The 57671-nt window shown below is 55.2% G+C and carries 48 protein-coding genes and 6 pseudogenes (2 of these 54 only partly in view); 16 read left to right on the top strand and 38 right to left on the bottom strand.

Going from position 1 to position 57671, the window contains the following annotated elements:
• From T3A99_RS27820 to T3A99_RS05560, 3 genes and pseudogenes are all read left to right on the top strand, one after another.
• A pseudogene (locus tag T3A99_RS27820) lies at positions 1-112 on the top strand (MCP four helix bundle domain-containing protein) (its annotated part extends 650 nt beyond the left edge of the window); the annotation flags it as partial.
• Positions 110-973, top strand: coding sequence for a methyl-accepting chemotaxis protein (locus T3A99_RS27825; RefSeq protein WP_416221545.1), 864 nt, complete (start codon positions 110-112; stop codon positions 971-973). The pseudogene T3A99_RS27820 and the gene T3A99_RS27825, both read left to right, overlap by 3 nt.
• Positions 974-1124: 151 nt before the next feature.
• Positions 1125-2036 (top strand): GntR family transcriptional regulator, encoded by a 912-nt coding sequence (locus tag T3A99_RS05560; RefSeq protein WP_322834032.1) that lies wholly within the window; start codon positions 1125-1127, stop codon positions 2034-2036.
• A 26-nt stretch (positions 2037-2062) separates the two neighbouring features.
• On the opposite strand, the gene T3A99_RS05565 is transcribed toward T3A99_RS05560, so the two are convergent.
• Positions 2063-3106: an AbrB family transcriptional regulator gene (locus T3A99_RS05565; protein WP_322834033.1), complete on the bottom strand. Its 1044-nt coding sequence runs from the start codon at positions 3104-3106 to the stop codon at positions 2063-2065.
• 65 nt (positions 3107-3171) lie between these two features.
• On the opposite strand from T3A99_RS05565, the gene T3A99_RS05570 reads away from it, so the two are divergent.
• Together T3A99_RS05570 and T3A99_RS05575 are read left to right on the top strand one after the other, a co-directional pair.
• Entirely contained in the window at positions 3172-3420 is a 249-nt protein-coding gene (locus tag T3A99_RS05570) for a hypothetical protein (RefSeq protein ID WP_322834034.1), read from the top strand.
• Positions 3417-3539: a hypothetical protein gene (locus T3A99_RS05575; RefSeq protein WP_322834035.1), complete on the top strand. Its 123-nt coding sequence runs from the start codon at positions 3417-3419 to the stop codon at positions 3537-3539. Before T3A99_RS05570 ends, T3A99_RS05575 begins: the two co-directional genes overlap by 4 nt.
• 60 nt (positions 3540-3599) lie before the next feature.
• On the opposite strand, the pseudogene T3A99_RS05580 reads toward T3A99_RS05575, so the two are convergent.
• Positions 3600-4115, bottom strand: a pseudogene (locus T3A99_RS05580) (FCD domain-containing protein); the annotation flags it as partial.
• Between T3A99_RS05580 and T3A99_RS05585 the strand changes: the two are divergent.
• Positions 4101-4272, top strand: a pseudogene (locus tag T3A99_RS05585) (SDR family NAD(P)-dependent oxidoreductase); the annotation flags it as partial. The pseudogenes T3A99_RS05580 and T3A99_RS05585 sit on opposite strands and share 15 nt — an antisense overlap.
• Before the next feature lie 42 nt (positions 4273-4314).
• Here T3A99_RS05585 and T3A99_RS05590 read toward each other — a convergent pair.
• From T3A99_RS05590 to acnA (T3A99_RS05640), 11 genes are all read right to left on the bottom strand, one after another.
• The gene (locus T3A99_RS05590; protein ID WP_322834036.1) at positions 4315-5823 is read right to left on the bottom strand and encodes a tripartite tricarboxylate transporter permease; all 1509 of its coding nucleotides are present in this window, start codon (positions 5821-5823) and stop codon (positions 4315-4317) included.
• Between the two features lie 23 nt (positions 5824-5846).
• Positions 5847-6338, bottom strand: coding sequence for a tripartite tricarboxylate transporter TctB family protein (locus T3A99_RS05595; protein WP_322834037.1), 492 nt, complete (start codon positions 6336-6338; stop codon positions 5847-5849).
• Between the two features lies 1 nt (position 6339).
• On the bottom strand, positions 6340-7311 hold the full coding sequence (locus T3A99_RS05600; protein WP_322834038.1) for a tripartite tricarboxylate transporter substrate binding protein: 972 nt from the start codon (positions 7309-7311) through the stop codon (positions 6340-6342).
• Positions 7312-7393: 82 nt separating this feature from the next.
• The gene (gene acnA / locus T3A99_RS05605) at positions 7394-10165 is read right to left on the bottom strand and encodes an aconitate hydratase AcnA (protein ID WP_322834039.1); all 2772 of its coding nucleotides are present in this window, start codon (positions 10163-10165) and stop codon (positions 7394-7396) included.
• Positions 10166-10316: 151 nt separating this feature from the next.
• Positions 10317-11246, bottom strand: a complete 930-nt coding sequence (locus T3A99_RS05610; protein WP_322834040.1) for a GntR family transcriptional regulator — start codon at positions 11244-11246, stop codon at positions 10317-10319.
• A 304-nt stretch (positions 11247-11550) separates the two neighbouring features.
• Positions 11551-13194, bottom strand: a complete 1644-nt coding sequence (locus tag T3A99_RS05615; protein ID WP_322834132.1) for an acetolactate synthase large subunit — start codon at positions 13192-13194, stop codon at positions 11551-11553.
• Between the two features lie 76 nt (positions 13195-13270).
• Positions 13271-14011 (bottom strand): transporter substrate-binding domain-containing protein, encoded by a 741-nt coding sequence (locus T3A99_RS05620; protein ID WP_322834041.1) that lies wholly within the window; start codon positions 14009-14011, stop codon positions 13271-13273.
• Positions 14012-14026: 15 nt separating this feature from the next.
• A complete protein-coding gene (locus tag T3A99_RS05625; protein ID WP_322834042.1) occupies positions 14027-14722 on the bottom strand; it encodes a TerC family protein in 696 nt (231 codons plus the stop codon).
• Positions 14723-14754: 32 nt separating this feature from the next.
• Positions 14755-15981 (bottom strand): lactonase family protein, encoded by a 1227-nt coding sequence (locus tag T3A99_RS05630; protein ID WP_322834043.1) that lies wholly within the window; start codon positions 15979-15981, stop codon positions 14755-14757.
• A 76-nt stretch (positions 15982-16057) separates the two neighbouring features.
• On the bottom strand, positions 16058-17206 hold the full coding sequence (gene prpF / locus T3A99_RS05635; RefSeq protein ID WP_322834044.1) for a 2-methylaconitate cis-trans isomerase PrpF: 1149 nt from the start codon (positions 17204-17206) through the stop codon (positions 16058-16060).
• A 31-nt stretch (positions 17207-17237) separates the two neighbouring features.
• Positions 17238-19844: an aconitate hydratase AcnA gene (gene acnA, locus T3A99_RS05640; RefSeq protein WP_322834045.1), complete on the bottom strand. Its 2607-nt coding sequence runs from the start codon at positions 19842-19844 to the stop codon at positions 17238-17240.
• A 351-nt stretch (positions 19845-20195) separates the two neighbouring features.
• On the opposite strand from acnA (T3A99_RS05640), the gene T3A99_RS05645 reads away from it, so the two are divergent.
• The 3 genes and pseudogenes from T3A99_RS05645 to T3A99_RS05655 form a co-directional block, all read left to right on the top strand.
• Positions 20196-21512 carry a CitMHS family transporter gene (locus T3A99_RS05645; protein ID WP_322834046.1) on the top strand — a complete coding sequence of 439 codons (1317 nt, stop codon included), beginning with the start codon at positions 20196-20198 and terminating at the stop codon, positions 21510-21512.
• A 116-nt stretch (positions 21513-21628) separates the two neighbouring features.
• A complete protein-coding gene (locus T3A99_RS05650; RefSeq protein ID WP_322834047.1) occupies positions 21629-22516 on the top strand; it encodes a GntR family transcriptional regulator in 888 nt (295 codons plus the stop codon).
• Positions 22517-22835: 319 nt separating this feature from the next.
• Positions 22836-23003, top strand: a pseudogene (locus tag T3A99_RS05655) (MFS transporter); the annotation flags it as partial.
• Positions 23004-23065: 62 nt separating this feature from the next.
• On the opposite strand, the pseudogene T3A99_RS05660 reads toward T3A99_RS05655, so the two are convergent.
• The 3 genes and pseudogenes from T3A99_RS05660 to T3A99_RS05665 form a co-directional block, all read right to left on the bottom strand.
• Positions 23066-23716: pseudogene (locus tag T3A99_RS05660) on the bottom strand (efflux RND transporter permease subunit); the annotation flags it as partial.
• Positions 23714-24016, bottom strand: a pseudogene (locus tag T3A99_RS27830) (response regulator); the annotation flags it as partial. The pseudogenes T3A99_RS05660 and T3A99_RS27830, both read right to left, overlap by 3 nt.
• 285 nt (positions 24017-24301) lie before the next feature.
• Complete coding sequence (locus tag T3A99_RS05665) at positions 24302-25201, bottom strand: LysR family transcriptional regulator (RefSeq protein WP_322834048.1); 900 nt, start codon at positions 25199-25201, stop codon at positions 24302-24304.
• Positions 25202-25327: 126 nt separating this feature from the next.
• Between T3A99_RS05665 and T3A99_RS05670 the strand changes: the two genes are divergently transcribed.
• Positions 25328-26089: an isochorismatase family protein gene (locus tag T3A99_RS05670; protein WP_322834049.1), complete on the top strand. Its 762-nt coding sequence runs from the start codon at positions 25328-25330 to the stop codon at positions 26087-26089.
• A gap of 346 nt (positions 26090-26435) precedes the next feature.
• Here T3A99_RS05670 and T3A99_RS05675 read toward each other — a convergent pair whose 3' ends face one another.
• From T3A99_RS05675 to T3A99_RS05740, 14 genes are all read right to left on the bottom strand, one after another.
• On the bottom strand, positions 26436-27095 hold the full coding sequence (locus T3A99_RS05675; RefSeq protein ID WP_322834050.1) for a TetR/AcrR family transcriptional regulator: 660 nt from the start codon (positions 27093-27095) through the stop codon (positions 26436-26438).
• A 196-nt stretch (positions 27096-27291) separates the two neighbouring features.
• On the bottom strand, positions 27292-28872 hold the full coding sequence (locus tag T3A99_RS05680; RefSeq protein ID WP_322834051.1) for a methyl-accepting chemotaxis protein: 1581 nt from the start codon (positions 28870-28872) through the stop codon (positions 27292-27294).
• Positions 28873-29047: 175 nt separating this feature from the next.
• Positions 29048-30052, bottom strand: coding sequence for a CDP-6-deoxy-delta-3,4-glucoseen reductase (locus T3A99_RS05685; protein ID WP_322834052.1), 1005 nt, complete (start codon positions 30050-30052; stop codon positions 29048-29050).
• Positions 30053-30131: 79 nt separating this feature from the next.
• Positions 30132-31166, bottom strand: coding sequence for a 4-hydroxy-2-oxovalerate aldolase (gene dmpG / locus T3A99_RS05690; RefSeq protein ID WP_322834053.1), 1035 nt, complete (start codon positions 31164-31166; stop codon positions 30132-30134).
• Positions 31167-31177: 11 nt separating this feature from the next.
• Positions 31178-32119 (bottom strand): acetaldehyde dehydrogenase (acetylating), encoded by a 942-nt coding sequence (locus T3A99_RS05695; RefSeq protein WP_322834054.1) that lies wholly within the window; start codon positions 32117-32119, stop codon positions 31178-31180.
• Between the two features lie 141 nt (positions 32120-32260).
• Positions 32261-33043, bottom strand: coding sequence for a 2-keto-4-pentenoate hydratase (locus T3A99_RS05700; RefSeq protein ID WP_322834055.1), 783 nt, complete (start codon positions 33041-33043; stop codon positions 32261-32263).
• 32 nt (positions 33044-33075) lie between these two features.
• Positions 33076-34053: a nitronate monooxygenase gene (locus tag T3A99_RS05705; RefSeq protein ID WP_322834056.1), complete on the bottom strand. Its 978-nt coding sequence runs from the start codon at positions 34051-34053 to the stop codon at positions 33076-33078.
• Between the two features lie 46 nt (positions 34054-34099).
• Positions 34100-34912, bottom strand: coding sequence for a 3-(cis-5,6-dihydroxycyclohexa-1,3-dien-1-yl)propanoate dehydrogenase (gene hcaB, locus T3A99_RS05710; protein ID WP_322834057.1), 813 nt, complete (start codon positions 34910-34912; stop codon positions 34100-34102).
• A 10-nt stretch (positions 34913-34922) separates the two neighbouring features.
• Positions 34923-35453 (bottom strand): 3-phenylpropionate/cinnamic acid dioxygenase subunit beta, encoded by a 531-nt coding sequence (locus T3A99_RS05715; RefSeq protein ID WP_322834058.1) that lies wholly within the window; start codon positions 35451-35453, stop codon positions 34923-34925.
• Positions 35454-35464: 11 nt separating this feature from the next.
• Positions 35465-36811 (bottom strand): SRPBCC family protein, encoded by a 1347-nt coding sequence (locus tag T3A99_RS05720; protein WP_322834059.1) that lies wholly within the window; start codon positions 36809-36811, stop codon positions 35465-35467.
• Between the two features lie 40 nt (positions 36812-36851).
• On the bottom strand, positions 36852-37205 hold the full coding sequence (locus tag T3A99_RS05725) for a non-heme iron oxygenase ferredoxin subunit (protein ID WP_322834060.1): 354 nt from the start codon (positions 37203-37205) through the stop codon (positions 36852-36854).
• Positions 37206-37210: 5 nt separating this feature from the next.
• Positions 37211-38056: a protocatechuate 3,4-dioxygenase gene (locus T3A99_RS05730; protein WP_322834061.1), complete on the bottom strand. Its 846-nt coding sequence runs from the start codon at positions 38054-38056 to the stop codon at positions 37211-37213.
• 4 nt (positions 38057-38060) lie between these two features.
• Positions 38061-38357 carry an extradiol ring-cleavage dioxygenase gene (locus tag T3A99_RS05735; protein ID WP_322834062.1) on the bottom strand — a complete coding sequence of 99 codons (297 nt, stop codon included), beginning with the start codon at positions 38355-38357 and terminating at the stop codon, positions 38061-38063.
• Positions 38358-38362: 5 nt separating this feature from the next.
• Positions 38363-39205 (bottom strand): alpha/beta hydrolase, encoded by an 843-nt coding sequence (locus tag T3A99_RS05740; RefSeq protein WP_322834063.1) that lies wholly within the window; start codon positions 39203-39205, stop codon positions 38363-38365.
• A 319-nt stretch (positions 39206-39524) separates the two neighbouring features.
• Here T3A99_RS05740 and T3A99_RS05745 point away from each other — a divergent pair, with 319 nt between their 5' ends.
• On the top strand, positions 39525-40106 hold the full coding sequence (locus tag T3A99_RS05745; protein WP_322834064.1) for a TetR/AcrR family transcriptional regulator: 582 nt from the start codon (positions 39525-39527) through the stop codon (positions 40104-40106).
• Positions 40107-40231: 125 nt separating this feature from the next.
• Here the strand turns inward: T3A99_RS05745 and T3A99_RS05750 are convergent, their stop codons facing one another.
• The 7 genes from T3A99_RS05750 to T3A99_RS05780 all read right to left on the bottom strand — a co-directional run bounded on the left by T3A99_RS05750 (position 40232) and on the right by T3A99_RS05780 (position 49180).
• Positions 40232-41119 (bottom strand): SDR family oxidoreductase, encoded by an 888-nt coding sequence (locus T3A99_RS05750; RefSeq protein WP_322834065.1) that lies wholly within the window; start codon positions 41117-41119, stop codon positions 40232-40234.
• A gap of 77 nt (positions 41120-41196) precedes the next feature.
• Positions 41197-42228, bottom strand: coding sequence for an NADP-dependent oxidoreductase (locus tag T3A99_RS05755; protein WP_322834066.1), 1032 nt, complete (start codon positions 42226-42228; stop codon positions 41197-41199).
• Between the two features lie 23 nt (positions 42229-42251).
• On the bottom strand, positions 42252-43808 hold the full coding sequence (locus T3A99_RS05760) for an AMP-binding protein (protein ID WP_322834067.1): 1557 nt from the start codon (positions 43806-43808) through the stop codon (positions 42252-42254).
• A gap of 28 nt (positions 43809-43836) precedes the next feature.
• A complete protein-coding gene (locus tag T3A99_RS05765; RefSeq protein WP_322834068.1) occupies positions 43837-44679 on the bottom strand; it encodes an enoyl-CoA hydratase/isomerase family protein in 843 nt (280 codons plus the stop codon).
• 30 nt (positions 44680-44709) lie between these two features.
• Entirely contained in the window at positions 44710-45915 is a 1206-nt protein-coding gene (locus tag T3A99_RS05770; RefSeq protein ID WP_322834069.1) for a saccharopine dehydrogenase family protein, read from the bottom strand.
• Entirely contained in the window at positions 45863-47143 is a 1281-nt protein-coding gene (locus tag T3A99_RS05775) for an acyl-CoA dehydrogenase family protein (RefSeq protein WP_322834070.1), read from the bottom strand. Before T3A99_RS05775 ends, T3A99_RS05770 begins: the two co-directional genes overlap by 53 nt.
• 237 nt (positions 47144-47380) lie before the next feature.
• Complete coding sequence (locus tag T3A99_RS05780) at positions 47381-49180, bottom strand: acyl-CoA dehydrogenase (RefSeq protein ID WP_322834071.1); 1800 nt, start codon at positions 49178-49180, stop codon at positions 47381-47383.
• Between the two features lie 272 nt (positions 49181-49452).
• On the opposite strand from T3A99_RS05780, the gene T3A99_RS05785 reads away from it, so the two are divergent.
• The 5 genes from T3A99_RS05785 to T3A99_RS05805 all read left to right on the top strand — a co-directional run bounded on the left by T3A99_RS05785 (position 49453) and on the right by T3A99_RS05805 (position 55965).
• On the top strand, positions 49453-50202 hold the full coding sequence (locus T3A99_RS05785; protein WP_322834072.1) for an electron transfer flavoprotein subunit beta/FixA family protein: 750 nt from the start codon (positions 49453-49455) through the stop codon (positions 50200-50202).
• Positions 50202-51134 carry an electron transfer flavoprotein subunit alpha/FixB family protein gene (locus T3A99_RS05790; RefSeq protein ID WP_322834073.1) on the top strand — a complete coding sequence of 311 codons (933 nt, stop codon included), beginning with the start codon at positions 50202-50204 and terminating at the stop codon, positions 51132-51134. Before T3A99_RS05785 ends, T3A99_RS05790 begins: the two co-directional genes overlap by 1 nt.
• 37 nt (positions 51135-51171) lie before the next feature.
• Entirely contained in the window at positions 51172-53292 is a 2121-nt protein-coding gene (locus T3A99_RS05795; RefSeq protein ID WP_322834074.1) for a 3-hydroxyacyl-CoA dehydrogenase NAD-binding domain-containing protein, read from the top strand.
• Positions 53289-54467 (top strand): acetyl-CoA C-acyltransferase, encoded by a 1179-nt coding sequence (locus T3A99_RS05800; RefSeq protein ID WP_322834075.1) that lies wholly within the window; start codon positions 53289-53291, stop codon positions 54465-54467. The genes T3A99_RS05795 and T3A99_RS05800 overlap by 4 nt, the downstream gene beginning before the upstream one ends.
• A 244-nt stretch (positions 54468-54711) precedes the next feature.
• On the top strand, positions 54712-55965 hold the full coding sequence (locus T3A99_RS05805; RefSeq protein ID WP_322834076.1) for an OmpP1/FadL family transporter: 1254 nt from the start codon (positions 54712-54714) through the stop codon (positions 55963-55965).
• A 127-nt stretch (positions 55966-56092) separates the two neighbouring features.
• Here the strand turns inward: T3A99_RS05805 and T3A99_RS05810 are convergent, their stop codons facing one another.
• Positions 56093-57671: the 3' portion of a LuxR C-terminal-related transcriptional regulator gene (locus T3A99_RS05810; protein ID WP_322834077.1), read on the bottom strand. 1073 nt of this gene lie beyond the right edge of the window; 1579 of the gene's 2652 nt are visible here — the last part of the coding sequence; its start codon lies off the right edge, out of view; its stop codon occupies positions 56093-56095.

A 57671-nucleotide genomic window follows, 5' to 3' on the forward strand; every position in this document is an offset into this window, starting at 1 on the left:
GAACAATGCCGTAAGCGTCGCCAGAACCATCGCCGACGGCGATCTGAGTAAACCCATCGAACCAACTGGCAATGATGAAGCCACCCGACTGCTGGAATCACTGGTGATCATGCAGGCCAACCTGATCAAGACACTGGGGCAGATTTCCGGCTCATCCACCCAGTTGACCAGCGCCACCGCGCAGTTAAATACGGTCGCCGAAGCATCGAGCCAGGATATCCAGCAACAGCACACGGAGATTGAACAGGCGGCCACTGCCGTCAACGAAATGACCGCAGCAATTGAAGAGGTTGCCCGCAATGCCCTGTCCACCTCAGAACTCTCGATTGCCTCCAGGGACATCGCGTTGCGCGGTCAGCAACGCATGGTCGAAACCCTTGGCGCCATCGAGACGCTCACCCATGACGTGCAACTGAGCTCCAGGCAAGTCGAAGGTCTGGCGGAGCAGGCCCAAAATATCGGCAAGGTACTGGACGTGATTCGGACCATCGCCGAACAGACCAACCTGCTGGCGCTGAACGCCGCCATCGAGGCTGCGCGCGCAGGCGATGCGGGGCGTGGTTTTGCCGTGGTGGCCGATGAGGTCCGTGCTCTAGCCCACCGGACGGCGCAGTCGACCCGGGAAATCGAAGAGATGATCAGCGGCATTCAGAGCGACACTGATACCGCGGTTGCAACGATGCTCAGCAGCAGGGAAAACACCCGGCTCACCCTTTCGTTGGCTCAGTCCACACAAAGCGCCCTGGCAGAAATCGTCGCTGCCAATGACAACATCAACCAACGCAACCTGATGATCACCACCGCGACCGAGGAGCAAGCCCATGTGGCGCGATCGGTAGACCGTAACCTGCTCAACATCCGGGACTTGTCGGTGCAGTCGGCAACCGGCTCCCAGCAGACCACCCGTGCGTCTCACTCGCTCGGCCTGCTGGCGCTTGAACTGAACTCAATGGTCCGGCACTTCAAGATGTAACGCTGCTCCGTGCATTTTTTTGCACAATTCCACGCTAATAAATAGTCATCTGCCTCGAAGCCTGATCGAATCAGTGCAAAGGCTTTATTGGGTCTCACGGTCCGGGCTCAACCGGATCGTGATTGTTCCACTCCATTAAGTGAACACAGCCATGGCTCCAAGCGCACTTGTGCAACGAATCGCAGCGCAGATCCGTCAGAAAATTCAGACCGGTACATTATCTGAGGGCGACCACCTCAGCGCGCAAAAGGTCGCCGATGAGTTCAACGTCTCCCGCTCTCCAGCGCGAGAGGCGCTGGTATTGCTTTCACAGCAAGCGGTTCTCGAACAGTTGCCCAATCGAGGGTTTTTCGTTCTGCAAATGCTGCAGGATCCCTCCCAGGAAAAAGACGAAGTCGTGCCTTTGGAGGAGCCAGACGCATACTACCGGCTCTCCGAAGACTGGCTGAACAACGCCATTCCCGGTGAAGTCACCGAGCAGTTTCTGCGTACCCGCTATGACCTGACCAAAGCCCAGGTCATCGACATTCTCAATCGAGCCGCCAAGGTCGGTTGGGCCGCACCCAAGCCGGGTTATGGCTGGCGCTTTCTGGATGTCGCAAAAACGCCGGAAAGCCTCGAGCAAATTTACAAGGTCCGCTCGCTGATTGAACCGGCGGCACTGCTGGAGCCGACTTACCTGCACGACCTGCCCAAGCTCAAACAACTGAAAAAAGAGCAACAGGACATGCTCGACGGCGGCATTGAAAGCTTGCCGGCCGATGTTCTGCTGAAAAGCGGTATTCGTTTCCACGAAGAGTTGATCAAGCTCTCCGGCAACCCGCTGTACCACATGATTCTCATACAGTTGAACAACATGCGGCGGCTGATCGAATACCGCTCAATGATTGACCGCAAACGTCTCTACAAACAGTGTGCCGAACACATTCAGATGATCGAACTGGTGGAACAGGGCAACAACCTCGAGGCGGCGCATTTGATGAAACAGCACCTGAGCGGCTCGTTCGCGCAAAAATCGCCGATCCTGCAACTTCGACCGGAATCCGCCGCGATTGTTGAGTAACGACGCGCAACTGTGTATGTCCTCTCTCAGGACTGCTGCAGGCGTTTCAACCAGAAGCGATGGACCGGTTCAGCGCATAGCATCACCACCACAAGCCGCATGATCTGCATCGCCGTGACGATCCCGACGGCCAGATTCAAGGCCTCGGCCGTCAGATACATTTCCGTGCTGCTACCCGGCATCATGCCCAATGCCAGCGTCATCACCGGCACCTCCAGCCACTGCCCCATCACCAGCCCTAACGCCAAGGTGCAAATAATCATGCTCAGGGTGAACAACGAAACCTTAAGCAGGAAGGTTGGCGAATTTCTGAAGAAATGGCGGTCGAAGTAACCCCCGAGGGCACAACCGATCATCAACTGCCCGTAGTTGCTCAGTTCCATGGGCAATGCGGTATGCAGATTGAACATCGCGGTGGTGACGGCACATAGGGCCATCGGACCGAACATCCAGGGATTGGGCAGCTTGCACCGCTTCCAGATGATGGCCGTCAGCGCCCCTCCCATCAGCAGCGGCAACAGCCAGTGCCAATCGCTGGGCAAGCGGGCATGCACCACCGACGGCGAGACTAGCGCGGAAAAAAACATCACCGGTGGCACGCACAGCACGATCAGCACCAGGCGCACGCTGTGGGCGGCGGCGATCTGGCTGACATTGGCCTTGTGCCTGATCCCCGATTGAATCATTTCCGAGAAGTTGGCCGGCATAAAAGCGAAAAACGCCGTCGTCAGGTCCATTCCCCTACGTCTCATGAATTCGATGCCCAGCAATGCCAGCAGCAGCGTCAGGAAGGCTGCGAACAACATCATCATGAAATGCCCGAGGATATGCTCCAGCACAATCGGCGTGAAATGCAGACCGATGGAGGTCGCAATCATCCACTGCCCTGTCAGGCGCCCATTGGGAATTTCCCCTACCCTCCAACCTATGCAGCGCACAAGGATTACCGCCAACATCGATCCGATGATCCACGGCAGTGGCCAGTTGAGGTAACTGGCGAGCAACGCCCCGGCGATCCCTACGAGCGGTGTTGCCCACCACGATCTCATCGAAGAGAAGAACGCTTTCATGCTGTCAGTCCATCGAAATCCAGCCACACAGGAAGGCGACATGGCAAGCATGCCGCCAGCGCAGATTGCATTTTATTGCATTAATATTCAATTTCCACAAGCTTTTTGCCCAAATCAACACGCTGCCCGGCCATGGCAGGGTGCTGGTAGTCGATGATGGCAGCAGCGATCGCGACGCGCTGTTCGGAGACGTGATCGCCGAGGACTTACTGAAGAATGGCTGGACCGGCGCGCTGGTCTACGGCTACATCCACGACAAAGCCGCGTTGCGCGATATGCCGATCGCCATCAAGGCGCTGGGCAGCTCGCCGTGAAGACGGTGAAGCGCAATGAGGGGCAGATCAGACTCCCTGTTGAATTCGCCGGACACACCATGGCCGACGGTGACCTGTTGTGCAGCGACGATGACGGTGTAGAGCCGATCGTCAGCTGACGATCGATAGCTCAAGGCGGCGCTGGTACTCCAACTCATCCTTGGCCTCTTTATCGGTTTTTACCGCCCGACGACATCGAGGTGGTTGCGCAGAAAATCCGCAGCGGCTTCGCGCTGTCCACTCTCGATGAGATCCAGAAGATGGATGTGTTCCTTGCACTGGTTGATCAACCGAGGCCAATTCACGCTGGCTTTATAGGCCATGAACCGCCGCAACTGGTTTTGTCTGCGGATAGCCTCAAGAAAAAATGCGTTGCCCGAGCATTGCACCACCAGTTCATGGAGCTGCGCACCGATCTGGAACAGCTGCGATCGCGACAGTTTGAAGATGTCGCCATCGAGCAGTTGTTGCTGCGCCTTTCGAGCTTTGGCAAATGCAACCTTGTCCACCACGTAGCCGGGCTCGAGCACTGCGGCAGGTTCAATCGCCATCCGAAACCGGTAACTCTGGATGTGGGTCTTGGAGTCATGCAGGAAACTGTTGATCTCCCAGCCCTGCCCCGGCTTGCGCTCGATCATCACTTCATTGGTCAGGCGGCTCAAAACTTTCATGAGCTGCCCGTTATCGACGGCATGGCCGGAAGAAGTTGGGGGCGGGTGATTAACATATCCTCGGTCAACGCCCAGCTAGGCCAAGTGGGTCAGGTCAACTACTCATCACGGATTTACCCGTGCCCTTGCACGGGAAGTCGGCCCCCGCGGTGTCACAGTCAATACCGTCTCGCCCGGCTACTGCCAATAGGTGGGCTGCATTAAACAGCCCGCCCAATCCAGCTTAATCGTCTTCTTGCAGCCTGATGCCCCGAACATGAAGCAGGTGGGGAACCAACAGTACCAGAATCGTTAACGTCAGAAATGCCGCAGATATGGGTTGCGTCACAAACACCATCCAATCGCCCTGACTGATGGACAATGCGTTGCGTAGTTGTTTTTCAGCCATCGGCCCGAGCAGCATTCCCACGATGACTGGAGCAACGGGAAAATCAAATCGGCGCATGAGCACGCCACCCCAACCGATCCCCAGCATCAACAACAAATCGAACGAAGAGTGGCGCATGCCATACACGCCGATGGTGGCAAATACCAGGATCCCCGCATTGAGGTATGGACGAGGGATCTGTAGCAACTTCACCCATAGCCCCACCAAAGGAAGGTTAAGCACGAGCAGTATCAGGTTCCCGATGTAAAGAGAGGCAACCAGTGTCCAGACCAAATCTCCCGAAGTTTGAAAAAGCATCGGCCCCGGCTGCAAGTTGTAGTTCTGGAACGCGGCCAACAGAATCGCCGCCGTTGCCGAAGTCGGAATGCCCAGCGTCAGCAGCGGTACCAACGAACCGGTCGCGCTCGCGTTGTTAGCTGCTTCGGGGCCAGCGACGCCTTCAATGGCGCCTTTACCTTTGCTAGCTGCAAACTCCTCCGGGTAGTTACTCAGCTTTCGCTCTGCCGAATAGGACAGAAAAGTAGGGATTTCAGCGCCGCCGGCTGGAATAGAACCGAAGGGAAAACCAATCACGGTTCCCCGGATCCAGGCGGGAATAGATCTTTTCCAGTCGGAGCGCGTCATCCACAAGGAAGTCATCCTATGCCGGCCGGCCGCTTCCTCTTTTTGGTAGAGAAGGCTGTACAAGGCTTCACCTACGGCAAATAACCCGACAGCCACTAGCACAACTTCAATGCCATCGACCATCTCAGGGACACCCAAGGTGTAACGCGCTATTCCCGATGTAGAGTCCAAGCCAATCAATCCAATAGTCAGCCCAATACCCAGAGACGCGAAACCACGCAGCATGGACGCTCCCAGTACCGCCGACACCGTGGTGAATGACAAGACTAGAATCGCGAAGTATTCCGCGGGGCCAAATTTGAGCGCCAGTGTCGCAACGATTGGTGCAAACAACGTCAGCAGCAATGTTGCGATAGTGCCGGCCACAAATGACCCTATCGCTGCCGTAGCGAGTGCAGGGCCAGCACGTCCATTGCGGGCCATGAGATTGCCCTCCAGGGCCGTGACCATGGAGGATGATTCGCCTGGGGTATTCAGCAAAATAGATGTGGTCGAACCACCGAACTGAGCACCGTAATAGATTCCCGCAAACATAATCAGAGCGCCGGTTGGATCGACCTTGGCGGTAATCGGCAGTAGTAAAGCAACCGTCAAAGCAGGTCCAATGCCAGGCAGTACGCCGATTGCGGTGCCGAGCAAACAGCCGATAAAGCCCCACATCAAGTTGATCGGATCTAGCGCCGAAGCGAAGCCCGATGCCAAGCTTAAGAGAATTTCCACCGCGTTATCTCCTTCAACCTAGGTCAGATCCAGGCGTTGATAAGGGGCGGAAGGGAAACCCCTAGCCCGGCGCCGAACAGCCAGTAAATAGGTAGGGTCAGGGCAATACCGATGGCGAGATCACACAGCGGGCGTCCGCTACCGAAACCTCGTGCCGAACAGGCAAATAGCAGCCCGGCTGCTAATACGAATCCGATGAGGTTAATGAGCAAGGCGATCGACACGAGGCCCGCCGTTACCCAAGTAACGCCTGCTTTACCACCGGGTATTGCTTTAGCAGACGCCTCGCTGTCTCCCAAATTACGGAGTCCACCGTTAACTGATTGGTAGCTCAGTAACGCTCCCACAGCCCCAAGAAAAAACGATACGGCATAGGGATAGACGTGAGCACCCAGGATGACAAAACCCATTTCGGGTGGAAATCGAAACGCGCCGATTGCCAACGTTAAGCTGATGGCGATCAGGCCCGCGCCGATCGCTAGCTGTTCTGGCTTTACACTGCTTGACTTGGCCATATCAAAGCAGCCCAACCTTGACCAGCATCGCGCGCAGCCGTACGTGTTCATCGTCGACGAATTTGCCTAACTCCTCCCCGGTCAGAATGCTGGATGACCAAGCGTTGGCTTTAAGATTGTCCTGCCAAACTTTGCTGTTGGTGGCGGCCAAGACGGCGTCAGTAACTTCTTTGCGCTGCCCGGAAGTGAGGTTCGCAGCACCGTAAACTCCGCGCCAATTGGCGATTGTTACGTCGTACCCCTTCTCTTTCAGTGTCGGTGCATCGATGCCTTCAATGCGCTCGGGGGCGCCGATGGCGACCAAGCGGAACTGCTTGGACTGAACATACTTGGCAAGCTCGGCGTAGCCACCAGTGATCACCGTAACATGTCCTCCCAGCGTCGCCGCAACGACTTCGCCCCCACCCCCGAAGGCGATGTAATTCACCTTATCCACCGGAACATCCATCTTGCTCGCTAATTCAGCGATGCCAATATGGTCGATCGACCCCTTGGAGCCACCGCCCCATTTGATACTGGATGGGTTGGTCTTGAAGGCAGCCAGCAAATCGTCAAGGTTTTTGTATGGGGAGTCCTCACTCACGGCAAGCACGTTGTACTCCGTAAACAACCGTGCAATCGGTGTTACGTCCTTCAAGGTGATTTGCGGCTTGTTCTGTTCCACGGCGGTAACCATGATTGCTCCGACAACGAGCAGTGCATTCGGATCGCCCTTAGTGCTATTGGCAAACTGTGCGAGTCCCAACGTTCCGCCCGCGCCACCTTTGTTCTCGAAGGTGACGCCTTTGACGACTTTGGCTTCTACCAAGGCTTTGCCCAGGATCCGCGCGGTCTGGTCATAACCACCACCCACCGTGCCTGGGGCCATGAACTTGACAGTATCCAGCGCCAGGACGGATGTCGTGAATGTGAATGCGGTAACAGCTGCTGCAATAGGCACAAAGCGGCTGAATCGATGGAATGATGTGAACATGAGTTTCTCCCGATACTATTGTTTTTGTTGGTGCCGGTTGAATTTCGTCCAGGGGACTGAGCCCTGCTTTACCTTCGCTTAGTCAGACTTGTACCTCTTGATGCACGATATCCCGGGGATTAGCGGTAGTCTCCAGTAGACTCGACAATACGTATGGAAGAATGCCGCCGTTGGCGAAGTAAGTGGCCTCAATAGCGGTATCAATACGCGCTAATAAGGTCACATCCTGGTGGCTACCGTCTTGTCGACGGATCCGTAGCGTCACATCCTGGGTTGGCTGAACTCCGGACTCCACACCCAGGATGTCGAAAGACTCCGTGCCCGTCAGTCCGAGCGAAGCTGCGTCCTCCCCGGCTTTAAATTGCAGAGGCAAGATACCCAGACCTGCCAGGTTGCTGCGATGGATCCGCTCGAAGCTTTTGGCGATTACAGCACGTACACCCAACAGTCGCGTGCCTTTCGCTGCCCAGTCTCGACTGGAGCCGGTACCATATTCTTCACCTGCGAAAATAAGCACGGGGGTTTCGTTCGCGAGGTAACGTCGGGACGCATCAAACAAAGAAGCTCTTTCACCGGCCGGTTGCAGCAGGGTGAAAGGGCCTTCATCCGCTGCCCCGTCGGATCGCGTGGGTAGCATCAAGTTTTTCAGCCGAACATTGGCAAACGCTCCGCGAACCATCACTTCAAAATGTCCACGACGGGCACCGTAGGTGTTGAAATCCTTCTGGTCGACACCTCGTGCCGCAAGCCATTGCCCAGCACTGGAATCGGCAGCGATGGCCCCTGCAGGGCTAATGTGATCTGTGGTAATGGAGTCCCCAAGAATTGCCAATGCGCGCGCACCCATGATCGGGCGAGCGGCTTGCTCGGTGTCAAAGAAATCTGGTTCTGCTGCGTAAGTAGACTCAGGCCAGTCGTAGACCTCACCTTCGGTGGTCTTGATTGCATTCCACAAGTCATGGTCACGCGTCAGATCTGCATAGAGATTTTTATACAGTTCTGCGTTGGCTGCCTTAACGCTTAATGCCTTGATCTCGTCGTTTGTAGGCCAAATATCGGCAAGCATTATCGGCTGGCCTTCGGCGTCATGACCCAACGCCTCAGTGGTCAGGTCACAACGCGTCGTTCCTGCCAAAGCAAACGCCACTACGAGCGGTGGACTGGCGAGAAAGTTGGCCCGCAGATTCCCGTGAATCCGTGCTTCGAAGTTGCGGTTGCCAGAAAGCACTGCACTGCACACCAGATCCTGACCAACGACGACTTTTTCTAGAGCCGCATCAAGTGGGCCAATGTTGCCGACACACGCCCCGCAACCATACGCCGCAATATCAAATCCCAGCCGACTGAGTGGCTCAATCAAACCCGCATCTTGCAGATAGGCAGTCACTACCCGTGAGCCAGGCGTGAACAACGTTTTAACCCACGGTTTGGCAACGAGCCCCTTTTCTACTGCCTTTTTAGCCAGCAGACCCGCTGCAATCAGCAGTTCAGGATTCGAAGTGTTGGTACAGGAAGTAATCGCTGCGACCAATACATGACCATGCCCGACTTCGTAATCTTGAGCCGGGCCAGGGGCCCCAGCGGGCAGAGCATGAACAACATATTGCTCTTCCAACTGTTCAGCTGTTTTCGCGTAACCACCGCTTTTAGCATCTTGCAGCATCACCTCATCGAATCGGCGTCCCAAAGCTACTAGGTCGACACGATCTTGCGGACGCTTTGGGCCGGAAACACTTGGGACGATGTGGTCAAGCTCAATGGTAATGACCGTTGAATAGTCGATGCTGCCCGGCAAAGGTGAACCGAACAAATTCTGAGCTTGGAAGTAGCTTCGAATCAACTCGACCTGCTGAGCACTACGACCAGTTTGCGCGTAGTACTCGAGGGTCTTTTCATCGACAGGGAAAAAACCGCTAGTGGCACCATACTCGGGTGCCATGTTGGCGATAGTCGCACGGTCGGTCGCGCTAAGGGAGTTTGCCCCTTCGCCGAAGAACTCGACCAGTTTGCCCACCACCTTTGCAGCGCGCAGCGTTTGAGTGATCTGGAGCACCGCATCAGTTGCTGTGACACCCGCTTGCAGTGCCCCTTTGAGTTCAACTCCGACTACATCGGGCATCAGCATATAGATAGGCTGACCGAGCATGCCGGCCTCCGCCTCGATACCGCCAACCCCCCAACCCAATACGCCAATACCGTTGATCATCGTGGTATGGCTGTCAGTACCGACCAGCGTATCCGGATAAACCACGCCGTCTTTTACGATCACGCCCTGAGCCAGATACTCAAGATTGATTTGATGGCAGATACCGATGCCTGGAGGAATGACTTTGAAAGTCTCGAAAGCCTGCATGCCCCACTTCATCAACTCGTAACGCTCACGATTACGCTTGAACTCCACTTCCATATTCTGCCGCAGTGCATTGGGGACATTGGAGAACTCGGTCTGTACCGAGTGATCCACCACCATATGCACAGGCACCATTGGTTCTATCGCTTTGGGGTCAGCGCCATGCTTTTTCGCCTGGCTTCGCATGGCGGCAAGGTCGGTGAGTAGCGGAATGCCGGTAAAGTCCTGCAGCAGTACCCTGCCCACCACAAAAGGGATCTCGCATTCGCGGCTTTCCCGTGGCTGCCATGAGGCCAAGTCTTTCACGTGAGAAGCTGACACCTTCGTGCCGTCGCAATTGCGCAGAACGGACTCCAGCAGAATTCTTATGACCACCGGCAGCCGATTGAGGTGCGGATATTCTTCAGCCTGCAATGCGACCAAGGAGTGGTAGAGGTGCACTCGCCCATCGGATGTCCCAAAAGATCGCAGACTCTTGACTGGTGGTTGATTCGAGTCGTTCATCAGGCTTCTCTAGTGGCTTTTATTGTTTATTTTCCATCAGAAACACAATCAGGCTAGATCTGAATTATTGTGTTTGTCAACGCATAAACGCAATCAAAGACGAAAGGACAAAAAAAGGCCGCGAATGGCGGCCTTGGATGTTACGAGTGGACTATGACGCGGCTAGAGCGTCAGTTTCGGCGGGAATAGTCATAGGCTCGCGATCGAAAACCGCAGACACCGCCTTCTTACGCCATGCCGCTTCGATATGCTGGAGCATGTAGCTTGCCGCACCAAGATTATCGCCCTTCTCAATGGCTTCGAGAATTAACAAATGTTCTTGGGCTATCGCCTGCCGAGGCAGGTTGTGTCTCGCCTGTCGATACTCGGCCAAACGCCGAGCCTGATCGAGACGTCGCAGCGTCTGCAAGGCAAACCGATTACCCGACCACTCTGCGATAGTTTCGTGAAACCTGGCGTTTGATTCGAAGCGTTCAATGGCCGTCATGGACTTGTATCCACCATCATAGATTGCCTGTTGTTCTTTTCGCAGCGCATGCAACTGATCCAAATCAGGCCTGAATTTGGCACTCAGTATGCCTGCTGGCTCGATGGCCAAACGCAATGAGTACATGTCCTCATAGGCCTCAAGGGAATCGATCATCGGCAGGAAGCGCCAACCGTAGCCGACCTCTTTTTCTACCCAGCCTTCGCTTTGTGCTCGAGCAAGAACCTTCCCGATTTCACTTCTGGAGACCCCCAGCACACGAGTCAAATCCGCCTCGGTAACTGATTCCGGCACAGTGCCATGAAACCGGGCATCGGCCAGTTTCAGATACAAGGGATCATCCGCGCCAGACAGGTGCGCCAAGACTTCCGGTGGCAAGCTATCCAGGTCGCCATCAACATGAAAGCCACGGTTTTTGTCGTAGCGCATCAATCCAGCGGTTACCAGACACTCCAAAGCCACCTTCACCGGAGAGCGTGAGGTACCGATCAGTTTCGCAAGCGTCCATTCCGGTAAGTGGGTGCCCACCGGCAAGCGCTCCCGACGGACATAATTGATAATTTCCCGCAGCGCCTTGCGCTGGCTGTTGGTCAAGTCCTGAGTCATATCTTGTTGGCTGGCTGAGGTAAGGGCATTAGGAGCAATAAATATACACGCCCAGACAGCAGCGTGTAGAAAAGCGCAAATCCCTAGAAATACGCGCACGCCCTATTTTTGCGCTTTTAAACAAATAAACGCAATAATAGCATTGACAAAAACCACTGCCGACAACTGGAGAACCTGCGGGCATCCATTGCGAAGTTTGTCGCAGGACGACGAAACTCTTGAACCCGTTGCCCAATCATCAAGCTTGTGGACAGGCACTCGGCCCACCTAGGTGGGCCGATGCTCACGTGGATCAGATGGACAAGCTTCGCTCGCGCAGCTCGACGTTGAGGATGCGATCGTTCTCTGAGTAATCGACAGGGCAGTCGATTACGTGCACGCCTGGAGTATTGATACAGTGCTCCAGCAGTGGTCGGAGCCCCTCTGCGCTCTCCACTCGGTGCCCCTGCGCACCGTAGGCTTTGGCGTACTGCACGAAGTCGGGGTTGCCATAATCCAGGCCATAGTCAGCGAACCCCATGTTCGACTGCTTCCAGCGGATCATTCCGTAGCCATCGTCACGCAGGATCACCGCAGTCAGATTCATCTTCAGGCGAACTGCAGTCTCCAACTCCTGGCTATTCATCATGAAGCCACCATCGCCACACACAGAAATGACGGGCCGATCAGGATAGACAAGATGAGCGGCCATAGCCGATGGCAGGCCGGCCCCCATGGTTGCGAGCGCATTGTCTAGCAGCACAGTGTTGGGCTTATGGGCCTTGTAGTTACGGGCAAACCAAATCTTGTAGATGCCGTTGTCCAGAGCAACGATGCCCTCAGACGGCAGGACGCGGCGAATGTCGGCGACCAGGCGTTGCGGGTAAATAGGAAAGCGGTCGTCGTCAGCACCTTCGACAATCTGCGCTTCGTTGGCCTCACGGATCGTCATCATCCGCGTAAAGTCCCAATCCGAGGTCTCACTTAGGGCTTCTCCGATCTGCCAGATAGCATTGGCGATGTCGCCGATCACTTCGACCTGCGGGAAGTACACCGGATCAACTTCGGCTGAGCGGAAGTTGATGTGAATGACTTCTGTGCCTCCTCGAACCATGAAGAAAGGTGGCTTCTCGATGACGTCGTGGCCAACGTTGACGATGAGGTCTGCCGCCTCGACAGCGCGGTGGACAAAGTCGCCGGACGATAGTGCAGCGTTGCCGAGAAAACGCGGGTGACGCTCGTCAACAACACCCTTGCCCATCTGTGTGGTCACAAACGGGATGCCAGTCTTGTCGATTAGTTGCTTGAGCACCTTGGCGGTCATCTTGCGGTTGGCACCGGCGCCGATTACCAAAATCGGGCTACGAGCAATTTGCAGTTTTTCGACAGCGGCCTCGATGGCTTTGTGCTCGGCTAACGGACGCCGGTGCAGGCTCGGTGGGATCGGCAGACTGTCGGTTTGCTCGGCGGCGATGTCTTCGGGCAGTTCCAGGTGTACGGCGCCAGGCTTTTCTTCCTCCGCCAGACGAAAAGCCTCGCGTACACGGGACGGGATGTTGTCCGCAGAGGCCAGTTGGTGGGTGTACTTCGTTAGCGGTTGCATCATGCCGACCACATCCAGGATCTGAAAGCGGCCTTGCTTGGACTTCTTGATCGGCTTTTGACCTGTGATCATCAGCATGGGCATACCGCCAAGATAGGCATAGGCGCCGGCAGTCACCAGGTTCGTTGCACCGGGGCCGAGGGTCGACAGGCTAACACCGGTCTTACCAGTCAGGCGCCCATAGGTGGCAGCCATGAAGCCAGCCGATTGCTCATGGCGAGTCAACACGAGCTTAATCCTGGAGCGACGGAGCGATTCGAGAAGATCCAGATTCTCTTCGCCGGGGATACCAAAGACGTACTCGACGCCTTCACTTTCCAAACATTGAACAACGATGTCCGAGGCCTTTGCCATTATCTGTTTACCTGAAGTGATGAAAGCGATGCCTCGCCTTGCATGTCCGAATATCGGAGAAATAATGCTGCCTGGATTAATACGCTTCTGGCAGTGCCACTCGCGCGTCATGTTGCCCACTGGCGGCTAGCGCCTTGGCGACGAAGCCATTTCTCACTTGACGACTTATAAAGTCCTGGATGTATTCAGCTGCAATTTTCCGCATCTTCGGAACAGCCATCGCTTGACGTATTTCCGTGAAGTTGTCTGCCAGCACCCTTACTCCCGGAGCTGACCTTGCAAATCGCTCCAACGGCTGTCGAACCCCCGCTGCCGCCTCCAACCCCTGTTCAAGAAAGAGATCAACAGCGCCCGCTGAAGTCTCCCCTCTGACGAGCTCGGCTTGCTGCAGGGTGCGAGAGAGATATAGGTCGTACGCGGCACCCCTGCCTACAGAAATTCTGTGACCTTGCACATCGAGATCAGATGCACTTTGGAACGGGCTTTCCTCTCGGACGAGGTAAGTGCCATCGATACTCACATATGGATTTGAGAAGGCGATCTTCTCAGCGCGTACTGGCTCGATAGCCAGAAACGCCAAGTCCCAAAGTCCCTCCTCTAAGGCAGCGAACACTTTCCCAGCGGCGTCGTACGGAGCCAGCTTGACCGCGACACCCAACTCGTTTGCCAATGCATTTGCCAGTGCAACAGAGACGCCTCCTAAATTGCCGGTGGCTTCATCGCGCTGGGCCAGGACTGGATTGCCTAGATTGATAGCTACTCGCAGTTCGCCTCCAGGGGCTAAATCGCTGCGCACAGCTGCAATATCGAAACTCATAGCTGCTCACCTCTTTCAGACGTCTGGAGACGTATAGCAATCGATTTGCTGGCGACTCCTGACAAGCTGTCCAACAATCAAGACCAATACCGCGCCGACCAGCCCAGCTGCGTAATGCGACCACGACGGTAGGCTTGGCAGGCTGATGTCTCCGACAGCCATGCTTCCGGCGATCCAGCCAAGCAATGCCGCCCCGAGTGTGATTACCAATGGAAATCTATCCATAAAGTGAAGCACTAACTTGCTGCCCCAGATGATGATAGGAATGCTGATGACGATGCCAAAAATCACCAGCTCCAGGTTTCCGTTGGATGCTCCCGCAACCGCAACGACGTTATCCAGGCTCATGACAGCATCAGCAACAATGATCGTTTTGATTGCTCCCCACAGACGAGGGCTGGCCGAAAGGTTGTCGTGCGCATCCTCCTGCTCTGGAATAAGCATCTTGATACCTATCCAGAGAAGCAGCGCTGCTCCGATGAGTTTGAGGTAAGGCAACTCCAGCAATTGCAGTGCAAAGAAAATCATCACGATGCGAAGCACAATGGCGCCCAGGGCACCACCAATAATGGCGCGATTGCGCTGAGCTTCCGGGAGCTTGCGGCACGCCAATGCAATGACAACTGCGTTGTCGCCTCCGAGCAGAATGTCGATGGCGATGATTTGCGCCACCGCCAGCCAGAATGTTGGCGAGTTGAGTAGTTCGATCAAAGTAAGCACTCCAGACCTAGCGAATCAGGCAATCAGGTCGTTTTGAAAATCATACAAACAGGGCTGCCGGTTTTAATCACATGGCCATTTTCAGTGAGGCCACCTGAATTTCTGTCAACGTCGAATGTGACGATGTTGTCGGTCTCTTCGTTGGCTACAAAAAGACGAGAACCATCAGGGGTCAAATTCATGAAGCGCGGTTTACGGCCTTGTGAAAGCGTGTGGCCCTTGGCCAAAAGCGCACCCGTTTCATCGATCTCAAAAGTCGCCACGCTGTCGTGACCACGGTTCGACACATACAGATATTTCCCGGACGGCGCCATGACGATGGCAGCTGCTCGACTGTTACCTGTGAACTTAGACGGTAAAGTAGGCAGGATTTCCTTCGCAGTCAGTGATCCTTGCTCTGCCTCATAGGCGTACTCGGTGACACTGCTGTCCAACTCGTTGACAACATAGGCATGCCGCGCGTCAGGGGTAAAGACGATATGACGCGGGCCTGAACCCTCTCTTGCCTTAATCATGCTGACTTGCGTTGCATCGAGCTTCGCGTTGTTGTTTCGAACGCGATAAACAAAAATCCCGTCGAGGCCTTTATCGGGGATCATCAGAAAATGCCCTGAAGGGTCAAACGGAATCATGTGTGGGTGAGAACTGCTTTGCTCGACCTTGTGAGGACCAGCCTCACCTGGAAGCGGCTCAACGTGCGATGAACCACCCAAGCTGCCGTCCTCCTGGATGGGAAACAAGGCAAAGCTACCGGTCGCATAGTTGGCGACGGCCAAGAATTTATTGGTGGGGTCAACGCTAAGGTGGACAGGATTTTTGCCTTGGGTAGCGACGGTATTGAGCTTGGTCAGCTCACCTGACTTTGAGTCGATAGCGAAGGAACTGACTTCACTCTGATCACCGTGAACACAGTAAAGATGAGACTGGGTATGGTCGAAGGTCAGAAATGAGGGATTGACCAAGTCATTGAGCGTTTGTACCAGTGTGCATGCGCCGGTTTCTGGAGCGTAGCGGTAAACAGTGATACCAACGCCGCGCGCGTTGCGTTCTTTGGTTGTTCGAGATCCGACATACGCAAATCGAGGGGTTTGAGTGGTTTTGTTGTTAGCCATTTTGTATTCATCACTCGTAGAAGCTGCGCTTGCAGGAATGTTGAAGTAGCCGGCCGCAATCCCGCCTGCCGCAATGGCGGTGAGTTGAACGAATCGACGGCGAGGCAGGAGGTGACCTGGGAATTCGGATGAACTCATGACGGAACTCTCATTTTATTTTTATTTTGAACTCGGACGTGCTCATGCCGAGCGTTGCTCGGCATGACACAGCAAATCAAACTACTTCGGGGATACGCACCCAACCTTCCATCAGTCGACGAGCGCTACGGCTCATGACTGCTTTTCCAACTGTCCAGGCCCCGTCTACGAGGGACGTTTTCGCACCGACAGCAACGCTGCCTGCAGTGTGCCCCATGCGAACCTGACGATCTCCGATGTCGCCGACGATGCGATTGACCAACGTGCCATCAAGCGCCGCTGCAACTGCGACAGCTACTGCCCCGGTACCAGTGATTGCATGGTGGAGCCTGCCCATTGAGAGAATTCGAGCAATCACGTCAATGTCACTAGGCTCAACCTGTTTGCCACCTGCCGCTTTGTAGGCTTGAGGTTTAGCGACCATACAAAGCTTCGGCGTGTGAGGACGCAAACGTGTCGCTTCATCCGCACTCTCGGCCAAGCCCATGGCCACGGTGCAATGCGCGCGAATGGTTTCAAGCCGTGCAAGCAACTGCGCATCACCGTTAACCTGGTCTTGAGTTTCGGTGCCTTTCAGGCCCACCTTATCCGCGTCTACGAATATGGTCGGGTTGCCAGCATTCAGCAGTGTCACTGCAAGATTACCGACGCCCGGAATGTCCAATTCGTCGATGGCATTTCCGGTTGGCAGAATGCTGCCATCTGAACCACCGGGATTGAGGAACTCCAAGACAACTTCGGCAGCAGGAAAAGCTACGCCATCGAGTACGAAATCACCCTCTTCCTGAACCTCACCATCACGCATTGGCACGTGGGCGATGATTCGCTTCTGGATGTTGGCTTGCCAGATGCGGACAACTGCCATGCCATCGCGAGGTGCATCCACCAAGCCTTCGGAAATCGCGTAAGGGCCAACCGCCGAGCTCAGATTTCCGCAGTTACCTGACCAATCGATTACAGGGGCCTCAATCGCCGGCGCACCAAACAGGTAATCCACATCACAGTCATCACGGGTGGATTTACCGATGATCACAACCTTGCTCGTACTGGAGGTGGCGCCGCCCATCCCATCGATCTGCTTGCCATACACATCCGGACTGCCAATCACACGAAGCAGGATCGCATCACGCTCCGCACCTGCCGGTGGCAGACTCTCGTCAAGGAAGAACACGCCTTTGCTCGAACCGCCACGCATGTAAACGGCAGGAATACGTCTTTGAGTCATTTTATATTTACTCCAACAGATCAGCGTTGCATCAGTTAACGGATGCGTTCTTCATGCTTTCGATCAAAAGCTGTGGCAGCAGACCGCCGCTGCGGAAGTAACGAACGTCCTCAAAGGTGTCCAGACGACTCACGACCGTGACACGCTCTTTCCCACCATTCTCACGCTCGATCACCAGCGTAATCTTTGCGCCTGGCTGGAAGTCTTCGGTGATGCCTTCAACGCTAAATGTTTCACGTCCGGTCAGACCCAGACTGTGGCGAGAAACACCATGCTCAAACTGCAGCGGAAGAATGCCGAGGCCAGCCAGGTTGGTGCGGTGGATGCGCTCAAAGCTTTCGGCAACAACCACACGAACACCCAACAGACGAGGGCCTTTTGCAGCCCAGTCACGTGAGGAACCACTTCCGTATTCTTTACCGGCAACGACAATCAGCGATTGCTTACGCTGCGCATAGATCTCAGCTGCCTGGAAAATCGTGGTGACTTCTTTCTCGGGCAGAAGCAACGTCCACGGGCCTTCACGACCATCTTCAAGCAGTTCATTTTTCAGGCGAGGGCTTGCGAAGGTCGCACGCTGAGCCGCTTCATGGTTGCCACGACGCGTGCCATAGGAGTTGAAATCCGGTACTGCGATGCCGTGCGACTGCAGATACTGACCCGCATCGCTTTCTGGAAGAATCGCGCCAGACGGCGAGATGTGGTCGGTGGTGATGTTGTCCGAGAGCATGGCCAACACACGCATGTTGCTGAGATCTTTGGCGGTATCTGTCGCAGTCACCGCGTCGCTCCAATACGGAGGTTTGCGGATGTAGGTGCTGCTCGCTTGCCAGGCATATTGGTCGCTGACGCCGGCGCGCAGATCGCTAGCGATCAAGCCTGCTTCACGCGGAACATCCTCGTAGGCCTTGTCGAACAAATCGGCAGTCAAATTATCTGCTTCGATTTGAGTCAGCTCCTCATCGCTCGGCCACAACTCGTGCAGATAGACCGGCACGCCTTTATCGTCGAGACCCAATGCGTCCTTTTCTGGGTCAATCAGGTAGGTACCGGCAATCGCATAAGCCACGATCAACGGTGGCGACATGATGAAAACTTCGCGGGCCAGTGGGTGGACTCGGCCTTCAAAGTTACGGTTGCCTGAAGTCGCAGCCACCGTCTCCAACTTGCGAGCACGAATTTCGTCTTCGATTTCGGTGCTGAGCAACGGGCCGGACATACCATTGCAGGTGGTGCAGCCGTAGCCAACCAGGTTGAAACCCAAGGCGTCCAGATCTTCATTCAGGCCAGACCGCTCAAGATAGTCAGAAACCACCATGGAGCCAGGAGCAAACGAGGTTTTCACCCAGGGGGCTCTCTTCAGTCCACGCTTGCGTGCGTTTCGCGCAACCAGTCCCGCAGCAATTACTCCGCGTGGGTTGGAGGTATTGGTGCAACTGGTGATAGCTGCAAGCACCACTGAGCCATTGTCCAGACCGGTAGGAAGATTGGTCGCGGGCGCCTTTTGTCCCAACACGATGCGTTGGTGCGGTTGTTTCGGCCCGGCAATCGAGCGTGCGACAGAGCTCAGATTAAGTGTTACGACACGGTTGTATTCAGCATCGGCAAGACTGTCGTGCCAGAGACCTTGTGCACGAGCATACGCTTCCGTCAGACCCGAAATCTGACCGCCACGCCCCGTCATTCGCAGGTAGTGCAGCGTCCGGTCATCAATGGCGAACATTGCCGCTGTTGCACCGAATTCAGGTGCCATGTTCGACAAGGTCCCTCGGTCAGCGAGCGAAAGTTGCTCGACACCAGGGCCGAAAAATTCCAGGAAGGAACCGATAACACCCGCATTACGAAGTTGCTCAGTCAAGGCCAGAGCAATATCGGTCGCGAGGTAGCCCTGAGGCAAGGTGCCTTCCAGGCGCACACCAACGATTTCCGGCAGACGCAGCATCAGTGATTTACCGAGCATCGCAGCTTCGGCCTCGATACCGCCAACGCCCCAGCCCAAAACTCCAATGGCATTGATCATGGTGGTGTGGCTGTCGGTACCTACCAACGTGTCAGGAAATGCCCACAGTTCGTCGCCGCGACACTGGGTCCCCACAACCGTAGTCAGGCGCTCAAGGTTGATCTGGTGAAGAATCCCTTTACCCGACGGAATGATCGAAAGGTTGCTGAATGCCTTATTGCACCAGTCCAGAAACTGGAACCGCTCGGCGTTGCGTTCACGCTCGATGGCTTCGTTATCAGCCAATGCACTCGCGTCACCCCAGCGCTCGACATTGAGCGAGTGATCCACCACCAGGTGGGTTGGAGTGACGGGGTTGACCAAGCGTGGATTGCCACCTTGCTCCGCGACGGCATCTCTCAAGCCAGCAAGGTCTACGAGTGCTGGAGTACCCAGCAGATCCTGCAGTACAACCCGAGCCGGACGGAACGGGATGTCGAATTCTTTGGAGCGGGCACAAATCACCTTCAGTGCGGCTTCAGGATCAGCCTCGCCACGTAAAACGTTTTCGGCAAGAACTCGCAGGCTATAGGGCAGCCTGTCGTAGTCACCGCCCAGGTCAGTCACAACCCCGCGGATATCGCTGACACGGTACTCGATTCCGTTGGCGGAAACGGTTCGACCCTTTGACATAGGCATTGGCTAATCCTCACAGGCTATACGGGCAATGTTTTTGTGAAGGCCATATTGCACTTTGTCACGATATAGGTCAATGTTGATTCATCCGATTCATCTCAACCCTGAGATCGGACGTACCCCAACCAACGATTTCTACTGTGCACAATCGCTCCTCCGACGTAGCGCCCAGTTAGGTACGGTAGAAAAAATAAACATAAGAAAGTCGAGACCCACCATGATCAAGCTCCCATGCCCCTGTTCCATCCTCACTCCCCTTTTTTTCGAGCCCGCCTCGACTTGAGAACCATGGATCTAGAGCAGCCACGCGGCTGACGAGAGCCACATACGTCTAACAAAAGTGGGAGTACGACCGTGTTAACAATCCTTGGCTTTTCAATGGTCATTTGTTTCATGTACCTGATCATGACCAAGCGCCTATCGGCGCTGATTGCGCTGATCCTGATACCTATCGTTTTCGCTTTGATCGGGGGCCATTACGCGGGCCTCGGCACCATGATGCTCGACGGTGTCAAAACCCTCGCACCAACGGGCGTGATGTTGACGTTCTCGATTCTCTACTTCGGCATCATGATCGATGCGGGACTCTTTGACGGGCTCGTGCGCTTCATCTTGAAGCTGGTGAAAGGAGACCCGCTGAAGGTTCTGGTAGGCACTGCCGTGCTAACGATGCTGGTCTCACTGGACGGTGACAGTTCGACCACTTACATGATCGCTTGTGCAGCGTTTCTGCCGCTTTACCAGCGGTTGGGTATGAACGTGCTGGGTATGGTCTGCGTAGTGAATATCGCCAGCGGCATCATGAACATTTCACCGTGGGGTGGGCCAACAGCACGCGCAGCTGCCGCCCTACATGTCGATGCACTTGAGATATTCCTGCCGATGATTCCGGCAATGCTGATGGGTGCAGCCTGCCTCGTCTTCACTGCCATTGTGCTGGGTCGCAAGGAACGTGCCTTGCTCGGAGTGCTTCATCTCGAAGACTTTCACCATGGATCGATGGCCTTGGGGAACGGATCGGCAGAAGAGTGTGACGAGCATCGCCGTCCGAAGATGTTCTGGCCAAACCTGATTCTCACACTCACTTTGATCGCTTGCCTTGTCGTGGGTGTCATGCCAATCCAGGTGCTCTTCATGGTCGGTTTCGCACTGGCAATCATGATCAACTACCCAAGCATCGAACACCAAAAGGAACGTATCGCCGCCCATGCGTCGAATGTGCTGGCCGTCACTGCATTGATCTTTGCCGCCGGGATATTCACCGGCATCCTGTCTGGAACCGGTATGGTGGATGCGATGGCCAAAAGCTTGCTCACTGTCATTCCACACAGTTTCGGCCCGTTCCTGGCCGTATTCACCGCATTGGTCAGCATGCCGTTCACATTCTTCATGTCCAATGATGCGTTTTACTTCGGCATTCTGCCCGTGATCGCACAGACAGCCGTTCAGTATGGAATCACGCCTCTGGAAATTGCCCGCGCCTCAGTGGTCGGCCAACCTGTCCATCTGCTGAGCCCGCTGGTACCGTCCCTGTACCTATTGGTCGCACTGGCAAAAGTCGATCTGGGTGACCATCAGCGTTTCGCGCTCAAGTGGGCCGTTTTTGCCAGCTTCGGTCTGCTCGCTGGTGGCCTGTTGTTCGGGGCGTTTCCCCTCTACCAAATTCGATAAGACGGGCGCTCGGCGCAATACAAACCTCGGCAGAGGCCAAAATGGTCTCTGCCGTTAAGCTTACCGACACGCTAGAATGATGTTCCCATGGTCAGCTCTATTCGGTTCTCGATCCAATGCCTCTAAGCCCTCTGCAAGCACGCATTGCGCGTGACATTGTTTCTCACGTGCGTCGTGAGCGCTTCGATATAGGACACCACTTGGTCGAGTCACAGCTGGCCGCAACGCTTAACGTTTCACGTACGCCGGTCAAATTTGCCATGGGCCACTTGGTCGAAAAGGGCATGCTGACATACGACCGAAACCGAGGCTTTTTTCTAGCGCGCTCCAGTGACGATCTAGTAGACCTCGCCTCGGAAGTCATGGAGAGCAGTGATGATCCGCTCTACCTGAAATTTGCTGAATTACGCCTTAGCAGACATCTTCCGGAGTTGTTTACCGAAATTGAATTCATGCGTCAGTTTGATGTTTCGCGGGCAGCGCTGAGGGCGGTTCTATCACGTATCCAACAGGAAGGATGGATTGAACAACGTGCGGGCCAAGGATGGCGGCTCCTGCCCATGATCGATTCAGTGGAGGCGTATGAAGAAAGCTATTCATTCCGCGCAACCATCGAGCCCTCAGGCCTGCTCTCGCCCACCTTTCAGATAGATCGTGAAACGCTTGCCTCCTGTCGCAAACAACAGGAGTTTATTGCCAACGGCGGTTACCTGACCATGACTCCTCAGGAGCTGTTCGAGGCGAACTCACTGTTTCACGAGACACTGGCGGCCTGTTCCGGCAATCGCTTCCTGCAGCAAACCGTCCGCCGTCTCGACCAATTGCGTCGACTTGTGGAATACCGTCAAGCCAGCACACGAACCCCGCGCAAAGGCCAAGCGGAAGAGCATCTCGCTATCCTCGACTGCCTGGAACGAGGGGATCGGTTGGCGGCTGCAGACCAGATGCGCAAACACCTGGAGCAGGCCCGACGTAAAAAAGTAGACCCCGCGCTGTTCGAGTAACCCCCCTCCTATCCTCTCTTGATGCCAAGCGCGATCTTACGCCTCGCGCTCGCCTCCCCTATCCGACTATTACCGAACGATAGCCTGAAGCTAATCGTTGGTTTAATGCGCAGCTAAAAATCATCAAATGACTTATATCGCTATAGAGATCAGTTTTGATCTCTAGAAAAGCAAACGTCGACTGACGAGTCCGCCTAAACACAACTCCATTAGCCAGTGCCTCGATAAAGCGCCCACCACAATCAAAATATGGTGAATACATGTCGTGCCTCAGCGGCTGGATAGCCATCTTCTTTTCTCACTGCCCATGATCAACTACATGGACAGAATCGTCCCCTCTATCGCAGCCAAATCCATCACAGAGGAATTACATCTTTCCTTGATCGGCATGGGTTACCTCTTCTCGTCATTCATTCGGAGCTATGCTTTGCTCTTGATTCCTGTCGGACTGCTGATTAACAAATTTGGAGTCAAACGTGTGGGCGAACTCGGCATTTTCATTTGGTCGTTAATGACAGCACTCGGCCCCGAGTCTTTTCGCATTTTGATTCATACTCGTGACTGCTTGACACAAGCCGGAATTTTCGCAAAGAGAATCTCATATAGCACCGGAATCAAGCCCAATGTCACCAGCGTTCCCAACGCAAGCCCCCCCCCATAATTGTAATCGCCATGCCTTCCCACAGTGGCCCTGCAAACAGCATCAGCGGCACAAGGCCAATGATGCAGGTCAGCTTGGTCATTACAATTGGTCTCAGGCGCATGACGGCATGCCTTTACTACAGAGTCATGAATAGACAAGCCGTCTGTTAGCTCCACCTCAATGCGCTCAAGCAGCAACACGGCGTTGTTAATGATGATTCCGGCAAGCGATAGCAAGCCAAAGGTCGCCATGAAACCGAATGGATATCCCGTTATTAAAAGCGCAACCGCTACCCCAATTAGTACAAACGGAACACTGGACACCACGATCAACAGTTTTCGGAACGATTTGAACTGCCAGACGAATAGCAGGAATATCGCGATCAGGGCATGCGGTAAGTATTGAAGCAACGCCTCGTTGGCGTCGGCAGAATCTTCAATTTCTCCGCCGAGTTCGATCCGATAGCCGGGTGGCAGTTTTATGGCTGCGATCTGCGGCCCCAACCGCTGGACAATCGTGCTGGCTGTCAGCAAAGGATTTTGCCCAACCACGGTGACATAGTCATCTGCGCCATAACGCAAGGCTCCCAATTTTTCCGGCTCATCACCCATCGCCGTGACCATGATTACTGGTGTATCACTGCAGCGTCTGACGGTCGTAAGCACTTCGGTTCCGCTCATTCTTGGTAGCATCATATCCAGCAAGATCAGGTCGGGCTTGTGCCGGTGGTGCAAATCAATGCCACGTTGTCCGTCTTCGGCCAGTATCACTTCGAAGCCGTCGCGACGCAGGTAGGCCTCGAGAATGCTGGCGCTGTCGGCATCGTCTTCGACAACTAGAATACGTTTTCCTGACACGGGGAGCCTCTTGATCAAATCTTCTGAGCTCTAAACTCGCGATGTTAATTACCCGAAACAGCCCCTCCGCTCCTATCTCCGATGCTCACATGAATGGTCCATATTTCAGTTAAACTTTCGTTCGGCTTTAGTTAACAGACACAGCCGCCCCCTAGATCAATCAAACTATCGAGCCGTAAAATTTGATCCGACATAACAAGCAAGGCCCATTGTAGGCACTTACCCTTACAAAGTTTGCAAGATAACATCTGAAGATCTCCATCCCGCGAGTCACGCGTCGAAAACTCATTCGAGCCACATACGGGTATGAAAAGCTTGGACCAGGAATTCAATAAGAAGACGTACTTTGTGCGAGACGTGCTTGCGAGTCGGATAGACTGCGTAGACGCCAAGTTCAATCGAGCGATACTGCGGTAAGACCTCCACAAGCGCTCCAGACTTCAAGTGTTCACTGACCAGAAAAGAAGGCTGCAACATGATGCCTTGGTGATTCAGCGCTGCGGCACAACAGGTATCACCACTGTTGGCACGCATGCGGGGGATAACCTTTACGATCACTTGCCCTTCAGGGCCATCAAACTCCCAGTTTTCACCCGATGAATACAAGCTGTACGACATCACCGCGCGCGCTGCAAGGTCAGCTGGGTGCAAAGGTGTGCCATGCTGAGCGAGATATTCCGGTGATGCGCACAAGATCATTCTGGTTGAAGTAAGTTTACGGGTTATCAGCGACGAATTTGGCAGGCGCGCGATACGAACAGCCAGATCATAGCCTTCAGCCACCAAATCGACTACTTGATCGGATAATGTCACATCCAGTGTGAGTCTGGGATGTAGCATCATGAATTTGGTCCACAATGGATTAAGGTGCATGAGACCAAAGCTTACTGGTACATTGACTTTGAGTTGTCCAATCGCATCGTTCTTGTTGGCAGTGATCTCAGCCTCAGCCTCGTCGAGGCCCGCTAGTAGCTTCATGCAGCGCGCATGAAAAATATCTCCATCCTCCGTCACTGAAATTTTGCGTGTATTCCTTTGCAACAACCTTATTCCAAGACGCGCCTCTAGCTCGCTGACATAACGCGACACGCTGGCTTTTGACATCCGCAATTCGTCAGCAGCTTTTACGAAGCTGCCGACACTCACCACCGTGACGAACACCTTCATTTCAAGAAATTTATCCATAACACATACATTGTATCATTTTTTGGAATACTCCATCTTAGTCGAGTCAGCTTATCCAGGTGGACTACATATATACACTCTTCGCTGTCGCAGCAATCTTGCTGCGACCCTAGCTAGGAGTTGACCATGATTGATCGTCCAGCCGACATAATCAGTGGCCTGCAAGACAGCGCCTTACCAACACGCACCACCAACGAAGAAGCCAAGCGAGTTGGTCGCTACGCCTATGAAAAACCCACGCCAGAAAACAGCATCATCCTATTTATCGACCACCAGATAGGGCTGATGGCAGGGGTGCGTGATTTTAGCTCCCTAGCAGAATACAAAAGTAACATTGTTGGCTTGGCTCGCACCGCCCATGCCTTAAATATTCCAGTACTACTGTCGAGCTCGAACGCGCAATGGCAAAATGGAGACACGCTGCCTGAGCTCAAGGAGCTTTTCGCCGACCAGCCAATCTACCGCCGCACAGGGATCATCAATTGCTACGAGGATCCAACTTTCCGCAAGGCGCTGGAAGACCTTGTCGCTAAAACCGGCCGCCAACACATCATCATCTCGGCGGTTACCATCGGGACTTGCTGTGCGTTTCCAACCTTGTCAATGCTGCAGGATGGCTATAAGGTGTTCCCCGTTGTCGACGCTTGTGGGGCGTGGAGCACTTATGAAGCGCAATCTGCCATGTCGCGCATGGCCAATGCAGGCGCCGAACTGGTTACTACCTTTGCGCTGGCGTGCGAGTTGCAAGCTGACTGGAAGCTTCCAACCGCCAACAATATGCTATCCCCCTTCATCAATAACCTGCCCGAGTATGGTTTTGTGCTCCAGAATTTTTGGAACAATGCCAATCAACGTGTCGTGCCGGATCCGTTCGGCCTTGTGAAGTAAGAAGGTTCCGCGCACGGCCATTGAAGCCGGCGCAGCAGGATGTGCAGGCCACTAAAATATGGTGGCCTGATACAGCTCCCAGCAACACTTTGCCGGGCCCTTGTCCATCTGCGAGTTGCGTGAATCATCTGTTCGTTGCCGTCCCCCTCGCGCCTTGAGCAACACTGATCGCGATGATACTCGGCAGGATAAACCTCTATAAATTAAAGAGCCTCCAACCAAACATTGGCATAGAACTGTTCCCCCGATAGCCCCAAGCCGTAAACAAAATCCCGACGCGCCGACTCAACTACGATTGGCGCCCCACATGTGTAAACCTCAAAGTCCTGCAAACTCTGAAAGTCCTTTAAGACTTGATGGTGGACAAACTCGGTCGCACCTTGCAGCTCACCGTGCGCACGCGATGCTGACTGATTGGATCGCACTGTTGCTGGACGCCGGCCAACCGAAAAGCGTTCGCAACGCATGCCTCGATGGTCCACGACTCGGGCATGGGAGCTGCACTGCAACCCGCCGCGCAAAAGCCTCGCAAAACGCACAGAATGGCCAGCTGTACTGAAAGCAAATCACAGAACTGGAACACTCCGTCAAGCATACCTTGACGCAGAATTGACCCGAGCTCCGCCTCGTACAGCTCCGTCAGCTCGTTGACCATCGCCTTGCCCTGATCGTCCAGGCTTCGAAAATCCAGCTGCACAATCAGGCTCTCCGCAGCCTTGCGGTAGTAGAAGCCAACATACACAGCGACAAAACGCATGAGCATTTGCTCGGCACTTTGCTTTTCTCGATCTTGCTTGCGCTGGTCCACCCATACGAACATGAGGTCTTTCAGGTAATCGCAGTACAACTCCTGCAGTAATTGACCTTTGCTTTCGTAGTGCGCATAGACCGAACCAGGGCACACTCCCACCGCTGCAGCCAGTTGACGCAAAGACATTGCCTCGAAACCTTTTTCCGCTATAAGGCGTACGGCATGGCGCTTTATTTCATCAACTTTATTATTCACTCATCCCTCCACCTGTAGTTTCTGGAGACACACAAGGTCGACCTAGGTCGTGAGTCACTGTCTCGTCGACTTAAACTGTCGGCGGCCGGCTTTCACGACAAAGGATTAAACCAGCCCAGGGCATCTTCAACCCGAAGTTCGGTAATTCAACATTCATTGAACAGGTATCACTTAACACTTCACGACTTTAATTTAACTACCAATTGAATCGATGAACAGCAGAGTCTAGATCACGCCCTAAACGGCCGAGCTCTTCAATTGAATTAAGAGCATGAGCGGATCGAGAGGCCGACTGGCCTGCTTTTTCGCTAACACTTACAATATTTTGATTGATTTCTTTTACAGCGACTCCCTGTTGTTCAGCCGATGCTGCTATTTTCTGATTCATTGCTTGAATATCAGAGACGGCCTGACTGATTTCACTCAGCGCTGACTTTGTTTTTTGAGCAAGACCCACAGCCTCTGCGGTGCGCTGACTGCTTTGATTCATCAACTTGGACGCTTGTATGGCTCCTGCCTGCAGAAAACTAATCAACTGTTCTATTTCCTCAGTTGATTGACGAGTCCTGATAGCAAGTGCCCTCACTTCATCTGCGACAACCGCAAATCCTCGCCCCTGATCCCCAGCTCGCGCTGCTTCAATTGCAGCATTAAGTGCTAGCAAATTTGTTTGCTCAGCAACCGCTTTAATCACATCGACCACCTGACCGATCTTTTCGCTACCTTGCTGTAGATTATCCATCGCAGATCCGAGTGACTCCATGTCTATTGCCAAGTACTCAATTTGATCAACAGTGCCATTGACGATTAGCTCCCCATCCTGCGCTTTTCTACCGGTTTCAACTGCTGCGTCAGCCGCCATCTCGGTATTGCGCACAATCTCTTGAACTGTTGCAACTAGTTCATTGATAGACATTAGAACCTGGCTGACTTCGACCCTTTGCTGTTCAAAACTAATCTGCGCCTCAGCACTATCTAGCGATAATTTAGCCGATGCACTGCTCAATTGCTTGGCCCCTTGGCCAATTGAGCCCACCAGCGTTCTTAGTCCGCTCGCCATTTTGCGGATTGATCTCAGCAGGCGACCTATTTCATCTTGTCGGGAAGAGTCTTCAACATCCATAAGATTACCCGAAGCAATACGTTCTGCAATATCTACCGTCGACTTTAATGGGGGCACTAACGAACGCGAAATCAACCAAACTGCAAACGCGCTCCCAGCCGTTGCAAGTAATGACATTAAACAAAGTAAAACATATACATATGAAACCTGACGACTTCGTTCGGCAATTACATCTTCAAGCAAGCTATCAACCAACCCGACGAGAGCATTATCAACCCTATCTTGCCTCTTTAAACTGACACCCAACTTAGCCTGATCAGCCCTGCCTATATTGTCGTGATTGTCGGAGCCGCCTCCTTCTTTCGACTCCCTGAATTTTGCTATTAACTGACGAAGCTCAATCTCCTGCGCATCTGTCAAGTAAGATTTTGACTCCGCAAGACTATTCTCCATACGCTGTACAGCTTCCGTTTGAAGACGCCCTGAATCCAGATCCTTTAGAAACTGGTAGCGGTCTCCCGCAGCACTTAAGCTAAGTACATTATTCTTCAACTCTCCCAAGCGAAGGCTTCTATCCAATAAACCAGACAGCGTATGTGCGCTATAAAATCCGGTGCTGGTCACTGAGAGTCCAATACTCATCACGAGCGAAAACCCGATAACAAGTTTGGATTGAACACTCAGATTGGCGAAAGCATCACCTTTTGAAATCATCGTCGCACCCTTTTATTATCATCCGTTGATGACAGAGTTGGCCTTCTACAGCTTAGCTAAATAGCGCTCAATTAATTCTTTGACACATGCTGGATGCTCCCGGGCGTTTCTGGATATCGTGTATTAACTTCATTATTGATGGACTCATGCGTTCCGGTGATTCAAGCATTGCGACTTAAACGAAAACATCGGCATAGAAATGTTCTTCGGGTAGGCCCAAATCGCGGACAAACTCCTTACGGGCAGATTCGACGACAATTGGCGCCCCACATGCGTAAACCTCGAAGTCTTGTAACGTCTGGAAGTCCTTGAGCACCTGGCGATGAACAAACTCTTTCGCGCCCTGCCAATCACACTCCTGTGTTGGCTCCGAGAGTACCGGCGTATAACGCAACCAAGGCAATTCAGCCTCCCAGGCAAGGAGCTGCTCATGCCGATAGAGATCCTCACGTCGCCGCCCACCCCAGTACAGATAAACCGGGCGCCGATTGGAGCCTTGAGCACGCAGTTGTTCCAATAATGCCTGGATCGGTGCGAAGCCTGTACCGCTGGCCAGAAAAATCATTGGCCGCTCGTTGCCACGCAGGAAAAATGAACCAAACGGACCTTCCAGCCGCAATATGCTCTTGGGCTGCAACTCGTTGAACACATGGCCGCTGAATGCCCCGCCTGGCATGTGTCGGATGTGCAGTTCCAACTGGTTGTTGACTGGGGTGGAAGTCGCCATCGAGTAACTGCGACGGCCACCGTCTTTCAGCAAGATCTGGACATACTGGCCAGGGTAATAGTCGAAGTTCGATCCGGGAGCCATGGTCAGTTTCAACACCGCAACATCGTGACTGACTTTATCTATGCTTGCGACTCTGGCGCCCATTTGCTGAATGCTGATGCCACGCAGCTCAGTGACTTCCGGTGCGTCAATCACCAGATCGGATTTCGCTCTCGCACAGCAGAACAAGGCCAGCCCGCGTTCGCGCTCCTCGGCGCTCAACACATCCAACGGGCTGTTGGCATGATCTACTTCACCGCTGAGTAATTTGCCCTTGCAACTGCCACATGTACCTGTTCGGCAGCTGTGCTTAAGCATCAAACCATCCGCCAAAGCACCATCGAGAATGCTTTGCTCCTCGGCCACCGTATAGCTGAGACCAACGGGTTGGATCTGTATTTGAAAACTCATGGCCTTTTCCTCACTACTAAAAACCGGTTTGCCCGCCACAATTTTGCGTGGCCGTGACAAACAAACCTGTATGTCATTCTCAGTTCGTGTATTGCTTGCTAGAGAGCAAATCCAGTGCAACGTCCACGATCATGTCTTCCTGACCACCAACCATTCGCCGCTTGCCCAGTTCCACAAGGATATCGAGGGTCTTGAGGCCATACTTGGCAGCGGCGATTTCGGCATGACGCAGGAAGCTGGAGTAGACCCCGGCATACCCCAAGGCCAAGGTCTCGCGGTCAACTCGCACTGGGCGGTCCTGAAGCGGGCGGACGATGTCATCGGCAGCATCGAGCAAGGTGTAGAGGTTAGTGCCGTGGTTCCAGCCCAAGCGATCGGCGGCGGCGATGAACACCTCCAATGGTGCGTTACCAGCCCCCGCCCCCATGCCCGCAAGGCTGGCGTCGATGCGGTCGCAACCCTCTTCCACCGCCGTGATGGAGTTGGCGACCCCCAGACTCAGGTTATGGTGAGCGTGCATGCCGGTTTCGGTTTCTGGCTTGAGCACCGCCTTGAACGCGCGGAAGCGCTCGCGCACGTCCTGCATGTTCATGGCACCGCCTGAGTCAGCCATGTACACGCAGGTCGCACCATAGCTCTCCATCAATTTGGCTTGTTGGGCCAAATGCTCCGGGGCGATCATATGGCTCATCATCAGAAAGCCGACGGTATCCATGCCCAGTTCGCGGGCGTATTCGATGTGCTGTTTCGATACGTCCGCTTCGGTGCAGTGAGTCGCGATACGGACCACTCGGGCGCCGGCATCGTAGGCGGCCTTGAGGTCATGCACCGTCCCGATACCCGGCAGCAACAGGGTGGTGATTTTGGCGTGACTGATCACATCGGCGGCAGCTTCGATCCACTCCAGGTCGGTATGGGCAGCGAAGCCATAGTTGAAGCTTGAACCTTGCAGACCGTCGCCGTGGGCGACTTCGATCGAGTCGACCTTGGCCTTGTCCAGGGCACGGGCGATGTCCTGCACATTCTGAATGGAATACTGGTGACGGATCGCATGACTTCCGTCGCGCAGGGTCACATCGGAGATGTACAGTTTTTTACCGGGATTAAAACTCATGGCGATTCTCCTCAGGCGTTCAGCATTGACTGCGCCATGCGCTCGGCGGTAGCCAGCGCGGCGGACGTCATGATGTCGAGGTTGCCAGCATAGGCTGGCAGGTAGTGGGCGGCGCCCTCAACTTCGAGGAATACCGAGGTCTTGAGGCCTGAGAACTTACCCAGGCCAGGAATGTTCAGGGGCGCATCTTCGGGAATTACATCGAACTGAACTTTCTGCTTCAGCCGATAGCCTGGCACATAGGCCTGGACCGCAGCCGCCATCTCCTCAATGGAGGCCTCGACTTTGGCCTGGTCGACCGCTTCCGACAGAACGAAAACTGTATCGCGCATCATGAGTGGCGGCTCGGCCGGGTTCATGATGATGATTGCCTTGCCCTTACCCGCACCTCCGACCGCCTCGATAGCTTTGGATGTGGTCTCGGTGAACTCGTCGATGTTGGCTCGAGTACCTGGGCCGGCTGATTTACTGGCGATCGAGGCAATGATTTCGGCGTAGTGCACCTTCGCTACCCGCGATACCGCAGCGACCATGGGAATAGTCGCTTGGCCACCGCAGGTGACCATATTGACGTTCGGCTGATCGAGGTTCTGCTCCAGATTGACCACCGGAATGCAGTACGGACCGATCGCCGCTGGTGTCAGGTCGATCAGACGGATCCCCGGCTTGACCGAACGCAGAAAGGCGTCGTTTTTTACATGGGCGCCGGCAGAGGTGGCATCGAACACAAAATCGATATCCTTGAACACCTCCATGCGAGTCAGCCCTTCGACCCCTTCATGGGTGGTTGCCACACCCATGCGTTGGGCTCGGGCCAAGCCATCGGAGGCCGGATCAATGCCGACCATGGCCCCCATTTCCAGGTGCTTTGCATTGCGCAGAATTTTGATCATCAAATCGGTGCCGATGTTGCCGGAACCGATGATGGCGACTTTGAGTTTTCCAATGTTCATACGGATTCTCCAAAAACTTCAGCAAGGAGGATGACTTCAGGCTCATGCATGGCATGCCCTAGTGAGTTCAACAAACACTTGGTCGCTGCTCACCGATCACTGTTGTTGGCTGTGTTCCATCTGCCGGACAGGTAAACAAATTCATACGAAACGGCAGCTCACTTCACCCAGGCGGGTCAGTCGCAGTCGAAGGCTATCGCCGGCCAACACGGGAACCATTGGCCCCAATGCTCCGGACAACAGCACGTCCCCCGCCTGCAGTGGCCGCCCGGCCTGGGCCATGGTGCGTGCCAGCCATAGGCAAGCATCGAGCGGGTTACCCATACAGGCGGCACCGACACCAATAGCGGCCTGTGCGCCGTTTTTCTCAAGCAGCATGCCTTCCAGCGCCAAATCCAGACTGGCCAAGGCCACCGGGATCTTGCCCAGTACATACAGTCCCGAAGAGGCGTTGTCGGCGACTGTATCCACCAAAGTTATTTTCCAGTCTTCGATGGCCGAGTCGACGATCTCCAAGGCAGGAACCACGTAGTCCACCGCACGCATCAATTCCCCCAAGGTGGTGTCTGCGTTAGGCAAGTCGCGACCCAGGACAAAAGCGATCTCGCCTTCGGCCTTTGGCTGAATCAATCGGGTGCTATCGATGGCTTCACCGTCAAGGCATTCCATGTCAGCGAACAGCATGCCGAAGTCTGGCTGGTCCACCCCCAACTGCTGTTGCACCGCCAACGAAGTCAAACCGATTTTGCGCCCGCTCAAACGTCGACCGGTCGCCAGTGCGGCACGGGTATTGATTTCCTGCACAGCATAGGCGTCGGCAAGGGTGTGAATGTCGAAACGTTCGGAAATACGGCTACAGGTGCTACGTGTCTGACGCGCCTGGGCTAAAACCGAAGCAGCAGCCTGGATAGATTCTTGACTCATCGGATATCTCCTCTAACGATGATGGGAAAGGCTCACAGAGCCCCTGCTCGGCTTACCCGATAACCTTCATGCAGTTCGTCGACCAGCTCGGCAACGGTGTAGTGACGGGTGATCTGCCCGACCCCTTGCCCCGCCGACCACACGTGTTTCCAGGCTTTGTTGGCACTGGCGATGTCACCTGAAAAATCGATGCTGGACCGATTGTCCGAAGTCAGATCAATACTGGCCTGTTCCAAAGAAGGTTTCATCCAGCTGGCGAGCACGCCGCTGACCGCTTTGGTGGTCGCTACATCGTCCATCGAACAGGCCACCAGCATCTCGCGGTAGGCATCATCGACAAGACTTTCACTCGCAGCGATCAGTCGGGTGCCTACTAATGAAAAATCACAACCTAGAATTTGCGCAGCATGAATATCCCGACCATTCGAGATCGCGCCAGCCAAACCCAAAGGGCCCTGCCAGAACTTCCGCACCTCGGCAATGAATGCAAACGGGTTGTAACTACCGGTGTGGCCGCCGGCACCGTTACAGACCAGCACCAGTCCGTCGACGCCCGCATCAACAGCCTTGCGTGCCAACACCGGAGTAATGACGTCGGCGATGACCACCCCCCCATATTCATGCACTGCATCCATCACCCGTTTCGGGCTACCCAACGCCGTGGACACGATTTGTGGCTGATAGCGACGGACCAAATCCAGCTCTGCTTCGAAACGATCGTAGGTGCTGTGCACAATCATGTTCAGCATCCACGGGGCCCAGGTTTCACCACGCCCCCGAGCGACGTCTCGATCGCCGATAATCTCTTCCAGCCATTGCTGCAACTGATCCACAGTACGCGCATTGGGTGCGGGCATACTGCCAACGATTCCAGCCTGGCAGCAGGCGCTGAGCAAACGTGGCCCGGATACCAGAAACATGGGCGCCGCCAGTACCGGAATGCTCAGTCCGGAGAACAACTCCAAAAGTTTCTTCTGCGATGCACTGAGGACTCGGTTATCAACGCTCATCAAACAGTTCTCTTGTTGCACTTGTTATTAGAGACAGCGTTCGGATTCAGGGCTTGCGTGGACTACGAGCTCCGGCACTCCGGATTTCCCAGCCGCCGTCGCTATGAATAATGTTCGCTGTGGTCAACCCGGAATTTTCACGGGAGGCAAGCAGCACATAATGGCCGGTATGATCCTCTGGCTCTGCAATACGCTGCAGCGGTACCGACTGCGCAGCACCTTCTTCGAAGCCAGGAATCTGATTGAGTGGCACGCTGCGCTGGTTCAAGCCTTCCAGGCTTTTCATCGGGGTGTTGGTGGCGCCTGGTGCCACACCGTTGACGCGAATATCCGGCGCCAGCTCATACGCCAACTGCCGGATCATTCCGACCAATGCATGCTTGGCGGTCACGTAAAGAATTCCACCGCCGCCAGCATAAAACGCGCTGTTGGACAGGGTAAAAATCATGCTTCCGCGACTTTCCCGCAGCGCATCGATACAGCTACGCGCGCCAAGCAGATAACCTTGCACATTCGTTGCGAATAACCGCTGAAAAGCACTTTCGAAATCTTCTGGAGCAATACGATCCAAACGAGTGAAGTAGTCGAAAACCGCCGCGTTACCAACGAAGGTATCCAGGCGACCAAAAGCTTCCAGTACCGTCGCCACCGCGCGCTGGTTGTCCTGATAGCTCGCTACATCACCTTGAATGGTGACAATCGCATCGCCAAGTTCCATTCGCAGCACCGACAATTGCTCGCTGTCTCGAGCCATCACACCCACCCGGGCGCCTTCGGCCACATAACGCCGAACGATGGCCTTGCCAATGCCACCGGTTCCCCCGGTGACGAGTGCTACTTGCCCTTCGAGCCAACCCATATGCGCATCCTCAGAGGAAGGTGTTGATGTTCTTGCACAGCAACATCGCGTTAGGAATGAGAATTTTGCGTTTGAGCAACTTCAAGCCATCAGCTTCGACGCGCAGCAAATCCTCACGCCGCCCGACCAACTGGTGGGACTCGTCCAGGCCGCGGCTACGTACATTCATGAAGCAGGAATAAGCAATGAATTCACCTTCTGCATCCGCGGAATACACTTCTATATTGCTGATCAGGTGCACGTTACGGGTGGGCGGATTTTCCGCCCAGGCCGAAGGCTGCTTGAAGCGTGCAACCCTGCGCTGCAACTCACGCATGCCGTCATCGAAGAACGCCATGTGGTCCGCTTGATACGGACCGGATTTGTCTTCACGCCGCCGGTTTTCGATACCCGGCATCCAGTAGTGAATCCCCTCGCTAAGCATCTGCAGCCACTCGTCCCAGGACTCGTTGTCGAGCAGACGAGCCTCACGCAACAAGAAGGCCTCGACCTTTCGAACGTCGTCGAGAGAGACCGTTTTTTCCAAAGGCAACACGTTCATTTTCGTCTCCTTCAACGCATCGTGCCGTTACGATCCGGGACATCCGACCAAGTCGGTGCCTGCAACAGATCTTTCCAACGCTGATAGAAAGCGCGAGCGTTGCACTCATTGAGCTGGCCTTTGAAAACGTTGCCGGGCATTTCGCTGTTTTCAATTCGCGTGTTCATACCGAGCCCGACATACAAGTCTTGGTAACGAGTCACCATGCCGCGACTGGTCTTGGTGCAATATTCCCAGTTCTCGCCATCATCCATCTCAAAAACACCTGTGGGCGAGAAGGTCATCATCGCTCCTCGTCTCCACTTGTCCTTGATGTCCTGTGGGGCGTTCTTATTAACGATCACCCAGGTAAACAGCTCGATTTTGTGCGGACCACGAGGCTGCCAGATGCGAACAGTGTTCTGGCCTGGCAAGAAGGAGAAGTTCGGGAAAACGGTGAACGACGAGATAGAGCCGATCAACTTCGAACGAAACTCGCCCAGGCGCTCTGCGACTTTCGGACGCAGCACATGCAGGTATTTGTTGATATCCCTTTCACCCAACGTGGCGGCATTGCCAACCACGTCAGTGGCGAACTCGTAACCATGGCCATTCCAGTTGACCGAGTACGATTCCGGTAACTCACCGACGTTCGCTACTGGCCCGCCCAGCATGGCCTTGGCTGCCGAGTCATGAGTCCAGCCTCCGTGCAGAATATCGCCGACAAAGTTTTCCGCAGCGATTTTCCAGTTGCATTCAATGGTTGAACGAACGCAGCCGCCAAGGAATTCACTGCCGCCTTCGTCCATGTCAAGTATTACGTCCAGGTACCATGTCATTGGCCCCAGGTACTCTTCGAGCGTCGGCGCGTCATCTGCGAACGTGGCAAACACTAGCCCCTTGTAGCTGGCAACGCGGGCCTCACGCAGTCCGTTTTGGGACTTATCGAAATTGCTTTCTTCGTAGCACTTGGACTCATGCATGCCCAACAGTCGACCACCATCGGCACCGAAGGACCAGCCGTGATAGTTGCAGATGAACCCCCGAGCGTTTCCCGCCTCAGCGAAACAAACCTTGTTGCCACGGTGCGGGCAGGCATTGAGGAAAACCTTTATCGAGGCATCCTTCTGGCGGACCACCAGCACCTCATCTTCACCCATGGAGGTAGTCAGATAATCGCCCGACTTGGGCAACTGAGATTCATGAGCAACGAACAACCAGCAACGAGCGAAGATTTTCTCGAGCTCTTGTTCGTAAATGGCTTCGTCCCAGAACACCTTGCCAGAAAGCCGGCCCTCTTCCATATCGCACACCCTGTCGAGATTCGGCAGGCTTGGCGTGGACTCAATGGTTCTGAGTGGTATGCGTTTGTTATCCATGATTCAGGCTCCCGGAAATTGGGTTGATACAGCTAACCGGTCAGACCGGACTCTGGGCCGCGACCAGCGCTTCTTCAGATTCGAGCGCCACATCGGCGTACACCTCTTTATCGGTGACGATGATGCGATAGGTGCGCAAGTGCTTTTCGCAGGGAAAGGTCATAGCCTTGCCAGAAGGCACATGGAACTGACCCCAGTGCACCGGGCAGGTGATCAGGTCATCTTCGAGGTCACCTTCAGCCAGGGATGCGGTGGCATGGGTGCACATATCGGCGGTGGCATAGAAAGTGCCACCCAGGTTGTACACGCAGATATCACCCACATCGCCATGAGTAACCTTTTTCAACGATCCAGGTGCCAGCTCATCACGTTGACATAGCAATACTCGACTCATAGCCCTTACTCCCCCGAAATCAATTGAACGAAACCCAATCCAGTGACCCAGGCGGGAACTGCTTCATAGGCGATCACTTCTCCCCGAGGCTCAGGAACTGCCGCCAGGGCGCACGCGAAATTGCGGATTTCCATAGCGCCATTACCTGCACGCCGTAGAATCTCCCCATCTGAATAGGCACACAGACCTTGCAGGTCGCCATTGACACCCAGCGCGAGGATTTCCCGATCGAAATCTTCGGCGACACGTCCCATTTCTGCGGTACCCACCCAATGACTGATGCCACCGCTACCAATGATGACCACACGCTCATCGGCATCGAATGTTTCGACCGCCGCCCGGATTTGTCGGCCAAGATCAGCACTGCGCTTGAGCGATATGTACGGGTCGACGCCACAGGCCAGGTACACCGGAATAGTCGGCAACTCACGACCAAGGAGGTCTTGCGCCGGCTTTACCACCAATTGGTGCGGGATCGAAAAGGAGTGATCGACAGTGAAACTGCGAGCGACTGTCCAGTCGATATCCTGCTTCGCGGCATGCTCGACGATATGCCCTGCAAGCTTTTGCTGGTTATTCACCACGCCGCGTGCTAGCCCTGGCAAGCGGTCAATCGGACCATCGACATCTCCGGTCGCGATTACATAACGCGGCAGGCATTGAGTCCCGAAAAGGATGTAATGGTCGCAGCCAACGATGATCACCGACGTCGGCTCCAATTGCGCAAGACGTTGGGCGCACTCCTCATATGCACCCCACACTGCGTCGCGCTGCGTCTGCTCTGGCGCCTGGGGTGCGACAAACATGACCGGATCATGCGGCATCCAGAAACCGCCAACTATCTTGCCCATTGGATCACCCCTTAAGCGCGGCGGAAAAACCCGCCAGTTGTTCGTCAGTAGCGCCTAGGCGCTTCTTGTAGATGGACATGTCGCGCTGTTCGGACAATTCCTGCCAAAAGCCCATGGTCAACATTGGATTGACCCCTAACCCTTGAAGCGCCGCGACATCGAAACCAATCACCATATCCACTTCCTCCTCGCTCAAAGCGAAACGACTGAGGAATAAGCGAGCGTCCTTTCGGAATTGATCTTTGGCGGCGCGCTCGACTGACAATTGCCAGAGCACTCGCTCCAATACGTTTCGGCTCATGGTGGTTACTCGCTCAAGAAGTCGCGAACCAGCGCCGCAAAACGACGCGGTTGCTCGGTTTGTACCCAGTGCCCGCAACGGGCGAACAAATGCAGGTCGGCGTTCGGCACACTGTTGGCGATCAACAAACCGCATTGCGGCGGAACCACACGATCTTCACGCCCATGAACCACCAGTGTCGGGGCTGTGATCTTGGCCAAAGCAACTGCCGGAAACCCTTTGACGATGGTCTCGCCTTCGGCGGCGGGTTTAGGAATCAACTTGCGTAGTGCTTCCTGCGCACCGGGACGGGCGCTGGCGTCATAGCGAGCTTTGACTAACTCTTCAGTGATCAAGGATTTGTCAAAAGGGAACAGCTCCATCAACTGGCGCATGTTTTCCAGGGACGGCTCATATTCCCAAGCTCCGCGCAGACCCGGGGTCTGAACGAACTCGCCAGCAGGCGTGCCCAGCAGAACCAGTTTGTTGACACGCTCAGGCGCAAAAATCGCAAGACCGATTGCCACAGCCCCGCCGAAGGAGTTGCCTACAAACGAAGCCTTGGGAATGTCCAACGCATCCATAATGCCGACCAGATGATTGACCCAAAGCTTGATGTCGTATTTCGCATCTTCCTGAAACTCGGTGAAACCGAAGCCGGCAATGTCTGGAACGATCACTCGCCACTGATCGGCGAACACGTCCATCGTCCTGGCCCAATTGGTCCAGCCGGAAACGCCAGGGCCTGAACCATGCAGTAAGAACAGAGCTTCGCCCTGACCCGCTTCGTGATAGTGGGTCTTGTGTCCTGCTGCCAGCAGGGTTTTTCCAATACCGTTCATACAGGCCTCCGATTCTTCAATTAACATACAGATGTGTATCTGCATGTTATTGTCGAACCAAAATACCGTCAACGAAAAAAACGCTGAGCATCCGAATTTTAAAGATTATTTTTGAAGGTAAGCGCTGATGATGGCGAACAAACATACATATGTGTACTTTATATGCAGGCTCACTGAGCGGTTTGATGCGCTAGCATCTCGACTGTCACTGGGAATGGTTTCAAACGCCCCGGCAATGGCTGCACGCTAGCACTTGGCGTTAGAATGTTTGCTTTGCTGCCGAAGGCGACCTGTCAGGGTCAGGCCCCTGGCGCTCATCCAGCTCGTTGGAAAAGGCCCTCAGACAATGACATCACGCACCAGTCTCACCCGAGAAGATTGGATTCACGCAGCCCAGCATGTCCTGGTTAAGAGCGGTGTAGATGCCGTCCGGGTCGACACGCTAGCTAAGGAGCTGAAGATCACCCGGGGAAGTTTTTACTACCACTTCAAAAGCCGTGGCGAATTGCTCGAAGGCATTCTTGGCAACTGGCGAGCACGCGCCACCGAGGATGTGATTCTGCATCTGCGCAACGCACACAGTTCTCCCCTGCAACAACTGCAACGTTTGCTGGAGCTACCCTCTCACGGTCAGACCGCTCGGGATGCGGCCGCTATTGAACTTGGCATTCGTGCCTGGGCTCGTCGGGACAAACAAGCCCGCCTGGCCATTGATGAAGTGGACAGTCACCGCCTCAGTTACATCGAGGGCCTGCTGCTTCAGGCAGACGTACCGCAAAGTGAAGCCGAGGACCGTGCCTACCTTATTTACGCTTACCAGCTCACCCTCTCCTTGCTCCACAGTGAAGACACACCGCAACAGAGGATGGAACGCAACAGCCGGATGTCGAACATCCTCATCCCGGTGCGCCAAATAGAGCCCGCCTGACGTTCACCGATTCCAGGGCTGTGCATTAGGCCCGGAATGATCTTGATTGATTACTCATGGAAGATGATCGAAGCCGGACTCGCCCTCTTGCCGATTATCTTTCAGAGGCTGGCTTCGATGGGGCCCTACGTTTTTTTAATCGGGCTGGGCAGAATAAGCCTGTCAATCCCGAGTACTTTGAAGATGAGTTTGTCGAAGACCCGGTCAGGCAGGCATCGGCCGATGTACCAGATACGATCTAATGGATAGCGGGTGCGTGGATAGCGCGATTTGAGTGCATGCAGCACCGCACGAGTCACCTTGTTCGGCGACGCCGCTTTGGCCTCCTGCTGCGCAAGCGCACGATTGAACTGTTGCCACAATATCTGGTAATGAGTGTCTTGATAGCGGTGCTCTGCGCCAATGGTGGCAGCTTTCTCGAAGAGACTTGAACGAATGAAACTCGGTTCAATAGTCGAGACCTCAATACCGTAGGGTATCAACTCGCGCCGCAGACCTTGGCTCAGCGCCTCGATCGCATGCTTTGAAGCAGAGTACGCTGTCATGAACGGCGTGGTAACAGCCCCTGCCACCGAGCCGATATTGATGATTCGACCAGGCCGCTTGCCCGTTTGCTCGCTGGCACCTAACAGGGGCAGGAAGGCTCTCGTCACCTCCAGCACACCGAAAACATTGACCTCGAACGTCTTGCGAAACTCTTCAACGGGCTGCAGCAGCAACGGCCCGCTAAGGCTTACGCCAGCATTGTTGATTAGTGCTGCCAAGGGATCCCCTTGCAGATGCTGGGAGACGGTCTCGACTATCGCCGGCAACGCCGCAGAGTCGGTCACATCGAACAACAGCGGCACAAAGCTCGTGCCAAAGGACTCCATCAGTTCAGTTGCGTCATTCAGTCGGCGCACACTTCCAAACACCAGATATCCAGCCTTCATAAGGTCTTCGGCAATAGCGCGGCCGATGCCCGTGGAAACGCCGGTCACCACCACCCCGCGCCGTCTGTCGTTATGCGTCATTTTTGCGATCTTCCTGTAATTGAGAGCTACAAAGCCGTGAGGGTGGTGGGCGCCTCCATCGAGACGCCCAGCCGCCATCAAACAGGGTCGGCCACCTTCAGCACCAATTTGCCAGGACTTTTTCCAGTGAACAGCGTGGGTAGAAGAGACGGTGCATGCTCGAAACCTTCGACGACGCTTTCAGCCACGTTCAATTTGCCCTCGGCAATCCAACGCCCCATTTGCTCAACCCCCTCCTGCAGCCGATCACGATAGAAGGTCAGGAGAATCCCTTGCACACTGAGCATTTTCACGCAGATGAACATGTAGTTGCGCGGCCCTTGCAACTGAACATCGGTATAGCCGGAAGACATGGCGCCACAGATAAGAATTCGCCCGCGGGGTGCCATATGCAGCAACAGGGTGTCGAGCATGTCCCCCCCAACATTGTCGAAGTAAGCGCTGACCCCTTCAGGACAAAGCTCGGCCAGACGGGCTCCGATATCTTCACTCTGATAATCGATAGCCTCATCGTAACCGGCATGCTCCACAATCCAGCGACACTTCTGCGCACCACCCGCAATACCAATAACTCTATCCGCCCCCATTGCCTTGCAAATTCCGGCCACCAAAGATCCGGTCGCACCTGTTGCAGCAGACACCACTACGGTATCCCCTGGCCCGACCTTCAGAACGTCGGTAACCCCAAAGTAAGCCGTCAGCCCGCCCACGCCGAGCACTCCCAGATGCCAGGTCATCGGCATGTCGTCCGACCTGGGTAGCACACGCAACGGCATTGGCCCATCGGCACGAGCAATGTTGTAGTCCTGCCAAGTCAAAAAGCCTTCGACCAGATCACCTTCCGCATAGCCTGGATGGCGTGAAGCCACAACCTGACCAATACCCATGGTCCGTATAGGATCTCCGACCCCTACTGCTGGAAGATAACCACCATGGTCGGTCAGCCAGATGCGTTGGCTTGCATCAAAGCCAAAATACAGAGAACGAACCAGCACCTCATTTTCACCCGGCTCAGGTGGCGTGGATTCGCTGTAGCTGAAGTCTTCTGGCACTATGCTGCCTACTGGACGACGTGCAAGTAACCACTGACGATTAACAGGATTAGTCATTTTATTGTTCTCTTTAGTTGAAATCAGACGCGGCGCGAACGGCCGCCCCAATACATTTCACGCAAATCTTTCTTGAGTACCTTGCCGACGCTGCTACGAGGTAATGGCGAGAGGAAATCAATGGATTTTGGCGCTTTCACTGAACCGAGCTTGCGCTTGCACAACTCGATCAGTGTATTGGCATCGACTGTACAATCCGGCTTAAGCTCGACAACACCTTTAACCGACTCGCCCCAGTTATCGTCGGGCACGCCGATCACCGCGCAGTCCAGCACCGCAGGATGGGACCACAGCACCTGTTCAACCTCTCCAGGATAGATATTGAAACCGCCGGAGATGATGACATCGCGCTTGCGGTCGGTGATGTGAAGGAAGCCTTCTTCGTCGAGATGCCCCACATCTCCAGTGTGAAGCCAACCGTTGACCAGGGTCTCGGCGGTCTTTTCCGGATCCTTGTAGTAGCCCTTCATCACGATATCGCCGCGCAGACAGATCTCACCACTATCCCCCTGCGGCAATTGCCGGCCACAGTCGTCCATAATCACCAGTGCGTTCGTCACCGAAGGCAACCCGCAGGCCGATAGACGACTATCGGGCGCGACACGACCGTCCACGAAATGGTCCCCCGGACGTAAAAAGGCAATCGACCCCGGAGCCTCGGTCTGGCCATAGCCTTGCAGCATCACCGGCCCGAAGATTTCCAGTGCGCGCTTGAGCTTTTCCAGCGACATCGGTGCAGCTCCGTACATCAAATAGCGTAACGAGGAAAAGTCGCGCTGCTCGATGCCCGGCGTCTCAAGCAATCGATAAATAACGGTTGGGGGCAGGAAAAGTTCGGTCACCCGATGCTCCTCGATCGCATCAAGCAGCGATATTGGATCGGGCTTGCTCAACACCACCACAGTGCCGCCTCGCGCACTGGCCGACAACGACAGAAAACCCGCCGTATGGGTCATCGGCGCAGCAGCCAGATTGACGATAGGCTCACCGGGTTCATAGTAGGTATTGATAATGCCATTGATTAGTGAAGCCCCAAGGTTGCGATGCGTCTGCATCACCCCCTTGGGCAGTCCTGTCGTACCGCCAGTAGGCATGATGGCAACCAGATCCTGCGGCTCGTGAAGCACCTGCGGAGCCGTCGACGGCTGGGATGCAATCCAGTCCGGTAGCGAGATGCAGTTTTCCACTTGACCATCGATGCACACTAGCTTGCACAGTCCAGGACATAACGCCTTGTACTGCTCCACAGCCGACGCATAAGCCTTCTGAAAGAACAGCACTTCGACGTCAAACCCATTGATCAGTTGGATGCTCTCTTCTGGGGTACTGCGTGGATTCAGTGGCACCCATGCCAATCCGGCGCGCCATAAGCCAAGCACGCACATCCATGCCAACGGATGATTGCCAGCCAGAACCGCACCATGGCAACCCTTGCCAGTACCATCGTTAAGCAGCGCTTGAGCCACCTGACAGGTGATGCCGTATGCCTCTTCGTAATTCCACCTTTCGCCGTCCATGACAAAAGCCGTTCCGAACCTGTTCAGCGACCGGCCGCGGTCGAAGAAGTCGATAATGGCCATTACTGTTTCCTCTTGTTTTTATTCAGGATCACTTTACAACCGGCAACAACTTGTCGAGCGATCCTGGCAGATCGAGTTCGAACTCGCGTGACTGCCCCCCGGCCAACAGAGCTGCGAAACCGGCCTGCATCTCCTCACCTGCCAAACCGCTGCGTAGACCATCGTTCTCGGCGGCCAAGGCGCTGAACAGCGGCTCAACGAAAGGTTCAAACACACGGCGTACCACCTCACGGTTCATCGCCACCACCGCATGCGAACGCTTGGCCAGACGACAAACCAGATCCTCCACATAGGTGTCGAGTTCACCGACAGGCAAGGCTCGATTAATCAAGCCGTAACGCTCAGCTTCCTCGCCACTGAAATCACGGGAGCTCAACAGAAACTCCAGAGCCCGCGCCGGCCCCATGGACATCGCTGAGCGCGTGGCACCGCCGCCACTAGCCAGGAAACCGGCACTGGCCTCAGGGAAACCAAACTTCGAATCCGTGCTGGCAAAACGCATGCTCAGGCACAGCAGGAACTCCAGCCCGCCACCACGGCAACGACCGTTGATCTTGGCCACAGTGATCTGCGGCAGCATCTGCCAGGTCAGTGTGAGTGCCTGAACCCCATTGATATCAGGGCTCTTGCCCGCTGCACGTGGATCGGACCCGGCCGCCATGACATCGTTAAGGTCAAAGTGTGCAATGAAGAAATCCGGGTCAGCGCTGTCGAGCACCACCACTTTGACACTGCGGTCGACCTGCAAACGACCGGCCAATTGAAACAACTCCTCGACCATTTTGAAGTTCATCAAGTTGATCGGTGGATTCGAGAAAGTCAGGCGCAGGACCGCACCGTCTTGCTGGAGTGCAAACGTGGAAAAATTCATAAGAGGCATCCTTCAATATGCAGGGACGAATCAGACCAGACGCTCGACCTGGAGCGCGGCATAGCCGAAGCTCTTGAGCGAACCCAACAACTCGTGGTGACCGAACACCTGCGAAGGCGAGCGAAAGCCAGATACCCGGGGTGTCTCGCAGATCAGGCGACGAGCGCCATAGGCCTGCAGCAGGCCGGTCTGCAAGTAACCGCCGGTGCTAAAGATCGTTGCTTTGACAGCAACGTTGTTGCCAGTAGCCATGCACCAGTCGATTGAACGATGCACCCCACGCGACTCCCGTGGTGGCATGCTGGCCGTGATCCCTCTAGCCATGTTGTCGAGGATAGGTTGCAGTTGCTGTTCGGGAATCCACTGCAGTGTCGTGAAGTAGAGTCGTTCCAGATCCAGCTGTTTCTGGTATAGGGTCTGGTTCCACATTGCCACGTCCATCTTGCAGTTGCGCACGCGACCATCATTCGCAAACCATAGCGGGTTGGTGCTCCCCCCCCAACTGGTGGCCGTCAGCACTTGACCGCCCGGGGTCGAGATCTGGCTGACCTCGATCTTTTTGTAAGGCACCAATTGGTTGTCTTTCAAATAGTGGAATGGCTGGCAAGCAGAGTCGAGAATGGTATTGGCCGAGCCGACAGTGGGCACCGCTTCACAAACTTCGTGCATTTCAAGCGAATCGACGCCTGGCACCTCAAGGCAGAATTGAGCCGCGATCTCGCTGATTGCATACTGCATGGCCAACGATGGCACCATCACCAAACCGGCCTTGGCAAAGTCCTTGCCAAATGCCTCGTCAATCTGACGAACCGCCGCTTGCTCACCCGTGGTATCCAGGTAATGAACCCCTGCACGCAGACAGGCTTCGGCCACTTCCAGATTGAAACGTTTGAAGGGCCCTACTGTGTTGCAGATAACTTTGCGGCCGGTGAGCAACTTGGTCAACGCCTCGACCGTATGTTCAACCTCAACAATTTCGTACTCCGCGTTTTCAATGCCAGGTACGTGTTGAAGCGCCTCAACAATTCGCTCGCGACTGCGCCCGGCAGCGACAAAGGGCACACCGAGATCACGTAGATGCTCAATGATCAATCGACCGGTGTAACCACTCGCACCGTAGACGACGACAGGATAATTTTTGCTCAAGGAAATGTCCTCGCTCTGTATAGATGATTGGTTCGGTTTAGTTGCGACCGAAACCTTCTTGTTGGTGCAGGCGGCTGAGCAGATAGCCATAATGGGTCTGCAGGACGTTGTTTTCTCCGTCTTCGATCTGCATGGCCTGCGCATCGCGAAGGAGCTTCTCGATAGGAAACTCACGGGTCAGACCAGCACCACCGAAGAGCTGCAAGGACTCACGCACCACATTCATCATTTCGGTAGTGCAGAAAACCTTGCCCGAGGCAGTGAAGTAGGGATGTGGGCGCGGAGCGCACTTAGTAAAATGCGCAACATGGCGGGCCATCGCGCGAATAGCCTCCACCTTTATACCGATGCCACCCAGGCGATACTGAGTGAGCTGGTGATCTGCGAGCAGCGCCCCACCCTGGTGACGTTCATGCACATAAGTCAACGCCAGCTCGAAGGCTGCACGGGCCAAACCGGCAGCCAAGTGGCTCATCGCAGTGCCAGCATGAGCCCAGGCATGAGCGTGCTTGAAGTCATAGTCATCTCGAGTGGCAATGGCGAAACGGCGAGGCACGCGTACGTTGTCAAAATATATTTCGCCTTGCGGCAGGGAGCGCTTGCCGATCTTCTCAAGGGGCTTACCGCGCGAAATGCCCTTCAGGTCGAGCGGCATGATGATATTGCAGCCGTAGGTACTGTTATGTTCGTCGAAAAAACCATCACCGTAATCAGCGACAATGTCCAACAAAGCCACCTGAGCCACTGCACCGTTTGATACCCAGGCCGAGGTTTGACCGTTAACGACAATCTCGTCGCCGATAAATGTCGCCTGGAGATTTCCTTTATTACCTTTCGATCCTGGATAACGCTCTTGCTTGTACAGGATCAGACCGTCCGAGCCGCGATCAGGTTGAGTGGCACACCAACAGCCAAGTCGACCTTCACACAGGTCAATCAGTTCCTGTTGACCACTGGCCTGCGCCATCAACATAGGCATGCCACCTGCGCCAACAGAGGTGGCAAGACCTGCATCCCCCCAAGCGAGCTCCTGAAACACCAGACCTTCCATGCGAGAGACTTGCTCAGGGGGAAGACCGCTCATTGCCTCTGGACCGAGGCCAAGCTTCTGGATCTCGCCATGGAATTGCCAGAACGGCGAACCAGGCAAAAAGGCCTGGTCGGCGGGCATGCGATCCAACTCGCGACCGATGGGGCGCATCACCTCACGAGCGAAGCGATGTACCGCATCTTGCACCGCCTGTTCGTCTTCAGTGAGACCAGCATCGAAGCCGGCCAGCCCAACTACCGGCAGCTGCACTTCATGTTGCGTACTCATGGGTGTCTCCTATTATTATTAGTGTATTCACTAGTGCGCGCGGCATTTCCCCACGCACCCTTGGCAAGCGCTCGGCCTCCCTTGCCGCGTGAAACCAAGGTACTAAGTTCCTGCATTACCCACCCCCCCATGGAGGAGTGGGTTTGCACAATGCGGAGATCGCGCTTTGGATCAGGGCTCTCGCCCGACGATCGCGGCTTCCTTTAAAATATGCACACTTTGATGGGCCTCAGCCGGTCAAAACGCGGCGTCGTCCATAGCCATCACAAATTCGCCTCCACGCATTGCCACTTCGGCCAGTCCCGCCACTTGCGGCAACACGTGAGCGGCATAGAAGCGGGCACTGAGCAACTTGCGACGCAAGAAATCGGCATGCCCCTTGCCAGACTCGATATGATTCAGAGCCACGAGCGCAGCCCGCGCCATCTGCCAGCCACCAGCGACGATTCCGCACAGTTGCAGCAACGAGACCCCTCCCCCCAGCACCACCAGAGGCTGTCGGGAGTAGTTCAGGATTGCCCAATCCGTTGCCCTTCTCAGTAGCTCGACGCCCTTACGCAGATTGCATTCAATCTCCAACAGCTCATTGTTTTGATGCACTGCAAGGCGCCCTAGCGTGAGATCGACCTCAGCCAGCCAAGCCTGCAGCGCAGCGCCGCCGTCACGCACCAGCTTGCGTTCGATAAAGTCGTGCGCCTGAATGGATGTCGTCCCCTCGTAAATGGCGCAGATGCGCACATCGCGCATCGGCTGCGACGCACCACTCTCCAGTACATAGCCCATACCTCCATACACTTGGATGGCCATGGACGTAACTTCAATGGCCGCCTCCGACGACCAACCCTTGAACACCGGGATCATCAGGTCCACGAAGGCTTGGCGCTCATTGCGCACCTTTGCGTCCACGTGATGGGCAGCCAGATCGCGAGCCCCCGAAATCAGGTAAGCCAGTGCACGCATGGCCTCCGTCTGACTGCGCATGAGCATGAGCATCCGCCGCACGTCAGGATGACGAATGATAGGTACAGGCTCGCTGCGCTGACCTGGCAGACTCCCCTGCACCCGTTCGCGGGCGTAGGAAAGCGCCAACTGATAGGCACGCTCACTCATGGCGAGCGACTCCATCCCTACGTTGAAGCGAGCGGCGTTGACCATCACGAACATGGCCTGCAAACCTTTGTTTTGCTCACCAACGAGCCAACCCACCGCGCCCTCACCAGCACCGCCATATACCATCGTGCAGGTAGGACTGCCGTGATTGCCCATCTTGTGCTCAATACCGGCACAGACCACATCATTGCGCTCCCCTACTCCACCTGCTGCGGTGGGAAGGAACTTGGGCACGACGAATAGAGAAATACCTTTAGTACCCTCTGGCGCGCCAGGCATGCGCGCCAGCACCAAATGCACAATATTTTCAGTAAGGTCATGATCACCGTAGCTGATGAAAATCTTCTGCCCGGAGATGCGGTAGGTGCCATCTGGCATTTCGACTGCACGCGTGCGAAGCGCACCCACATCGGAACCTGCCTGCGGCTCCGTTAGATTCATTGTTGCCGCCCACTCACCACTCACTAGCTTAGGCAGAAAGCGCGAACGCACTTCCTCGTTAGCACTGGCCGCTAGAGCCTTCACCGCGAAGGCCGTGAGTCCAGGACAGAAACAAAACGACTTGTTCGCTGAGGTAAATACCTCTTCAACGGCAGCACATAGCATCGTGGGCAACCCCTGCCCGCCGTGCTCGATCGGTATCTCGATATTATTCCAGCCAGCCTCGGTGAATTGCCGGTAGGCCTCCGAAAACCCTGGCGCAGTTGTCACTCCCTCGGCAGACCAGCGCGCACCGTGTCGGTCACCCACAGCATCGACGGGCACCAGCACTTCCTCCGCGAAGCGCGACGCTTGCTCAAGAATAGCGTCGGTCAACTCCTCGTCAGCAAGAGAGTCAGCATCCGGTAACTGCGCGACACGACCAATGTCTGCGAGTTCGCGCAATACAAAGCGCATGTCCTCTAATGGGGCGATATATGGATTCACAAGGTCCTCCTCTGTGTACGGGCGGCTGGCGCGACCTTTTGTGTCACGCGTTTTTAACGCCTGCACTCTGCCAGACCCAAGCCGGGCAAAGGCCACCCGCAAGGAGGGGGATATGAGCCAACAATTCGCTATTTGTCCTAATAAGAGAGCCCCTACCTACCCTTGCAGAGGGGGGTAAAAACTGAAGAAACCTACTTAAAGTCACTCCCACCATTCGACTACCAGCCGCAGCTAATGCGGTCGGTGCCGTTAAAAACAAGAGAGAGTCGGTTATGAAGGTGCTGGTGGCCGTAAAGCGGGTCATAGATTACAACGTCAGGGTTCGGGTCAAGCCGGATGCTTCCGGCGTTGATCTGAACGCTGTAAAGATGAGCATGAATCCCTTCGACGAAATCGCTCTGGAAGAAGCAGTTCGCATGAAGGAAGCAGGCACGGCCAAGGAGGTCGTCGTCGTAAGTTGCGGCGTCTCGCAATGTCAGGAGACGTTGCGCACCGCACTGGCCATTGGCGCAGACCGGGCGATTCTGATCGAGACAGATGTCGAGTTACAGCCTTTGGCGGTAGCCAAACTACTCAAGGCTGTAGTCGATAGAGAAGCCCCCGAGCTCATCATCTTGGGCAAACAAGCCATTGACGACGACTGCAACCAAACCGGTCAGATGCTGGCGTCTCTCGCCGATCTACCTCAGGCCACATTCGCCTCGAAGATTGAGATCGACAACGGTGAAGCCTGCGTGACTCGCGAAATCGATGGCGGTATGGAGACCCTTAAATTGGTATTGCCAGCCGTGATTACCACCGATCTGCGTCTGAACCAACCGCGCTACGCGAGCTTGCCAAACATCATGAAGGCCAAGAAAAAGCCACTGGACGTCCTGACTCCTGGCGATCTCGATGTGGACATATCCCCCCGCCTGAAAACACTGGCAGTGACTGAACCTGCTGGCCGCAAGGCTGGCGTCATCGTACCCGACGTCGCCACCCTGATTGAAAAACTGAAGAATGAAGCGAGGGTGATCTGATGCCTATCCTGGTCATTGCGGAGCACGACAACGTCTCGATCAAGGGAGCCACCCTTTGTACCGTCACCGCCGCAACGAAACTCGGTGAGGAGGTGCATTTATTGGTAGCCGGTGAGAAAGCCGACGCCGTCGCACAGGAGGCTGCCTGCATCGTCGGCGTCAGCAAAGTTCTGTACGCCGACGATGCCTGCCTCGCCAACGGGTTGGCTGAAAACCTGGCTGCCCAGGTGATTGCTTTAGCCGAGGGCTACAGTCACATCCTTTTTCCTGCCACAGCCAATGGCAAAAACGTCGCTCCACGCGTTGCGGCCAAACTCGACGTCGCCCAGATCAGCGAAATCACCAACGTGGTGAGCTCCGACACTTTCGAACGACCGATCTACGCCGGCAACGCCATCGCCACAGTGCAGAGCACCGATGCAGTCAAGGTGATCAGTGTGCGCGCCACGGGCTTCGATGCGGCAGCAGCCAGCGGGGGTAACGCCATTGTGGAAAGCGCCCCAGCGGTGACCGCTAACGATAGAAGCAGCTTCGTCAGTCGCCAAATCACCGAGAGCGACCGTCCGGAGCTGACGGCCGCCAAAATCATCGTTTCTGGTGGCCGGGCACTAGGCGCAAGCGACAAGTTCAGGGAAGTGCTTACGCCGCTGGCTGACAAGCTCGGTGCCGCTCTGGGTGCGAGCCGCGCAGCTGTTGATGCCGGGTATGCGCCTAACGATTGGCAAGTGGGGCAGACCGGCAAGATCGTCGCTCCGGAGCTCTACGTCGCCTGCGGTATCAGTGGTGCCATCCAACACCTGGCCGGTATGAAAGATAGCAAGGTCATCGTGGCGATCAACTCCGATCCCGAGGCTCCCATCTTCTCGGTGGCCGACTATGGGCTCGTGGAAGATCTATTCACGGCAGTACCCGACTTGTGCGGTGCGCTGTGAGCCCGCGGCTCTCACCCATAGCCCAAAAGGACCGAATATGAGCTTGTACCAAGTAACGGACGGCGTGGCCATTGTCACCCTGAACCGCCCCCCCCTGAATACCCTGGGTCTACCGCTACGCCGACATTTGGCTGATGCGCTATACGCAGCCATGACCGACACCACGGTGCTGGCAGTGGTGGTGACAGGTGCTGGTCGCGGCTTCAGCGGCGGTGGCGACATTACCGAGTTTGATCTGCCCTGCGGCAATCAGGAACCAGCACCTCGGGCGCTATTTGATCGCCTCGAAGCCTGTACCAAACCGGTGGTGGCCGCGATGCACGGTATGGCGCTAGGTGGCGGGCTGGAGCTGGCGCTGGCTTGCCACGCCCGCGTGGCGCATGCAGCGACCCAAGTAGGCTTGCCTGAGGTACATCTGGGACTGGTGCCCGGTGCTGGAGGAACCCAACGACTGCCACGTCTGGTGGGAGTGGAAAAGGCCTTGAACATGATCCTCAGCGGCAGCTCGCACAGCGCGGCCTCACTGGGCGACAGCGGGCTGTTTGACCTGATCACCGAAGGCGATGTGGTTAACGAGGCCGTGGCACTCGCCCGCAAGCTGGGCGATGAAGTAGCCAGTGGTCGCTCACCGCGCCGTACCGGCACTCTGCCCTGCCATATGGATAATGCACAAGCCTTCACCGCCTTCGCCCGCGCCACGCTTAAGACGCCCCTGGGTGGGTCGCCTGCACCGAAGGCCTGCATCGACTGCGTCGAGGCTGCGGCGCTACAACCATTCGCACAGGGCATGGATCGCGAAACGGAGATATTTCGCAGCTTGGCGGGCGGGGAACAGTTTGCTGCACTGCGCCATGTCTTTTTGGCCGAACGCACTGCTACTCATATCGTCGACTCACCGACCGTTCCTGCGCGCACGATCAAGCAGGCCGGAGTCATCGGCGGCGGTACTATGGGCAGTGGCATCTCGATGGCGCTGGCCAATGCTGGCATTTCGGTCCTCTTGGTCGAACGAGATTCGAGGGCACTTGAGCGCGCACTGAAGACCATCCATGAACATTACGAGGGTCTGAAAAAGCGAGGCAAGCTCACTCCTGAAGTCGCCTCTGCCCGAGTTGCCCTGATCACCGGAGCGGTTGACTATGACGGTTTGGCCGACGCCGACCTGGTGATCGAAGCCGTTTTCGAAGATCTGGACATCAAGCGTCAGGTGTTCGAGCGCCTGGACGCAGTGGCCAAACCTGGTGCAATCCTGGCTTCCAATACCTCGATGCTCGACATCGACCACATCGCCGCATTCACACGCCGCCCGGCCGACGTTCTGGGCCTGCACTTTTTCAGCCCCGCCCACGTGATGAAACTGCTGGAAGTTGTGCGTGGCGCGCATACCGCTCCCGACGTGCTGTCCAGTGCGATGGCGCTGGCACGAAAAATCGGCAAGACGGCAGTCGTATCGGGCGTTTGTGAGGGCTTCATCGGCAACCGCATGTTTGAGGCTTACATGATGCAGGCCGGCTTGTTGCTCGACGAAGGCGCACTGCCGCACCAAGTGGACAGCGCGATGGAGCGCTGGGGCATGGCAATGGGCCCATTTCGCATCAACGATATGGCAGGCAACGATCTGGCCGCAAAGATTCGAGCCGCACGCATCGAGCGCGATCCGACTCGGGTTTACTCCGGCACTTTCGACGCGGTAGTCGCGATGGGTCGCCACGGCCAGAAGGTGGGCCGCGGCTGGTATGACCACATCCCTGGGCAGCGCGCACCTGCACTCAGCGCTGAAGTTCAGGCAGCCGTGGTCGCGCATTCGCAGCAACTCGGCCTTCAACGCCGCACTATTGGCGCCGAAGAGATCGTCGACCGTTTGCTGCTCGCACTGGCCAATGAAGGCTTCAAGATCCTTGAGGAAGGCATCGCGCAGCGGGCCTCCGATATCGACGTGGTCTACACATCCGGCTATGGCTTCCCGCGCTGGCGCGGCGGCCCAATGTTCCAGGCCGAGCAACGCGGCTTGGCCGACGTGCTGGCAACGATGAAGCGTTTTTCAGTGGGCCCTGCCTACCAGCGCGCCGACCACTTTTGGCGCCCAGCGTCGCTGCTGGTGCGACTGGCCACAAGTGGTGATTCCCTGCGCCACCTCAACAAAACGGAGACCCCATGAGCAACGCTGTGATCGTATCCACGGCCCGTACCGGACTGACCAAGTCCTTTCGCGGCGGCTTCAATCTGACACACCCGGTGACCATGGGCGCACACGTGGTACGCCAAGCCATCGAACGTGCAGGTATCGCACCCGATACAGTCGAAGACGTTATCTTCGGCAGCTCTTTTCTTGAGGGCCCCGGAGGCCAGAACATTGCGCGCCTGGTCGCTCTGCGCGCCGGCTGCCCAGTGACCACCTCGGGTCTTACGATAAACCGTTTCTGCTCCACTGGTCTCCAGTCCATAGCGATGGCGGCACAACGGGTGATTGCTGGCGAGGGCGACGTGTATGTGGCCGGTGGCGTCGAATCCATCACCCAGGTGCAGGCCCACATGAACAGCTTCAACCTGAAAGAGACGTGGTTAGAGGAACACATTCCGGCGGTTTACCTGGGAATGCTCGAAACTGCCGAGGTGGTAGCCCGCCGGTACGACATTAGCCGTGACCGGCAAGACGAATACGGTATGCGCAGCCAACTGCGTGCCGCGCAAGCCCAGGCTGAAGGTCGCTTCGATGCCGAAATCGCACCTATGGAAACGGTGATGGCTGTCACCCAGCCCGATGGCAAAATCGTGAGCCTCCCTACCACGGTTGACCGCGACGAAGGCATCCGCAGCGATACCACGTACGAGGGTGTAGCCAAGATCCGCACAGTGATGCCAGGTGGAACAGTAACCGCGGGAAATGCCAGTCAGCTCTGCGATGGCGCCTCGGCCTGCGTCGTCATGAATGCTCAACTTGCCGAACGCCAAGGCTTGCAGCCACTGGGTCGCTTTATCGGCTTCCAGGTAGCCGGTTGTGCGCCCGATGAAATGGGCATTGGGCCGGCTTTAGCCGTGCCTAAGTTGCTGGCTAAAGCCGGTTTGAAGATCGAAGACATCGGCTTATGGGAGCTGAACGAGGCGTTTGCGGTTCAGGTGCTCTACTGCCGCGACAAACTGGGCATCCCTGACGATCGGCTCAACGTGAATGGCGGCGCCATCGCACTGGGTCATCCCTATGGCATGAGTGGCTCGCGGCTAGTCGGCCATGCACTGCTCGAGGGTCAGCGTCGCAAGGTGCGCTATGTGGTAGTCACCATGTGCATCGGTGGCGGTATGGGTGCCGCAGGCCTGTTTGAGGTGATCTCCTGAAACGGCAGCACGAATAGGATTTTCGATGCACGTCGATATCTGTCCCCTTTGACTCGGGACGATCGTCGACCAGTCCGAGACGCCGATGCTTTCTACATGTCTCATAACACACGACCGGTGCTGTTGCGGCCTGCAGCACCTTAGGAGGTCATGAATAAACCAACGTCCATAGGGCATTAATGCGTTACCCGCAATCAGTTCGATAGAACCCGAGCCACGTATAACTCTAAAGCAGAGAATAAAAATGTATAAAAAATCCTCTTTAGCTTTCATCGCAAGTTCCCTACTCATCACAAGTGGACAGTCATTTGGAAATGGTTTTGCTCTTAACGAACAAAGCGTTAGCAGTCTGGGCACTGCTCATGCCGGCCGTGCATCTGCGGCGCTTGACGCCACGACGGTATACGGCAACCCGGCGGGCATGTCTCGGTTGCAACAAGAAGAGTTAAGCGGTGGATTCATAGCTATTATTCCGGATGTGGAAATCGACAATTACAGTGCAACCAATGCACTCGGGCCGGTTCCCGGCGGAATGAATGATGACATCACAAAAGCAACGCCTGTACCTTTCGGTTACTATGTAAACCCATTGAATGAGAAATGGAGCTTCGGATTTGGTGTGTATTCACCCTTTGGACTGGGAACAAACTACGATAGCAATTCGGTATCCCGCTACCTGGCAGATAAGACAGAGCTACTTATCGTAAACTTTCAGCCGACCTTAAGCTACAAGGTCAATGATGACCTTTCGGTTGGGCTTGGACTGATTGCCAGTTACGCTAAAACAACATTCAGTAGTATGTTGCCGGTCACCGAAGGCACTGTTGAGGCAAAAGGTGACGACTGGGGCTTCGGCTATAATTTAGGCGTTCTCTACCAGTTAACTCCACACACTCGTGTCGGACTAACTTATCACTCAAAAATTGATTACAACCTCAACACTGAAACCAAAGTACGGAATCTATTTCCTCTTTTCGGGCCAACTAATGCCAATATAGATGGCAGCATGAAAACCACAACACCGGAATCAGTGGATATCTCGCTAACCCATGAACTTGATTCTCAATGGACCCTTTATGCCGGTGCAAACTGGACACGCTGGAGTCGTTGGGATGCAATAACCATCAACAATTCAAATTCACCAACCCCCCTATTTGATTCTATAGGCCAAGACCTTAACTGGCATGACAGTTGGGGTTACGGTATAGGTGCCAGTTATCAACTAACGCCGCAATGGGTTTTACGCGCGGGACTGGCACTGGATGAGTCGCCCGCTGGCAGCACGCAGAATGCCCGCCTCCCCCTTGCGGATCGAAAAATCGTCACTTTCGGTGCTGGCTGGAAGGCCAGTGAGAACTTGTCTGTTGATGTTGCTTACTCATACCTTAGACAAGGGAAATTCACGTTAAATCAACAAGATAACAACGGAAACAGTTTTCAAGCCGATTACAAAGCCGCCGCACATGGCCTAGGCTTACAGCTTAATTATCGTTTCTGACCTTAAGAAAGAGGAGCCCTTAACGTATAAGAGCTCCTCTTTCCCACACTTCCAACCTCAATATTTCGATCTGAGACTCAAGCAACTTACTCACCGACCACCTGGCTTTTCAGATACGAAGGCCCGCTTACGTCATACGGGCAAGGCCTAGCATTCGTGCACGTGCAACCACATGCTTTCGACTACCGGCGTCGAGCTTGCTGAATAGGTTCTTTATGTGCCATTTGACAGTCTGCTCACCAATATCCATCGCTCGAGCAATCTCCCGGTTACTGAGGCTGCGACTCAGCAGTGTCAAAACCTCACGCTCTTTTAAGGTTAACAGGCCGGCACCGAGAACCAAGGGTTCCTTCAAGGCTCCTAGCACGTCCTCATCGCCCTCCTCGTCATTCGAGTGCTTCGGTCCCACCAAAACTTCGCGCTGACCCGTGATATGTTCACGCGCGAGTCGTACCATCCCTCCAGCCATAGCAAGACTAATTGCCTCATCCTGTACGGTACGCGCATCAATTGAGCCTTGCCGCTGCAGCACCTCGGCGCGAATCAGACTGGCCTCCACCGAGTCGCCCCCGCGTTTCAGCTTCACCGCCAAACTTATCGCCAACTCTGCGCACTGAAGCGCTCCAGGCATGTCTTCGTTCGCCAGAGACGCATGTGCGCGAGCCAGCTCGGAGCGCAGTTCCATCCAACAACTGAATTGCGTCGGTATTTGCGCGCGACGAGTGTTAATCAATACATCCAACTGAGCACTTAGGACCTGAGCCGTATCGCCTCTTCCGCGTCTTGCGTGCAGACGAACCAACTCGGATTGCGCCATCACTTGAAGACGCAATATTGCGCGTGACTGACCTATCGCTTGCAGTGACTCCAGAAGGTTCAAGGCCTGGTCCTGTCGCCCCTTGGAGTCAGCGACACGCGCTAGAACCTTGTAGGCGGACATCAAAGCATCGGGAAGTCCGTGTCGCTCCAGTATGACCAGTCTCCCCGCCATCAGAGCAACAGGGTTGTCATCCTGACCACGCTCCCAACAAGCTTCAGCCAATAGTGCAGCCAACATGCAAGCCACCGGATTGCGACGATCCATGTGTTCTTCAGCGCGAACCAATGCAGGCCGCAACTCTTGCTCGGCCAAGGCGTAGCGACCTTCCCAAAGATAGCTCAGCCCTGTGCCGCAATCGGCAAAACCGTAAGACATCGGTGAGTAAGCGCGCGCCCGGTCAAAATCGGCGATACGCGAAAAATCCAGTCGGGCTTGATCCGGGTTACCGCTATACAAGGCTACGAAGCCTTTGACAATCCAATGGATGGGCACCTCGTCGATACGAGCTTGCGATGGCGGATTCGGCCACTTAGTCAGTTGTTCGGCCATTAGATCGACTCGATCTGTATACCCCGCAACTGTGGCATTGATCAGGTCAGCTTCGAAACGGTCCGTGGATGAGATATCGGGATTCGCCAAAATCAGATTGATCAACGGGCGCGCCAGATCATGTCGCTCGCTCATGGCCAAGACCCAAGCGACCGGGGCCAACAAGCCGGGGTATTGCTTGATCTCATCCAGCGACAACCGTTGGTACCAAGCAAGGATCGCATTACTCCGACCTTGGACCATCATTTGGTGAATGTTGCGTTCTATCAAGGAAACGGCTGCATCCATATCGCCGGCAAGGAATGATTGCTCCGCAGCTTCTTCATAAAGCTCGTGG

The sequence above is a fragment of the Pseudomonas sp. N-137 genome, from assembly GCF_034555295.1.
Classification (GTDB): domain Bacteria; phylum Pseudomonadota; class Gammaproteobacteria; order Pseudomonadales; family Pseudomonadaceae; genus Aquipseudomonas; species Aquipseudomonas rhizophila.

Coding starts and splice junctions, on each gene's coding strand:
- T3A99_RS05755 (WP_322834066.1), bottom strand. CDS start 42,228: ATGACTAATCCTGTTAATCGTCAGTGGTTACTTGCACGTCGTCCAGTA.
- T3A99_RS05620 (WP_322834041.1), bottom strand. CDS start 14,011: ATGAGTTTCGATATTGCAGCTGTGCGCAGCGATTTAGCCCCTGGAGGC.
- T3A99_RS05615 (WP_322834132.1), bottom strand. CDS start 13,194: ATGGCAAAGGCCTCGGACATCGTTGTTCAATGTTTGGAAAGTGAAGGC.
- T3A99_RS05715 (WP_322834058.1), bottom strand. CDS start 35,453: ATGAACGTGTTGCCTTTGGAAAAAACGGTCTCTCTCGACGACGTTCGA.
- T3A99_RS05720 (WP_322834059.1), bottom strand. CDS start 36,811: ATGGATAACAAACGCATACCACTCAGAACCATTGAGTCCACGCCAAGC.
- T3A99_RS05700 (WP_322834055.1), bottom strand. CDS start 33,043: ATGAGTCAAGAATCTATCCAGGCTGCTGCTTCGGTTTTAGCCCAGGCG.
- T3A99_RS05775 (WP_322834070.1), bottom strand. CDS start 47,143: ATGAGTACGCAACATGAAGTGCAGCTGCCGGTAGTTGGGCTGGCCGGC.
- T3A99_RS05750 (WP_322834065.1), bottom strand. CDS start 41,119: ATGACGCATAACGACAGACGGCGCGGGGTGGTGGTGACCGGCGTTTCC.
- T3A99_RS05760 (WP_322834067.1), bottom strand. CDS start 43,808: ATGGCCATTATCGACTTCTTCGACCGCGGCCGGTCGCTGAACAGGTTC.
- T3A99_RS05740 (WP_322834063.1), bottom strand. CDS start 39,205: ATGTTAATTGAAGAATCGGAGGCCTGTATGAACGGTATTGGAAAAACC.
- T3A99_RS05800 (WP_322834075.1), top strand. CDS start 53,289: ATGAGCAACGCTGTGATCGTATCCACGGCCCGTACCGGACTGACCAAG.
- T3A99_RS05770 (WP_322834069.1), bottom strand. CDS start 45,915: ATGGCTATCTGCTCAGCCGCCTGCACCAACAAGAAGGTTTCGGTCGCA.
- T3A99_RS05730 (WP_322834061.1), bottom strand. CDS start 38,056: ATGGGCAAGATAGTTGGCGGTTTCTGGATGCCGCATGATCCGGTCATG.
- T3A99_RS05650 (WP_322834047.1), top strand. CDS start 21,629: ATGCCTCTAAGCCCTCTGCAAGCACGCATTGCGCGTGACATTGTTTCT.
- T3A99_RS05790 (WP_322834073.1), top strand. CDS start 50,202: ATGCCTATCCTGGTCATTGCGGAGCACGACAACGTCTCGATCAAGGGA.
- T3A99_RS05600 (WP_322834038.1), bottom strand. CDS start 7,311: ATGTTCACATCATTCCATCGATTCAGCCGCTTTGTGCCTATTGCAGCA.
- T3A99_RS05695 (WP_322834054.1), bottom strand. CDS start 32,119: ATGAACATTGGAAAACTCAAAGTCGCCATCATCGGTTCCGGCAACATC.
- T3A99_RS05745 (WP_322834064.1), top strand. CDS start 39,525: ATGACATCACGCACCAGTCTCACCCGAGAAGATTGGATTCACGCAGCC.
- T3A99_RS05805 (WP_322834076.1), top strand. CDS start 54,712: ATGTATAAAAAATCCTCTTTAGCTTTCATCGCAAGTTCCCTACTCATC.
- T3A99_RS05765 (WP_322834068.1), bottom strand. CDS start 44,679: ATGAATTTTTCCACGTTTGCACTCCAGCAAGACGGTGCGGTCCTGCGC.
- acnA (WP_322834039.1), bottom strand. CDS start 10,165: ATGAACGACTCGAATCAACCACCAGTCAAGAGTCTGCGATCTTTTGGG.
- acnA (WP_322834045.1), bottom strand. CDS start 19,844: ATGCCTATGTCAAAGGGTCGAACCGTTTCCGCCAACGGAATCGAGTAC.
- T3A99_RS05565 (WP_322834033.1), bottom strand. CDS start 3,106: ATGAAAGCGTTCTTCTCTTCGATGAGATCGTGGTGGGCAACACCGCTC.
- T3A99_RS05795 (WP_322834074.1), top strand. CDS start 51,172: ATGAGCTTGTACCAAGTAACGGACGGCGTGGCCATTGTCACCCTGAAC.
- T3A99_RS05735 (WP_322834062.1), bottom strand. CDS start 38,357: ATGAGCCGAAACGTATTGGAGCGAGTGCTCTGGCAATTGTCAGTCGAG.
- T3A99_RS05595 (WP_322834037.1), bottom strand. CDS start 6,338: ATGGCCAAGTCAAGCAGTGTAAAGCCAGAACAGCTAGCGATCGGCGCG.
- T3A99_RS05785 (WP_322834072.1), top strand. CDS start 49,453: ATGAAGGTGCTGGTGGCCGTAAAGCGGGTCATAGATTACAACGTCAGG.
- dmpG (WP_322834053.1), bottom strand. CDS start 31,166: ATGAGTTTTAATCCCGGTAAAAAACTGTACATCTCCGATGTGACCCTG.
- T3A99_RS05630 (WP_322834043.1), bottom strand. CDS start 15,981: ATGAGTTCATCCGAATTCCCAGGTCACCTCCTGCCTCGCCGTCGATTC.
- T3A99_RS05680 (WP_322834051.1), bottom strand. CDS start 28,872: ATGATTTCAAAAGGTGATGCTTTCGCCAATCTGAGTGTTCAATCCAAA.
- T3A99_RS05705 (WP_322834056.1), bottom strand. CDS start 34,053: ATGAGCGTTGATAACCGAGTCCTCAGTGCATCGCAGAAGAAACTTTTG.
- prpF (WP_322834044.1), bottom strand. CDS start 17,206: ATGACTCAAAGACGTATTCCTGCCGTTTACATGCGTGGCGGTTCGAGC.
- T3A99_RS05560 (WP_322834032.1), top strand. CDS start 1,125: ATGGCTCCAAGCGCACTTGTGCAACGAATCGCAGCGCAGATCCGTCAG.
- hcaB (WP_322834057.1), bottom strand. CDS start 34,912: ATGGGTTGGCTCGAAGGGCAAGTAGCACTCGTCACCGGGGGAACCGGT.
- T3A99_RS05725 (WP_322834060.1), bottom strand. CDS start 37,205: ATGAGTCGAGTATTGCTATGTCAACGTGATGAGCTGGCACCTGGATCG.
- T3A99_RS27825 (WP_416221545.1), top strand. CDS start 110: ATGCAGGCCAACCTGATCAAGACACTGGGGCAGATTTCCGGCTCATCC.
- T3A99_RS05665 (WP_322834048.1), bottom strand. CDS start 25,201: ATGGATAAATTTCTTGAAATGAAGGTGTTCGTCACGGTGGTGAGTGTC.
- T3A99_RS05670 (WP_322834049.1), top strand. CDS start 25,328: ATGATTGATCGTCCAGCCGACATAATCAGTGGCCTGCAAGACAGCGCC.
- T3A99_RS05685 (WP_322834052.1), bottom strand. CDS start 30,052: ATGAGTTTTCAAATACAGATCCAACCCGTTGGTCTCAGCTATACGGTG.